At 45.6% G+C, this 55543-nt stretch carries 74 protein-coding genes and 1 other annotated feature (1 of these 75 cut by a window edge); of the genes, 69 read left to right on the top strand and 5 right to left on the bottom strand.

All coding sequences use genetic code 11. The features are described 5' to 3' along the window. The 3 genes in view from radA to pssA are tightly spaced (at most 45 nt apart) and all read left to right on the top strand, a layout consistent with a single transcriptional unit that may run on beyond the window. A protein-coding gene (radA, locus tag IFU39_RS31445; protein ID WP_036671578.1) for a DNA repair protein RadA crosses the window boundary here: on the top strand, window positions 1–409 show its end. The gene continues 959 nt to the left of window position 1, outside the view; the window shows 409 of its 1368 coding nt (coding positions 960–1368); the start codon falls outside the window, past its left edge; its stop codon occupies window positions 407–409. A 13-nt stretch (window positions 410–422) separates the two neighbouring features. Beyond that, the gene (gene disA, locus IFU39_RS31440) at window positions 423–1499 is read left to right on the top strand and encodes a DNA integrity scanning diadenylate cyclase DisA (protein ID WP_091020517.1); all 1077 of its coding nucleotides are present in this window, start codon (window positions 423–425) and stop codon (window positions 1497–1499) included. 45 nt (window positions 1500–1544) lie between these two features. Next, the gene (pssA, locus tag IFU39_RS31435) at window positions 1545–2276 is read left to right on the top strand and encodes a CDP-diacylglycerol--serine O-phosphatidyltransferase (RefSeq protein ID WP_091020519.1); all 732 of its coding nucleotides are present in this window, start codon (window positions 1545–1547) and stop codon (window positions 2274–2276) included. 126 nt (window positions 2277–2402) lie between these two features. Here the strand turns inward: pssA and IFU39_RS31430 are convergent, their stop codons facing one another. Continuing rightward, on the bottom strand, window positions 2403–2798 hold the full coding sequence (locus IFU39_RS31430) for a hypothetical protein (RefSeq protein ID WP_017692049.1): 396 nt from the start codon (window positions 2796–2798) through the stop codon (window positions 2403–2405). 173 nt (window positions 2799–2971) lie between these two features. Here IFU39_RS31430 and IFU39_RS31425 point away from each other — a divergent pair, with 173 nt between their 5' ends. The 59 genes from IFU39_RS31425 to rpsI all read left to right on the top strand — a co-directional run bounded on the left by IFU39_RS31425 (window position 2972) and on the right by rpsI (window position 46851). After that, complete coding sequence (locus tag IFU39_RS31425) at window positions 2972–4057, top strand: PIN/TRAM domain-containing protein (protein WP_192136410.1); 1086 nt, start codon at window positions 2972–2974, stop codon at window positions 4055–4057. 82 nt (window positions 4058–4139) lie between these two features. Further along, entirely contained in the window at window positions 4140–4835 is a 696-nt protein-coding gene (gene ispD, locus IFU39_RS31420; RefSeq protein WP_091020521.1) for a 2-C-methyl-D-erythritol 4-phosphate cytidylyltransferase, read from the top strand. Further along, entirely contained in the window at window positions 4832–5308 is a 477-nt protein-coding gene (gene ispF, locus IFU39_RS31415) for a 2-C-methyl-D-erythritol 2,4-cyclodiphosphate synthase (protein WP_017692052.1), read from the top strand. Before ispD ends, ispF begins: the two co-directional genes overlap by 4 nt. Window positions 5309–5341: 33 nt before the next feature. Then, window positions 5342–6799, top strand: coding sequence for a glutamate--tRNA ligase (gene gltX, locus IFU39_RS31410; protein ID WP_036607153.1), 1458 nt, complete (start codon window positions 5342–5344; stop codon window positions 6797–6799). Window positions 6800–7335: 536 nt separating this feature from the next. Then, complete coding sequence (gene cysE / locus IFU39_RS31405) at window positions 7336–7995, top strand: serine O-acetyltransferase (RefSeq protein WP_091020522.1); 660 nt, start codon at window positions 7336–7338, stop codon at window positions 7993–7995. Between the two features lie 42 nt (window positions 7996–8037). Further along, window positions 8038–9438: a cysteine--tRNA ligase gene (gene cysS / locus IFU39_RS31400; protein ID WP_091020524.1), complete on the top strand. Its 1401-nt coding sequence runs from the start codon at window positions 8038–8040 to the stop codon at window positions 9436–9438. After that, window positions 9435–9908 carry a Mini-ribonuclease 3 gene (locus IFU39_RS31395; RefSeq protein ID WP_192136411.1) on the top strand — a complete coding sequence of 158 codons (474 nt, stop codon included), beginning with the start codon at window positions 9435–9437 and terminating at the stop codon, window positions 9906–9908. The genes cysS and IFU39_RS31395 overlap by 4 nt, the downstream gene beginning before the upstream one ends. 43 nt (window positions 9909–9951) lie before the next feature. Next, window positions 9952–10698, top strand: a complete 747-nt coding sequence (gene rlmB / locus IFU39_RS31390; RefSeq protein WP_017692057.1) for a 23S rRNA (guanosine(2251)-2'-O)-methyltransferase RlmB — start codon at window positions 9952–9954, stop codon at window positions 10696–10698. A 5-nt stretch (window positions 10699–10703) separates the two neighbouring features. Then, window positions 10704–11225 carry an NYN domain-containing protein gene (locus tag IFU39_RS31385; RefSeq protein WP_192136409.1) on the top strand — a complete coding sequence of 174 codons (522 nt, stop codon included), beginning with the start codon at window positions 10704–10706 and terminating at the stop codon, window positions 11223–11225. 171 nt (window positions 11226–11396) lie between these two features. Beyond that, window positions 11397–12041: an RNA polymerase sporulation sigma factor SigH gene (gene sigH, locus IFU39_RS31380; RefSeq protein ID WP_017692059.1), complete on the top strand. Its 645-nt coding sequence runs from the start codon at window positions 11397–11399 to the stop codon at window positions 12039–12041. A gap of 304 nt (window positions 12042–12345) precedes the next feature. After that, a complete protein-coding gene (gene rpmG, locus IFU39_RS31375; protein ID WP_072735843.1) occupies window positions 12346–12495 on the top strand; it encodes a 50S ribosomal protein L33 in 150 nt (49 codons plus the stop codon). A 17-nt stretch (window positions 12496–12512) separates the two neighbouring features. Next, window positions 12513–12704, top strand: a complete 192-nt coding sequence (gene secE, locus IFU39_RS31370; RefSeq protein ID WP_017692060.1) for a preprotein translocase subunit SecE — start codon at window positions 12513–12515, stop codon at window positions 12702–12704. A 21-nt stretch (window positions 12705–12725) separates the two neighbouring features. Further along, window positions 12726–13259 (top strand): transcription termination/antitermination protein NusG, encoded by a 534-nt coding sequence (gene nusG / locus IFU39_RS31365; protein WP_024633599.1) that lies wholly within the window; start codon window positions 12726–12728, stop codon window positions 13257–13259. 68 nt (window positions 13260–13327) lie between these two features. Continuing rightward, on the top strand, window positions 13328–13753 hold the full coding sequence (gene rplK, locus IFU39_RS31360; RefSeq protein WP_017692062.1) for a 50S ribosomal protein L11: 426 nt from the start codon (window positions 13328–13330) through the stop codon (window positions 13751–13753). A 94-nt stretch (window positions 13754–13847) separates the two neighbouring features. Further along, window positions 13848–14540 carry a 50S ribosomal protein L1 gene (rplA, locus tag IFU39_RS31355; RefSeq protein WP_017692063.1) on the top strand — a complete coding sequence of 231 codons (693 nt, stop codon included), beginning with the start codon at window positions 13848–13850 and terminating at the stop codon, window positions 14538–14540. A 68-nt stretch (window positions 14541–14608) separates the two neighbouring features. Then, window positions 14609–14755: a sequence feature (ribosomal protein L10 leader region), on the top strand. Between the two features lie 24 nt (window positions 14756–14779). Continuing rightward, the gene (rplJ, locus tag IFU39_RS31350; RefSeq protein WP_091020530.1) at window positions 14780–15283 is read left to right on the top strand and encodes a 50S ribosomal protein L10; all 504 of its coding nucleotides are present in this window, start codon (window positions 14780–14782) and stop codon (window positions 15281–15283) included. Between the two features lie 73 nt (window positions 15284–15356). Then, a complete protein-coding gene (gene rplL / locus IFU39_RS31345) occupies window positions 15357–15716 on the top strand; it encodes a 50S ribosomal protein L7/L12 (RefSeq protein WP_017692065.1) in 360 nt (119 codons plus the stop codon). 96 nt (window positions 15717–15812) lie between these two features. Beyond that, a complete protein-coding gene (locus tag IFU39_RS31340; RefSeq protein ID WP_105602469.1) occupies window positions 15813–16433 on the top strand; it encodes a class I SAM-dependent methyltransferase in 621 nt (206 codons plus the stop codon). Window positions 16434–16827: 394 nt separating this feature from the next. Then, a complete protein-coding gene (rpoB, locus tag IFU39_RS31335) occupies window positions 16828–20373 on the top strand; it encodes a DNA-directed RNA polymerase subunit beta (protein WP_091020534.1) in 3546 nt (1181 codons plus the stop codon). 113 nt (window positions 20374–20486) lie between these two features. Then, complete coding sequence (gene rpoC, locus IFU39_RS31330) at window positions 20487–24101, top strand: DNA-directed RNA polymerase subunit beta' (RefSeq protein ID WP_091020536.1); 3615 nt, start codon at window positions 20487–20489, stop codon at window positions 24099–24101. A gap of 204 nt (window positions 24102–24305) precedes the next feature. Beyond that, window positions 24306–24557 carry a ribosomal L7Ae/L30e/S12e/Gadd45 family protein gene (locus tag IFU39_RS31325; RefSeq protein ID WP_036607175.1) on the top strand — a complete coding sequence of 84 codons (252 nt, stop codon included), beginning with the start codon at window positions 24306–24308 and terminating at the stop codon, window positions 24555–24557. A gap of 150 nt (window positions 24558–24707) precedes the next feature. Next, window positions 24708–25130, top strand: coding sequence for a 30S ribosomal protein S12 (gene rpsL, locus IFU39_RS31320; protein ID WP_017692070.1), 423 nt, complete (start codon window positions 24708–24710; stop codon window positions 25128–25130). A gap of 87 nt (window positions 25131–25217) precedes the next feature. Continuing rightward, entirely contained in the window at window positions 25218–25688 is a 471-nt protein-coding gene (rpsG, locus tag IFU39_RS31315; RefSeq protein ID WP_017692071.1) for a 30S ribosomal protein S7, read from the top strand. A 50-nt stretch (window positions 25689–25738) separates the two neighbouring features. Then, window positions 25739–27817, top strand: a complete 2079-nt coding sequence (gene fusA / locus IFU39_RS31310) for an elongation factor G (protein ID WP_047841122.1) — start codon at window positions 25739–25741, stop codon at window positions 27815–27817. Window positions 27818–27912: 95 nt separating this feature from the next. Then, window positions 27913–29103: an elongation factor Tu gene (gene tuf, locus IFU39_RS31305; RefSeq protein WP_017692073.1), complete on the top strand. Its 1191-nt coding sequence runs from the start codon at window positions 27913–27915 to the stop codon at window positions 29101–29103. Window positions 29104–29539: 436 nt separating this feature from the next. Beyond that, complete coding sequence (gene rpsJ, locus IFU39_RS31300; RefSeq protein ID WP_017692074.1) at window positions 29540–29848, top strand: 30S ribosomal protein S10; 309 nt, start codon at window positions 29540–29542, stop codon at window positions 29846–29848. 46 nt (window positions 29849–29894) lie between these two features. Then, entirely contained in the window at window positions 29895–30518 is a 624-nt protein-coding gene (gene rplC / locus IFU39_RS31295) for a 50S ribosomal protein L3 (RefSeq protein WP_017692075.1), read from the top strand. A gap of 25 nt (window positions 30519–30543) precedes the next feature. Continuing rightward, window positions 30544–31167 (top strand): 50S ribosomal protein L4, encoded by a 624-nt coding sequence (rplD, locus tag IFU39_RS31290; protein ID WP_017692076.1) that lies wholly within the window; start codon window positions 30544–30546, stop codon window positions 31165–31167. Further along, the gene (rplW, locus tag IFU39_RS31285; RefSeq protein ID WP_017692077.1) at window positions 31167–31457 is read left to right on the top strand and encodes a 50S ribosomal protein L23; all 291 of its coding nucleotides are present in this window, start codon (window positions 31167–31169) and stop codon (window positions 31455–31457) included. The genes rplD and rplW overlap by 1 nt, the downstream gene beginning before the upstream one ends. A 30-nt stretch (window positions 31458–31487) precedes the next feature. Beyond that, window positions 31488–32318: a 50S ribosomal protein L2 gene (rplB, locus tag IFU39_RS31280; RefSeq protein ID WP_017692078.1), complete on the top strand. Its 831-nt coding sequence runs from the start codon at window positions 31488–31490 to the stop codon at window positions 32316–32318. Window positions 32319–32389: 71 nt separating this feature from the next. After that, window positions 32390–32668: a 30S ribosomal protein S19 gene (gene rpsS / locus IFU39_RS31275; protein WP_192136408.1), complete on the top strand. Its 279-nt coding sequence runs from the start codon at window positions 32390–32392 to the stop codon at window positions 32666–32668. A 35-nt stretch (window positions 32669–32703) separates the two neighbouring features. Further along, on the top strand, window positions 32704–33036 hold the full coding sequence (gene rplV, locus IFU39_RS31270) for a 50S ribosomal protein L22 (RefSeq protein ID WP_017692080.1): 333 nt from the start codon (window positions 32704–32706) through the stop codon (window positions 33034–33036). A 15-nt stretch (window positions 33037–33051) separates the two neighbouring features. Continuing rightward, window positions 33052–33717 carry a 30S ribosomal protein S3 gene (rpsC, locus tag IFU39_RS31265; protein WP_036607182.1) on the top strand — a complete coding sequence of 222 codons (666 nt, stop codon included), beginning with the start codon at window positions 33052–33054 and terminating at the stop codon, window positions 33715–33717. A gap of 2 nt (window positions 33718–33719) precedes the next feature. Then, the gene (rplP, locus tag IFU39_RS31260) at window positions 33720–34154 is read left to right on the top strand and encodes a 50S ribosomal protein L16 (protein ID WP_017692082.1); all 435 of its coding nucleotides are present in this window, start codon (window positions 33720–33722) and stop codon (window positions 34152–34154) included. Next, window positions 34144–34341, top strand: coding sequence for a 50S ribosomal protein L29 (gene rpmC, locus IFU39_RS31255; protein ID WP_017692083.1), 198 nt, complete (start codon window positions 34144–34146; stop codon window positions 34339–34341). Before rplP ends, rpmC begins: the two co-directional genes overlap by 11 nt. 48 nt (window positions 34342–34389) lie before the next feature. Next, window positions 34390–34656, top strand: coding sequence for a 30S ribosomal protein S17 (gene rpsQ, locus IFU39_RS31250; RefSeq protein WP_017692084.1), 267 nt, complete (start codon window positions 34390–34392; stop codon window positions 34654–34656). A gap of 35 nt (window positions 34657–34691) precedes the next feature. Further along, entirely contained in the window at window positions 34692–35060 is a 369-nt protein-coding gene (rplN, locus tag IFU39_RS31245) for a 50S ribosomal protein L14 (protein WP_017692085.1), read from the top strand. A 39-nt stretch (window positions 35061–35099) separates the two neighbouring features. Next, a complete protein-coding gene (gene rplX / locus IFU39_RS31240) occupies window positions 35100–35453 on the top strand; it encodes a 50S ribosomal protein L24 (RefSeq protein ID WP_017692086.1) in 354 nt (117 codons plus the stop codon). Between the two features lie 32 nt (window positions 35454–35485). Continuing rightward, entirely contained in the window at window positions 35486–36028 is a 543-nt protein-coding gene (gene rplE / locus IFU39_RS31235) for a 50S ribosomal protein L5 (protein ID WP_076216859.1), read from the top strand. A 73-nt stretch (window positions 36029–36101) separates the two neighbouring features. Continuing rightward, window positions 36102–36287, top strand: a complete 186-nt coding sequence (locus tag IFU39_RS31230; RefSeq protein ID WP_013312154.1) for a type Z 30S ribosomal protein S14 — start codon at window positions 36102–36104, stop codon at window positions 36285–36287. Between the two features lie 32 nt (window positions 36288–36319). After that, on the top strand, window positions 36320–36718 hold the full coding sequence (gene rpsH, locus IFU39_RS31225; RefSeq protein ID WP_017692088.1) for a 30S ribosomal protein S8: 399 nt from the start codon (window positions 36320–36322) through the stop codon (window positions 36716–36718). A 30-nt stretch (window positions 36719–36748) separates the two neighbouring features. Then, entirely contained in the window at window positions 36749–37291 is a 543-nt protein-coding gene (rplF, locus tag IFU39_RS31220; protein ID WP_017692089.1) for a 50S ribosomal protein L6, read from the top strand. A gap of 117 nt (window positions 37292–37408) precedes the next feature. Further along, a complete protein-coding gene (gene rplR, locus IFU39_RS31215; RefSeq protein ID WP_017692090.1) occupies window positions 37409–37777 on the top strand; it encodes a 50S ribosomal protein L18 in 369 nt (122 codons plus the stop codon). Window positions 37778–37804: 27 nt separating this feature from the next. Then, on the top strand, window positions 37805–38302 hold the full coding sequence (rpsE, locus tag IFU39_RS31210) for a 30S ribosomal protein S5 (RefSeq protein ID WP_017692091.1): 498 nt from the start codon (window positions 37805–37807) through the stop codon (window positions 38300–38302). 13 nt (window positions 38303–38315) lie between these two features. Next, window positions 38316–38501: a 50S ribosomal protein L30 gene (gene rpmD, locus IFU39_RS31205; RefSeq protein WP_017692092.1), complete on the top strand. Its 186-nt coding sequence runs from the start codon at window positions 38316–38318 to the stop codon at window positions 38499–38501. Window positions 38502–38544: 43 nt separating this feature from the next. Next, entirely contained in the window at window positions 38545–38985 is a 441-nt protein-coding gene (gene rplO / locus IFU39_RS31200) for a 50S ribosomal protein L15 (protein WP_091020538.1), read from the top strand. Further along, window positions 38985–40283, top strand: coding sequence for a preprotein translocase subunit SecY (gene secY / locus IFU39_RS31195; RefSeq protein ID WP_047841120.1), 1299 nt, complete (start codon window positions 38985–38987; stop codon window positions 40281–40283). Before rplO ends, secY begins: the two co-directional genes overlap by 1 nt. A gap of 90 nt (window positions 40284–40373) precedes the next feature. Further along, entirely contained in the window at window positions 40374–41018 is a 645-nt protein-coding gene (locus IFU39_RS31190; protein ID WP_017692095.1) for an adenylate kinase, read from the top strand. 3 nt (window positions 41019–41021) lie between these two features. Continuing rightward, complete coding sequence (map, locus tag IFU39_RS31185) at window positions 41022–41774, top strand: type I methionyl aminopeptidase (protein ID WP_192136407.1); 753 nt, start codon at window positions 41022–41024, stop codon at window positions 41772–41774. A gap of 10 nt (window positions 41775–41784) precedes the next feature. Next, entirely contained in the window at window positions 41785–42093 is a 309-nt protein-coding gene (locus IFU39_RS31180) for a KOW domain-containing RNA-binding protein (protein WP_036607194.1), read from the top strand. 3 nt (window positions 42094–42096) lie between these two features. Next, window positions 42097–42312, top strand: a complete 216-nt coding sequence (gene infA / locus IFU39_RS31175; protein ID WP_017692098.1) for a translation initiation factor IF-1 — start codon at window positions 42097–42099, stop codon at window positions 42310–42312. A gap of 152 nt (window positions 42313–42464) precedes the next feature. Further along, complete coding sequence (rpmJ, locus tag IFU39_RS31170; RefSeq protein ID WP_003333770.1) at window positions 42465–42578, top strand: 50S ribosomal protein L36; 114 nt, start codon at window positions 42465–42467, stop codon at window positions 42576–42578. Between the two features lie 20 nt (window positions 42579–42598). After that, complete coding sequence (gene rpsM, locus IFU39_RS31165; protein ID WP_036607200.1) at window positions 42599–42967, top strand: 30S ribosomal protein S13; 369 nt, start codon at window positions 42599–42601, stop codon at window positions 42965–42967. A gap of 19 nt (window positions 42968–42986) precedes the next feature. Further along, the gene (gene rpsK, locus IFU39_RS31160) at window positions 42987–43382 is read left to right on the top strand and encodes a 30S ribosomal protein S11 (protein WP_017692100.1); all 396 of its coding nucleotides are present in this window, start codon (window positions 42987–42989) and stop codon (window positions 43380–43382) included. 136 nt (window positions 43383–43518) lie between these two features. Then, on the top strand, window positions 43519–44463 hold the full coding sequence (locus tag IFU39_RS31155) for a DNA-directed RNA polymerase subunit alpha (RefSeq protein ID WP_017692101.1): 945 nt from the start codon (window positions 43519–43521) through the stop codon (window positions 44461–44463). A gap of 34 nt (window positions 44464–44497) precedes the next feature. Then, complete coding sequence (rplQ, locus tag IFU39_RS31150) at window positions 44498–44863, top strand: 50S ribosomal protein L17 (RefSeq protein ID WP_017692102.1); 366 nt, start codon at window positions 44498–44500, stop codon at window positions 44861–44863. A gap of 159 nt (window positions 44864–45022) precedes the next feature. Next, window positions 45023–45796, top strand: a complete 774-nt coding sequence (gene truA / locus IFU39_RS31145) for a tRNA pseudouridine(38-40) synthase TruA (protein ID WP_192136406.1) — start codon at window positions 45023–45025, stop codon at window positions 45794–45796. A 205-nt stretch (window positions 45797–46001) separates the two neighbouring features. Further along, entirely contained in the window at window positions 46002–46439 is a 438-nt protein-coding gene (gene rplM / locus IFU39_RS31140; protein ID WP_024633564.1) for a 50S ribosomal protein L13, read from the top strand. A gap of 19 nt (window positions 46440–46458) precedes the next feature. After that, complete coding sequence (gene rpsI, locus IFU39_RS31135) at window positions 46459–46851, top strand: 30S ribosomal protein S9 (RefSeq protein ID WP_017692105.1); 393 nt, start codon at window positions 46459–46461, stop codon at window positions 46849–46851. 388 nt (window positions 46852–47239) lie between these two features. Here rpsI and IFU39_RS31130 read toward each other — a convergent pair whose 3' ends face one another. Beyond that, the gene (locus tag IFU39_RS31130) at window positions 47240–47431 is read right to left on the bottom strand and encodes a hypothetical protein (RefSeq protein WP_091020542.1); all 192 of its coding nucleotides are present in this window, start codon (window positions 47429–47431) and stop codon (window positions 47240–47242) included. 203 nt (window positions 47432–47634) lie between these two features. Between IFU39_RS31130 and IFU39_RS31125 the strand changes: the two genes are divergently transcribed. The 4 genes from IFU39_RS31125 to IFU39_RS31110 all read left to right on the top strand — a co-directional run bounded on the left by IFU39_RS31125 (window position 47635) and on the right by IFU39_RS31110 (window position 51524). Next, window positions 47635–48327: a phosphoadenylyl-sulfate reductase gene (locus tag IFU39_RS31125; protein ID WP_047841119.1), complete on the top strand. Its 693-nt coding sequence runs from the start codon at window positions 47635–47637 to the stop codon at window positions 48325–48327. Window positions 48328–48350: 23 nt separating this feature from the next. After that, entirely contained in the window at window positions 48351–49520 is a 1170-nt protein-coding gene (gene sat / locus IFU39_RS31120) for a sulfate adenylyltransferase (protein WP_192136405.1), read from the top strand. A gap of 68 nt (window positions 49521–49588) precedes the next feature. Beyond that, window positions 49589–50344, top strand: coding sequence for an N-acetylmuramoyl-L-alanine amidase CwlD (gene cwlD / locus IFU39_RS31115; RefSeq protein ID WP_105602464.1), 756 nt, complete (start codon window positions 49589–49591; stop codon window positions 50342–50344). 79 nt (window positions 50345–50423) lie between these two features. Beyond that, window positions 50424–51524 (top strand): Mrp/NBP35 family ATP-binding protein, encoded by a 1101-nt coding sequence (locus IFU39_RS31110; RefSeq protein WP_091020547.1) that lies wholly within the window; start codon window positions 50424–50426, stop codon window positions 51522–51524. An 88-nt stretch (window positions 51525–51612) separates the two neighbouring features. On the opposite strand, the gene gerD is transcribed toward IFU39_RS31110, so the two are convergent. Next, window positions 51613–52368, bottom strand: a complete 756-nt coding sequence (gene gerD / locus IFU39_RS31105; protein ID WP_091020549.1) for a spore germination lipoprotein GerD — start codon at window positions 52366–52368, stop codon at window positions 51613–51615. Between the two features lie 125 nt (window positions 52369–52493). Here gerD and IFU39_RS31100 point away from each other — a divergent pair, with 125 nt between their 5' ends. Then, window positions 52494–53126: a KinB-signaling pathway activation protein gene (locus IFU39_RS31100; protein WP_091020551.1), complete on the top strand. Its 633-nt coding sequence runs from the start codon at window positions 52494–52496 to the stop codon at window positions 53124–53126. A gap of 100 nt (window positions 53127–53226) precedes the next feature. On the opposite strand, the gene pdaB is transcribed toward IFU39_RS31100, so the two are convergent. After that, window positions 53227–54003: a polysaccharide deacetylase family sporulation protein PdaB gene (gene pdaB / locus IFU39_RS31095; protein WP_036607219.1), complete on the bottom strand. Its 777-nt coding sequence runs from the start codon at window positions 54001–54003 to the stop codon at window positions 53227–53229. Between the two features lie 122 nt (window positions 54004–54125). Here pdaB and IFU39_RS31090 point away from each other — a divergent pair, with 122 nt between their 5' ends. Both IFU39_RS31090 and IFU39_RS31085 read left to right on the top strand, forming a co-directional pair. Continuing rightward, window positions 54126–54743, top strand: a complete 618-nt coding sequence (locus tag IFU39_RS31090; protein WP_192136404.1) for a stage II sporulation protein M — start codon at window positions 54126–54128, stop codon at window positions 54741–54743. A gap of 153 nt (window positions 54744–54896) precedes the next feature. Next, window positions 54897–55127 (top strand): hypothetical protein, encoded by a 231-nt coding sequence (locus IFU39_RS31085; RefSeq protein WP_017692114.1) that lies wholly within the window; start codon window positions 54897–54899, stop codon window positions 55125–55127. A 175-nt stretch (window positions 55128–55302) separates the two neighbouring features. Here the strand turns inward: IFU39_RS31085 and IFU39_RS32695 are convergent. Beyond that, on the bottom strand, window positions 55303–55543 hold a 241-nt coding region (locus IFU39_RS32695), incomplete at its 5' end, for a hypothetical protein (protein WP_206759606.1).

Raw genomic sequence — 55543 nt, 5'->3', positions numbered from 1 at the left:
TCCCCGCCGTATGGCAACAGGGGTAGATCTGCATCGATTAAATCTGATCATTGCAGTGCTGGAGAAACGAATGGGGATGTTCTTACAGACCCAGGATGCGTATCTGAACGTGGCTGGTGGAGTACGATTGGATGAGCCCGCTGTAGATTTGGCGGTTGCCGTCAGCATTGCATCCAGTTTGAGAGATGTACCGACCAAGCCGGACGACGTCATCTTTGGCGAGATCGGTCTGACAGGTGAAGTTCGAGCCGTATCACGGGCCGAACAACGAGTGAAGGAAGCCGCAAAGTTGGGCTTCAAACGAGTCATTTTACCGGAAAAAAGCTTAAAGGGCTGGAAACATCCTCGCGGGATACAACTGATCGGTGTGAATACCGTGGCAGATGCACTAGCGGTTGCTTTAGATTAGGGGGCATAACAAGATGAAAGATATGAGCCAACTGGATAATATGAATGAGTTGTTAAGGCTGATCGCACCAGGTACACCTTTCCGCGAAGGTCTGGAAAATGTGCTGCGCGCCAAGACGGGCGCACTGCTTGTTGTAGGATACAGCCCTGAAGTCATGGAAGTGGTGGACGGGGGATTCTCGATTAACTGTGATTTCTCCCCAAACTACCTGTACGAACTCGCCAAGATGGATGGTGCCATTATTCTTAGCGAAGATTTGAAGCGTATTCTTTACGCCAATACCCAGTTAATCCCGGATTCATCTATCTCTTCATCAGAGACGGGGATTCGTCACCGGACGGCAGAGCGTGTAGCAAAGCAAACGGGTAAATTGGTCGTATCCATATCACAGCGTCGGAATATCATTACCTTGTATCAGGGAACACTTCGTTATTCCCTCAAGGAAATCGGGGTTATTTTGACCAAAGCGAATCAAGCGATTCAAACCCTGGAGAAATACAAAGCGGTATTAACACAGTCTCTTACGAATCTGAGTGCCTCTGAATTTGAGGAACTGGTGACGATTCCTGAAGTGGTTAATGTGATTCAGCGTACCGAAATGGTGATGCGGATCAAAACGGAGATCAAACGATACATTCATGAACTCGGGAATGAGGGACGACTCATCTCCATGCAAATGGAAGAGCTCGTGGGTACAACGGAAGAAGAAGCTTGGTTATTGTATAAAGACTATGCCCGTGACGACAGTGATGACAAAATCCGTGAAATTATCGTGGGACTGAAAAGATTGTCGGACGATGAGTTGTTGGATGCACATCATATTGTCCGTCTGCTCGGCTATCCTTCATCGGCGGCCACTTCAGAGGATTCGGTTGCACCTCGCGGATACCGGGTATTAAATAAGATCCCCCGCCTGCCCAATGTCATTATCCATAACCTGGTGGATCAATTCGAACAATTGCCTCATGTTATTATGGCTACAATTGAAGAACTGGACGAAGTGGATGGTATTGGTGAAGTTCGTGCCCGGACCATTAAGGAAGGCCTCAAACGTTTGCAGGAGCAAATGTTTATCGACAGACAGATGTAAGGGTTTGCCTATATAAAGGCTTGAAATGGATGAGGTGAAACAACGATGCTAACCAGATTCATTCCGAATCTCTTTACCCTGGGTAATCTGTTTCTTGGAATGATGGCAATTTTGCTTGCGATTGATGGAAATTACAGTTTGGCTGCCATTATGGTCATTGTAGCGATGCTGCTTGATGGTCTGGATGGCCGAGTGGCACGTGCACTTAATGCCCAAAGTGAATTCGGTAAGGAACTTGATTCCTTGTCTGACATGGTTTCCTTTGGTGCAGCACCAGCTCTGATCATATTTATGGTGTCGTTTCAAGAGTCGATGCCGATCCTCGCCTGGATTGCAACAGCGGCTTTTCCGATCTGTGGAGCCATTCGTCTTGCACGGTTTAACGTTCGTCCGGGTATTCCTGGATACTTCACAGGTCTGCCGATACCGGCAGCCGGCGGGGTACTGGCCACACTGTCCTTGTTCAATAAGGATATTGGCCCGGTTAGCATGATGATTGCTACATTGCTGTTATCGTATCTGATGGTGAGTTCGCTTAAATATCCCAATTTCAAAAAGGTCGGTTTGCCACGAAAGGCAATCTGGATTGCACCATGGGTTGTGTTATTTGCCATAGCCGTAGCCGTTATTTTCCCGGAGCAGTTATCCAAATTGATCTTTATTCCGTTGGTGTTATACGCCCTGTATGGAATGAAGCATAATGTGCGAACAGCGGCCTCACGTAGTCGGGCGAAAAAGCGCAAGGATGAGAAATCTTCCCGTCCTTCCGATCGTTAAGTCGCCTCGGGGACAGACACTATATAAAGAAAGCACGTACTCTCCTGAACTGGAGAATGCGTGCTTTTTGTTTATTCAGATCTATTTACGGTAAAAGAAACCCTTGCGAACGACATACATATCTTCTTACGACAGATTAAACATCCCTAACGTTGAACACTTCTGTGATTCGTGATTTACGACCTCTTCCATGTTAATGTCCAGCAGATTGCAGAGAGCCGACATGTAGAACAGGTTCCGCCCTAGCTCAGAGCTGATGACCTCTCTGCAGTTCTCACACAACTCACCTTCCACATGCGTTTCCAGCAGGCCCTTGGTTTGAGCGATATCGCTCTCCGGGGCATATTTCTGCTTGGTGGCGTGCAGCTCGATGCAGCCGCATTCGGTAATGGCTTTGGACACGGCACGGTTAACAGACGCTCCGGCTTGTCCCGTTTTGGACAGTACATCAATCAGGCTGCGATGACGCAACAACAGTTCAGAAACTTGATCCTGGAAAGCCTGTAAACTTAGCGTACTCATTTTGCCACTCACCTCGGGATATGAATTGAATTCATTATATGCCAATAATTTACCTACTTTCAACTGACGATTGCAACATTTCCAAAAAGTTCTTCCAGATGGGATTAGCAATTCAGGAATTGGATCATACTGGATATAAAGATCAAGATACATTGAAGGAGGTGCAGGGACTAATGTGGAAAAAAGGCATTTTAACTTTTACAGGATTGTGCGGTGCATGGTTCGGCTACACGGCATATCATCTGGCAGGAAAATCGGTCCCATGGATGGCGGAGTGGATTCAGTCAGCAGGATTACTGGGAGCTGGTATATCAACGCTGCTGGGAGCTGTAATGTTTATGGCTGTATGTAATATTGGTGGAACATTGATGGCAGACAGGTTGCATAGTGGAATTGACTCATTGGCAAAAGTACCTATGAACGAATTGGCTGCAGGTGCCGCAGGTACAGTTGCAGGATTGCTCGTGGCCTTGTTACTTTACCCTGTTGTGGGATGGATGGGGACGGCAGGAGAAGTGCTGCAAGTGGCGCTGACAGTGATTAGTGCTTATTCCGGTTATACCCTTGCCATGGCGAAGAAAGACGACCTGGGGGCCTTCTGGATGTCTGGACGATGGGGTCATCCCGAGGTGGACGAGGACAGACGGATGGAAGAACATAAAATTCTGGATACCAGTGTTATTATCGATGGGCGTATCGCTGATATATGCAAAACCGGATTTATTGAAGGCACGATCGTAATTCCGGAATTTGTTCTGGAGGAGTTACAGCATATTGCTGATTCATCGGATCTGCTCAAGCGGAACAGAGGACGGCGTGGACTGGACATTTTGAACAAAATCCAGAAGGAACTTGATGTAAAAGTCCTGATCTACGAGGTGGATTTCGAGGAAATCTCCGAGGTGGACAGCAAACTGGTTAAACTGGCAAAAGTGCTTCAGGGAAAAGTGGTCACCAATGACTTTAACCTGAACAAAGTGTGCGAACTCCAGGGTGTATCTGTGTTGAACATTAATGATCTCGCCAATGCGGTTAAGCCGGTTGTTCTGCCAGGTGAGGAGATCATGGTGCAGATCATCAAGGATGGCAAGGAGCATGGTCAAGGTGTAGCTTATCTGGATGATGGCACAATGATCGTTGTGGAAGGCGGACGCGAGTATATCGGCATGATGATGGAAGTGCTGGTGACCAGTGTGTTGCAGACTTCAGCAGGACGAATGATTTTTGCCAAGCCGAAACTGTTGGAAAAAGCCCAATAAAGCGGTATGATGGGTAGTGTATCGTTGAATGATATTGTATATCTTTGGACGATAAACTGACAGACAAGGCAGGGATTGCAGCATGGATAAAGGGTGGGGCGTTGTCATTGTGGCAGCAGGTCGCGGAACCCGGATGGGGACGACCGAGAGCAAACAGTTTCTGTTGCTGCAGGACAAGCCCGTTTTCATACATACGCTTGAGGTATTTGCTGCGCTGGACGAGATCCGCGAGATGGTGCTGGTCACAGGAACCGCAGATGTTGAACGTTGCCAGGATTGGGTAAAAGAATACCAACTGGATTCACGTGTCCGTGTTATCCCGGGAGGGAAAGAGAGACAACATTCTGTCCATAAAGGCCTTGAGGCACTTGGGACGGATTGGGTTCTCGTTCACGACGGGGTACGTCCTTTTGTAAACCATGAGCAGATCAAGGGATGCATGGCGGCCGCCATAGCCGGTAATGGAGCAGCTGTACTTGCGGTTCCCGTGAAGGATACGATCAAACAAGTGAATGCGGAAGGAGTCGTTACGGCGACGCCAGACCGCAGCAGTCTGTGGAGCATTCAAACCCCGCAGGCTTTTCGTCTTTCTTCCCTGCTCTCCGCCTACGAATCAGCCGAGCAGGACGGATTTCTGGGGACAGATGATGCCATGCTGGCTGAACGTCAGGGAATGTCGGTCAAGGTTGTGGAAGGCAATTATACCAATATCAAATTAACAACGCCGGAAGATTTGCAATATGCTGCGTTTTTGCTGGGGGGAGAGAAGAAGCGATGATACGTGTAGGACAGGGATTTGATGTACATCAGCTGGTAGAGGGACGCCCGTGTATTATTGGCGGAGTAACGATTCCTTATGAAAAAGGACTGCTGGGTCACTCGGACGCAGACGTGCTGTTGCACGCGATTAGTGATGCCATTTTGGGTGCGCTGGCACTCGGGGATATTGGCAAGCATTTCCCGGATACCGATCCGGAATTCAAAGATGCCGACAGCCTGAAATTGCTGGAGCATGTATGGCAGCTTGTGAAGGATCGCGGTTATAAGTTGGGGAATATTGACTCAACGATTATTGCCCAAAAGCCGAAGATGGCTCCTTACATCCCACAGATGGCTGAGGTTATTGCCAAGGCACTGGAAGCGGATGTAACACAGGTGAACGTGAAAGCAACCACAACAGAGCAACTGGGATTCCCTGGACGGGGAGAGGGCATTGCCGCTCAGTCCGTTGTTTGCCTTGTACGTGTGTGATATCATCAATAAATTAGTGACGGAGGGGATCATATGAGCACGGATATTCGTGTGCGTTACGCGCCGAGCCCAACGGGACACCTGCATATCGGGAATGCCCGTACGGCGCTGTTTAACTATTTATATGCCAAACATAATAACGGTAAATTCATTATTCGTATTGAAGATACGGACGTGAAACGGAATATTGCCGGTGGTGAAGAAAGTCAACTGAAATACCTGAAATGGCTCGGAATTGAGTGGGACGAAAGTATTGACGTGGGCGGAGAATACGGACCATACCGTCAAACGGAACGTCTGGACCTCTATCGTAAATATACGCAGGAATTGCTGGATAAAGGTCTGGCTTACCGTTGCTTCTGCACGGAAGAAGAATTGGAGCAAGAGCGCGAGGAACAGTCAGCACGTGGAGAAACACCGCGTTATTCTGGCAAACACCGTGACCTGACTCCAGAGCAAATTAGTGCGTTTGAAGCGGAAGGCCGTGTAGCGAGTATTCGTTTCCGTGTGCCGGAAGAGCGCACATATACGTTTGATGATATGGTTAAAGGCACAATCTCGTTCAACAGCAAGGAATCCGGTGACTTCGTCATTGTGAAAAAAGACGGCATTCCCACATACAACTATGCCGTTGCTGTGGATGATCACTTGATGAAGATCTCCCACGTCCTGCGTGGGGAAGATCACATCTCGAACACGCCGCGTCAACTGATGATCTATGAAGCGCTTGGCTGGGAGCCGCCGCAATTCGGCCATATGACGCTGATCGTGAATGAAAATCACAAGAAGCTGAGTAAACGGGATGAATCCGTTATTCAGTTTATTGAGCAGTATGATCAGCTCGGCTATTTGCCTGAAGCGATGTTTAACTTCATTTCCCTGCTTGGCTGGTCGCCGGAAGGGGAAGAAGAGATCTTCTCGCAAGAGCAGCTGATCTCCATTTTTGATACGAAACGCCTGTCCAAGAGCCCGGCGGTATTTGATACCCACAAGCTGGCTCACTTGAACAACCACTATATCAAACATGCTGACCCGGAACGGATTGCCGAAATGGCCATTCCGCATCTGCAAAAGGCTGGACGTATTTCTTCCGAGCTGTCTGCTGAACAAAAAGAATGGGCTTATACTCTGGTACACCTGTACCAGGAGCAAATGAATTCTGCCTCTGATATTGTCGAATTGTCGGAAGTATTCTTCCGTTCCAATCTGGAGCTTGAAAGTGAAGGAGAAGCAGTGCTTGCGGAGGAGCAGGTGCCAACCGTACTGAAGGCATTTGCGGATAAAGTACAGGCAAGCGAAGAGTTTACTCCGAGCAAAATGGCTGCATTGATCAAGGAAGTACAGAAAGAAACCGGCTTTAAGGGCAAACAGCTCTTTATGCCAATTCGTGTAGCCTTGACTGGACAGACACATGGACGGGATCTGAACCAAACGATCGTACTTCTGGGTCGGGATACGGTGATCGAACGTTTGCTTGCACAAGTAAAATAATCTTAGTTGAGGACATTCCATTTATTTGGAATCTGAACGCAGTCTATGAAGTATGGATTACGTAGGAGGCTGTTGTCAGTCTGAGGCCTTTTCGCTATAATAACAACACAACGAATAATTGATATGATTTATCTAATAGAACAGCAAAGATCGGGAGAAGTAGACTGACCCGGACAGATTCAGAGAGGATGGTCCCGTGGCAAAGAAAGATTTCTTTGGTTGCGGTGGCTGTGAGCCATCCACTGTCCATCAGTCGAAATGCACCCGTGAGCTGCATAGCCGAATCCAGCCCCGCCTTTGTCGATCATGACATGGGAAAACGTTAGGATAGGTTGTGACGATTGGTTTCCGTTACCAAACCGCTTGAGGGCTCATTCTATTTAAGAATGGACCGAGCAGAGTGGGACCGCGATAAACGCCTCTGCAGCTAAATGCTGCAGGGGCGTTTTTTGTTTAGGCGAGTGTGCAGTACACTACCAAGGAACGCGCCGTCCGGTAAGCCGGAGGACGGGAACCTGAACAAGAGGGGAACGAGCATGTTCAAGAAGATCAGATCAGATATCCAGGCGGTGTTTGAGAACGATCCGGCAGCCCGGGGATGGTTTGAAGTGGTATTTACCTACTCAGGGCTGCACGCGATATGGGCACACCGGATTGCACATTTTTTATACAAACGAAGATGGTTCTCGTTCGCCAGGTTCATTTCACAGGTAAGTCGATTCATGACAGGAATTGAGATACATCCTGGAGCTACGATCGGAAATCGGTTGTTTATTGACCATGGAATGGGCGTCGTTATTGGGGAAACATGTGAGATTGGCGATGATGTTGTTATCTATCAGGGGGTTACCCTGGGCGGAACAGGGAAAGAAAAAGGAAAGAGACATCCGACCATTGGCAATAATGTGGTTATCTCATCTGGAGCCAAAGTGCTGGGTTCATTTAGCGTGGGGGATCAAAGCAACATTGGGGCAAACTCCGTTGTGCTTAAGGAGGTCCCTTCCAATAGCACCGTGGTAGGTATACCGGGCAGAATTGTTAAACAGGATGGCCGACGGGTAGATCGCCTCAGTCAGCAATTGCCCGATCCGGTCGTTGACTCCTTGCGCAGTATGCAAAAAGAACTTGAACGATTGCAGAAAGAAGTACGTACACTACAGAATGCCCGTGAAAATGAGACTGTGCGTGATACGTGATACAATAAAATAAGGCAGTATAGGATGAAAGGATAAGTGACCATGACGCTTCAGATTTATAATACGATGAGTCGTACCAAAGAGGAATTTGTTCCCCAAGAGCCAGGGAAAGTGAAAATGTATGTTTGCGGACCAACGGTATATGACTACATTCATATCGGGAATGCACGCCCGGTTATCTTTTTCGACACAGTTCGCGGATACCTGGAACAGACCGGACATGATGTGAACTATGTGGTGAACTTCACGGATGTGGACGATAAGCTGATTCGCAAAGCAGAACAACTTGGAACAGATGTTCCTCACGTGGCTGAGAAATTTATTGCTGCCTATTATGAAGACCTTGAGGGACTGGGTATTCCCAAGGCAAGCAGCAATCCGAGAGTAACGGAAAACATGCCGCTGATCATTGATTTTATCCGTGAGCTCGTTGAAAAAGGGTTTGCGTATGAAAATGGCGGTGACGTCTATTATCGCACAGGCAAATTCAGCGAATATGGCAAACTTTCGAAACAAAACCTGCAGGAGCTGCAATTTGGAATCCGTGTGGGTGTGGATGAGCGCAAAGAGCATCCCGAAGATTTTGTGCTCTGGAAGGCTGCCAAACCAGGTGAGATCTATTGGTCCAGTCCTTGGGGCGATGGTCGACCAGGCTGGCATATTGAGTGCTCCGCCATGGCTAGGGAGTACCTTGGGGATACACTGGACATTCACGGGGGTGGACAGGATTTGCAGTTCCCGCACCATGAGTGCGAATGCGCCCAATCTGAAGTATTAACAGGTAAACCACTTGCGAACTACTGGATGCATAATGGATTCATCCGGATTGATAACGAGAAGATGTCAAAATCACTCGGTAATGGTGTTCTGGTTAAAGACTTGCGGAATCAATATAAACGCGAAGCGATTCGTTATTTCATGTTGTCTACCCACTATCGTAACCCATTGAACTTCACGGATGATACGATGGAGCAGGCACAGAACAGTGTGGACCGGATTGCGAATGCGGTAGGTAACTTGAACCATCGTCTGAATGCAGTAACTGTTGATCAGGATATCACAGCAGAGTTTGCGGCAAGACTCGACCAAATTCGTCAGCAGTATCACGAGAAGATGCAGGATGATTTCAATACTCCTGATGCAATTACTGCGATGTTTGAGTGGGCAGGGGAAGCCAACCAACTGTTGCAGCAAGAAGTAGTTAATGCGGCAGACATTCGTGCGCTCCTCGAGTTGTTCAGTGAATTGAATGCTGTGCTGCGCATCTATACTGACGCAGAGCCGGAACTTCTTGATGAGGAAGTGGAACGTCTGATTGAAGAGCGTGTAGAAGCGCGTAAGTCGAAAAACTGGGCAAGAGCGGATGAAATTCGTGATGAATTGTCTGCACGTGGCATTCTGCTTGAAGATACGGCGCAGGGCATGAGATGGCGGCGCAAATGAGCGAAGGACATCCAAATACACCAAAACAACAGGAGCAGGTCACAGAAGGAGGATGGTTCCCATATCCTCCTTCCAGACCTGCGAGGTTGATTCCACCTATTGCACTGGCCTATATTGGTGATGCGGTATATGAGGTAGCTGTTCGTCAATATCTGTTGTCGAAGGCCAACATGCGTCCCAATCATTTGCACCGTAGTGCAACCGGGTTGGTATCAGCGAAGGCACAGAGCCGCATACTTACAACGATTGAGGCTGAACTGACAGAGGAAGAACGTGATATTGTCCGGCAAGGGCGGAATGCCAAGTCGGGTAGTGTACCCAAAAATGCAGATGTGTTGGAATACAGACATGCCACGGCTTTTGAATGTCTCATTGGTTACCTCTACAGCAGTGGTCATCACGATCGCATGATTGAACTGATCGGGCTTGGCATTGAGCACGCGGAGCAACAATCACCGACACAAAAATAGAAATTTCAACAAAACAACGCATTACAGAGAGGATCGAACAACGATGGAAGAAGAATGGATCGCCGGTAAACACTCCGTGACGGAGGCGCTGCGTTCAGGCCGGACCATTAACAAAATATGGATTGCCGATACAGCACAGAAACATCTGACTCAACCTATTATCTCGGAAGCTAAAAAGCTAGGTATTGTCATTCAACACGTGGACAAGCGTAAGCTGGATCAAACGGTACCAGGCATTCAGCATCAGGGTGTAGTTGCTCAAGCGGCACCTTACGCTTATGTGGAGGTAGAAGACATTCTTGCCGCAGCAAAAGCGAAGAATGAGCATCCTTTCCTGATTCTGCTGGATGAGATTGAAGATCCTCATAACCTGGGGTCAATTTTGCGGACAGCAGATTGCACGGGTGCGCATGGCGTCATTGTACCCAAACGTCGCTCGGCAGCGGTAACCGTGACAGTATCCAAAACATCAGCAGGCGCTGTGGAGTACGTGCCAGTGGCTCGGGTAAGTAATCTTGGACAGACCATTGATCGCCTCAAAGAGGAAGGTGTATGGGTTGTAGGGACAGATGTCACGGCTCATGAAGGTGTCTTTGGTAATGGAGTCTTTACTGGCCCTGTGGCATTGGTAATCGGAAATGAGAACAAGGGAATGGGACGACTTATTCGTGAGAAATGCGATGTGCTGATCAAATTACCAATGCAAGGTCAGATTAATTCCCTGAATGCTTCCGTGGCAGCCGGGGTTGTCATGTATGAAGTGCTCCGTTCGCGTCAAGCGCAGGAATAGAAGGTATGGCTGATTCCCGTGATGTGCTTCTTGTAGACGGGTACAACATGATTGGCGACTGGCCGGAATTAACCAAACTGGCGGAAAGTGGGCTCGAAGAGGCACGTAACAGGCTTCTCTTTCGTCTAGCAGACTACCAGGCTTTCTCCGGCCGGCGAGTCATTGTTGTGTTTGACGCCTACCTCGTGCCTGGACTCGGTAAATCCTTTACTCAGAGCAAAGTGCAGATCTATTTTACAAAGGAAAAAGAGACGGCAGACGAATGCATTGAGAGACTCGTTCGGGAACTAAGCATGCGAAGACGCCAAATCTATGTGGCTACGAGCGATATGGTAGAGCAACATGTTATATTTGGACAGGGAGCGCTACGTGTATCTGCGAGGGAGTTGCTAATTGAAGTTGAGCAGAACGAAAAAGATTTAAAAAAACGACTGGAAGAAGATCAGGCGAAGACCACGCGTAACACACTCGGTGGCAAGTTGAGTCCCGATGTATTAAAAGAGTTTGAGCGATGGCGCCGGGAATAACAGCACGTTTTTACAGAATTTAGAATATTGAAACTCTTGACATTTATGTTATTGATGTTCTTTTTTAGGCAGAGCGTGGTTGACGGTGTGAGGTACCATCATATATACTGATCCTATATTTCATAGAGTAGAGTAACGGGGTACCTTGCGTTGCAGCCGGAGGGATTGTCTGTGAGTGTCGACCTCAAAGATATCATGTTATCCAAGTATGATTACCAAAGTGACGAAGACATTGTCGAAGCTTTCCGTGAAGGCGAAAGCGAAGCGTTAGAGTTTCTAATTAACAAATATCGCAACTTTGTACGCGCCAAGGCAAGATCTTATTTTCTGATTGGGGCAGACCGGGAAGATATTATTCAAGAAGGAATGATTGGCCTCTACAAATCCATTCGAGATTTTAAAGGGGACAAGCTGGCTTCGTTCAAGGCTTTTGCCGAACTGTGTATTACAAGACAGATCATCACGGCGATTAAGACAGCAACACGTCAGAAGCATATTCCGCTTAATTCTTATGTATCTCTGGACAAGCCTATTTATGACGAAGAGTCTGATCGTACGTTACTCGATGTGATTTGTGGAACCCAGGTCAGTGATCCGGAAGAACTTATCATCAATCAGGAAGAGTTTGTGGGCCTGGAAGATAAAATGTCCGAGATTCTGAGTGATCTGGAACGTAAAGTATTGATGTTGTATCTGGACGGGAGATCTTATCAAGAGATTGCAGTCGATTTGGACAGACATGTGAAGTCCATTGATAATGCACTTCAGCGCGTCAAGCGCAAACTTGAAAAGTACCTGGAAGTTCGAGATAATTAAACACATGTTGTCGTTGACGGAAAAGGCTCGGTGTTTGAGTCTTTTTTTAGTGTCTCAAGTTTATAAAATCTAAGAATGTTCATACTAGTAATCGCTCGGTCCATGCAGGAGAAGAGAAAAACAGAGATGAGAAACGAATGTACGTTGTACGGAAGTAATACCCAATGAATGAAAGGCTATTCTTTCATTGACATGGTTATACCCTTGTGATAAAGTGTTTTAGGTAGGCCTAAATTTATGGCTTTTTTTCAGGATCAATTTAGAGACTCTGCTTGAATGTGGAAGTCTTCGGGAGGTGTACATCATGCGGGTAATTATTACTTTGGCTTGTACTAACTGCAAACAAAGAAATTACACTACGACAAAAAACAAGCGTAATCACCCCGACCGCATGGAGATGAAGAAATTTTGCAAGTTTTGTAACGAGCAGACTTCTCATCGCGAAACCAGATAGTTTTTGGAGGTGTCGGCGTGAAACGAAGTTTCAAATCTCTGATTTCCTTTTTCTCAGAAAGCTGGGCTGAACTTAAAAAAGTTCGCTGGCCTAATCGTAAAGAGCTGACCAACTACACATTGATCGTACTTGGTACTGTTGTGGTTATGACGCTGTTTTTTTGGGTCATTGACATTGGCATCTCCTTTGTGATCGAAGCGATTATTTAAGAAGGGTTCCGGTGGCTTGATATGGAAAAAAGATGGTACGTCGTTCATACCTATTCAGGGTATGAGAACAAGGTCAAAGCCAATTTGGAAAAACGCGTAGAGTCTATGGGCATGGAAGACAAGATATTCCGCGTTCTTGTTCCTATGGAAGAAGAAGTGGTAAACAAGGACGGTAAGAAAAAAACCGTTATGCGTAAAGTTTACCCCGGTTATGTCTTGGTGGAAATGGTACAGACGGATGATTCTTGGTATGTTGTTCGCAACACACCAGGTGTTACAGGATTTGTCGGTTCGACAGGTTCTGGGTCCAAACCAACTGCATTGTTGCCTGAAGAAGTGGAACAAATTCTGAAGCACATGGGTATGGTTGAACCTAAGCCGAAAATTGAGTTCGATATTAAGGAATCCGTACGTATTAAAGTCGGCCCTTTTGCGAATTTCGTAGGCTCCGTGGAAGAAATTTTGGTAGACAAAAGCAAGTTGAAAGTGCACGTGAACATGTTTGGACGGGAAACACCGCTTGAGTTGGAATACACACAAGTGGAGAAGATATAGTCTCTTCAAGTTTCTTGTGGGAGGGTTGAAAAACCCGTTAACCACTATTTTGCAAGGAGGTGTCAATCATGGCGAAAAAAGTTATTAAAATGGTAAAACTGCAGATTCCAGCAGGTAAAGCAAACCCAGCACCACCAGTAGGTCCGGCTTTGGGTCAAGCAGGTGTCAACATCATGGCATTCTGTAAAGAATTCAACGCTCGTACAGCTGATCAAGCGGGATTGATTATTCCAGTTGAAATTTCTGTATTCGAGGACCGTTCCTTTACTTTCATCACTAAAACTCCACCAGCAGCAGTTCTGTTGAAAGTGGCAGCTAAAGTTGAAAAAGGATCCGGCGAACCGAACAAGAAAAAAGTTGCTACAGTTAAACGTGATGCGGTACGTCAAATCGCAGAAACAAAAATGCCTGACCTGAATGCAGCAGACGTTGAGTCCGCAATGCGTATGGTCGAAGGTACTGCCCGCAGCATGGGTATCACCATCGAAGACTAATTTTCATAAGAAACATGGCTTCGTAAAACCGGTCGATTCGCGACCGGTTGATGTGGGAGGTATATCCGCTAACACCACAAAGGAGGAATAAAACATGGCTAAACACGGTAAAAAATACCTGGAAGCTGCTAAGCTGATTGACAGCGAAGCAACTTACGAGCCTTCAGAAGCTGTAGAGCTTGTGAAAAAGGCAGCTACTGCAAAATTCGATGAAACAATCGAAGCAGCAGTTCGTTTGGGTGTAGACCCTCGTAAGCAAGACCAGGCTGTACGTGGTGTTGTTGTCTTGCCACACGGCACAGGTAAAACACAACGCGTATTGGTATTTGCAAAAGGTGACAAAGCGAAAGAAGCGGAAGCGGCTGGCGCGGACTATGTTGGTGATGCAGACATGATCAACAAAATCCAACAAGGCTGGTTCGAATTCGACGTCTGCGTAGCGACACCGGATATGATGAGTGAAGTAGGTAAATTGGGCCGACTGCTCGGCGGTAAAGGTCTGATGCCTAACCCTAAAGCCGGAACGGTAACTTTCGATGTAACTAAGGCTGTTCAAGAAATTAAAGCCGGTAAAATCGAATATCGTCTGGATCGTGCAGGTCAAATTCATGCACCGATTGGTAAAGCTTCTTTCTCTTCTGAGCAACTTAATGAGAACTTCAAAGCTCTCATGGAAGCTCTGAATCGTGCTAAACCAGCGGCAGCAAAAGGTGTTTATCTGAAGAATGTTAGTCTTTCTTCCACGATGGGACCTGGCGCACGCGTGAACGCAGCAGCTTTTAGATAATATCTCTTGACAGGCTTGTCCTGTTTTTGATAAGATATAAAAGTTGTGAGTCCGAGTGACTGACCGTTGACATTTGAATATGCTTGCCGTAGACAGTAGGTGCCATTTGGCTTAATTTCCTGCCGAGGTGTGATTATAGAACTTAGAACGATGCAAATCGATGATGAGTATATATCAAGCCTTCGTGATTCTACGGAGGCTTTTCTTAATGGGATAAATTTGATCAGGAGGTGTACAGATTGGCAAACGCAAAAGTGATTCAAGCAAAACAAGAATCCGTTGATGCAGTAACAGCTAAATTGCGCGAGAGCGTTACAACTGTTGTTGTTGACTATCGCGGATTGAACGTTGCCCAAGTAACTGAGTTGCGTAAGCAACTTCGTGAAGCAGGCATCGAATTCCAAGTGCTGAAAAACTCGTTGCTTCGCCGTGCAGCTGCAGCAGCAGAACTGACAGAACTCGATAGTGTTCTTACAGGTCCTACTGCAATTGCATTCAGCGTAAATGACGTTGTGGCTCCAGCTAAAATTCTGAACGACTTCGCGAAAAAGAACGATGCACTGGAATTGAAAGGTGCAGTCGTAGAAGGTCGCGTAATCGGAGTAGAAGAAGTTAAGGCATTGGCAGAACTGCCATCCCGCGATGGACTCCTCTCCATGCTCCTCAGCGTGCTTCAAGCGCCAGTGCGCAACTTCGCGCTTGCGGTTAAAGCAGTTGCAGAAAAAGAAGAACAAGGCGCGTAAGCAACTTGATCTGAATGCTGCTTAGGCGGCAAATGAATTTAAAAAAAATAATATTATATATGGAGGTTCACTCATGAGTAAAGAGCAAATCTTGGAAGCAATCAAAGGCATGACTGTACTGGAATTGAACGATCTTGTTAAAGCAATCGAAGAAGAATTCGGCGTAACTGCTGCAGCTCCAGTAGCTGCTGCAGGTGCAGTAGCTTCTGCTGAAGCTGAGCAATCCGAGTTCGACGTAATCTTGACTAGCGCTGGTGCTTCCAAAATCAACGTTATCAAAGCAGTTCGCGAAATCACAGGTCTTGGCCTGAAAGAAGCAAAAGAATTGGTTGACAACGCTCCAAAAGCATTGAAAGAAAAAGTTGCTAAAGAAGAAGCAGAAGCGGTTAAAGCTAAGCTTGAAGAAGCAGGCGCTTCAGTTGAAGTTAAATAATTTAGCTATTACAAGCTAAATGAACAAAACAACAAACCCCTTGACTTATATCAAGGGGTTTGTTGCTGTAATTGTAAATGGAAAGTGAGTGAGGGCATGTCCAATCATTATTTTTCGGACAAACCGCAAGTGGCGCATGATCGCAGAGCAACTGAAGCGGTTCTTCGCGGATTCAGTCTGCGATTCGTGACGGATGCCGGTGTGTTTTCCAAAAACGGAATCGATTATGGCAGCAGAGTGTTGATTGATGCGATAGAGTTGCCATCAGGGGCTCATGTTCTCGATGTGGGCTGTGGATACGGGCCAATGGGTCTTACAGCAGCCAAACTTGTACCGGATGGGCATGTCACCATGATCGATATCAACGAGAGAGCCGTTGAACTTTCCAGGGAAAATGCAAAAGCGAACGGAATTAACAATGTTACGGTATTGCAAAGTAATCTACTGGCTGAAGTGAAAAAGCAAGATTTTGACGTTATCCTAACCAACCCGCCTATACGGGCTGGGAAAGAGACGGTTCATACTATTTTCGAACAGGCACATCGCCATCTGAAGGTAGGCGGTTCGTTGTGGATTGTCATTCAGAAAAAACAAGGAGCCCCGTCAGCGAAAGCGAAATTGGAATCTTTGTTTGGAAGAGTGGAAGAAGTGACGAAGGATAAAGGCTATCGGATTTTCAAAGCGGTGAAAACGGAAGAGGTATCTACCAAAAGCTGAATCCGAGTTTGTAAAGTAAGCAGGGGATCATTTTTTTTGCAATAGGACTATTGACTTGAAATTCAGGTCGTGGTATAGTTTTAAAATGTCAGTATTAAGATGCCCTACTTGGCTTTAGCTAACTAAAAATGTCAACCTTTTTTTACGCCGAACGGGCTTATTATGCCTACGTTTGGCGTATAATATGTACATTTTGGGCAAACTGGGGATAAGAATGATTTGGAAAGACATCCGCCGATCAAAGTTGCTCTTTTTTCGAACGACATTTCGAGTAAGGGCTTTTCTTTATTTGTGGATGCATTGCTTTGCTCTGTATGTGTACCATTATAAGGTTACAAACAGAGGTTCGCAACGAAATTTTTAAAGTGAGTAGACATTGAGGGGTGAGTTTAAGTTGGCAGGACATCTTGTTCAATATGGTCGACGCACTCGGCGCAGTTATGCACGAATTAACGAGATACTCGAAGTTCCAAACCTGATTGAAATCCAACAAAAATCCTATGATTGGTTTTTGGAGGAAGGGTTGCGCGAAATGTTCCAGGATATCTCGCCGATCCAGGATTTTACAGGTAACTTGATTTTGGAATTTATCGATTACAGTCTCGGTGAACCGAAGTATACAGTAGACGATGCGAAAGAGCGTGACGTTACGTATGCAGCACCGCTTCGGGTCAAAGTCCGGCTCATTAATAAGGAAACCGGCGAAGTCAAAGAGCAGGAAGTATTCATGGGAGATTTCCCGCTGATGACCAACACGGGCACATTTATTATTAATGGTGCGGAACGGGTTATTGTCAGCCAGTTGGTTCGCTCTCCTAGCGTTTACTTCAGTACCAAAGTAGATAAAAACGCCAAAAAAACGTATACCGCTACAGTTATTCCTAACCGCGGCGCTTGGTTGGAACTGGAGATGGACGCGAAGGATGTTGTTTACGTCCGGATCGACCGTACACGTAAAATACCGGTTACGGTTCTCCTGCGTTCACTTGGTTTTGGCACAGATGCTGAGATTCTGGATCTGCTCGGTAATGACGAATATATCCGAAACACTCTGGACAAAGACAACACGGATTCCACGGAGAAAGCACTCATTGAGATCTATGAGCGTCTTCGTCCGGGCGAGCCGCCGACGCTGGATAATGCGAAAAGCTTGCTCGTAGCACGTTTCTTTGATCCAAAACGTTATGACCTGGCTAATGTAGGTCGTTACAAAATGAATAAAAAACTGCACATCAAAAACCGTTTGTTTAACCAGCGCTTGGCTGAGTCACTTGTTGACGCTGAGACTGGTGAAATCATTGCTGAAGCAGGTCAAATGGTTGATCGTCGTTTGTTGGATGAAATCATGCCGTATCTGGAGAAGAGCGTTGGATTCCGCACGTATCACGTGGGTAACGGCGTTTTGGATGCCAATGATATCCCTATGCAAACGATTGATGTGTTCTCACCAACTGAAGATGGTAAAGTGGTTAAACTGATTGCCAATGCAAACATTGACAAGTCCGTTAAAAACGTGACACCGGCGGATATCATTTCGTCCATCAGTTATTTCCTTAACCTTCTGCAGGGAATTGGTAGCACGGATGATATCGATCATCTGGGTAACCGTCGTTTGCGTTCGGTGGGTGAACTCCTGCAGAACCAGTTCCGTATCGGTTTGTCCCGTATGGAGCGTGTGGTTCGTGAGAGAATGTCCATTCAGGATGCTAACGTAATTACACCACAGGCTTTGATTAACATACGTCCTGTTATTGCGTCGATTAAAGAGTTCTTTGGTAGCTCTCAGTTGTCACAGTTTATGGATCAAACAAACCCGCTGGGTGAGCTGACACATAAACGTCGTTTGTCCGCACTCGGACCCGGTGGTTTGACGCGTGAGCGCGCAGGTATGGAAGTGCGTGACGTCCATCCATCCCACTATGGCCGTATGTGTCCAATCGAGACTCCAGAGGGACCAAACATTGGTTTGATCAACTCCTTGTCTACATTCGCTCGTGTGAATGAATATGGCTTCATTGAAGCTCCATATCGTTGGGTTGATCCGAAGACAGGTATTGTAACCGAGCAAATTGATTACCTGACAGCGGACGAAGAGGACAACTATGTTATCGCGCAAGCGAATGCGAAGTTGAACGAAGACGGTACATTTGAAGAAGAAGCGATCATTGTACGTTACAACAAACAGTCGGATAACATCCTTACGATGCCGAGTGAACGAGTTGACTACATGGACGTATCTCCTAAACAGGTTGTATCCGTCGCGACAGCGCTGATCCCGTTCCTTGAGAACGATGACTCCAACCGTGCACTCATGGGATCTAACATGCAGCGGCAGGCGGTTCCACTCTTGATTCCTAAAGCACCACTTGTAGGTACAGGTATGGAACACAAAGCTGCAAAAGATTCTGGTGTATGTATTGTCTCCGATTATGACGGAATTATCGAACGTTCTTCTGCGAACGAGATTTGGGTCCGTCGTGTTGAAGAAGTGGACGGTCAGGAAGTTAAAGGCGATATCGTTAAATATAAATTACACAAATTTATGCGTTCGAACCAAGGAACATGCATTAACCAGCGTCCGATTGTCAAAAGAGGTGCCGCTGTCAAAGCTGGTGATATCCTCGCTGATGGTCCTTCAACGGAAATGGGTGAATTGGCTCTGGGACGTAACGTTGTTGTTGCCTTCATGACTTGGGAAGGTTACAACTACGAGGATGCGATCTTGCTCAGTGAAAAACTCGTTAAGGAAGATGTATACACATCCATCCATATCGAGGAGTATGAGTCAGAAGCACGTGATACCAAGCTTGGACCTGAAGAGATCACACGTGACATCCCTAACGTTGGGGAAGAAGCGTTGCGTAACTTGGATGAGCGCGGTATTATCCGCATCGGTGCTGAGATCAGTGCTGGCGACATTCTGGTTGGTAAAGTAACACCTAAGGGTGTAACAGAGCTGACAGCAGAAGAACGTCTCTTGCATGCGATCTTTGGTGAGAAAGCACGTGAAGTACGTGATACTTCCTTGCGTGTACCACATGGTACTGACGGTATCGTAGTAGACGTGAAAGTATTTACCCGTGAAAACGGTGATGAGCTACCTCCAGGTGTTAACCAACTCGTTCGTGTATATATTGCTCAAAAACGGAAAATTTCCGAGGGTGATAAAATGGCCGGACGTCACGGTAACAAAGGGGTCGTGGCCCGCATCTTGCCGGAAGAAGATATGCCTTTCCTGCCAGACGGTACACCGGTTCAGATCGTTCTTAACCCACTGGGCGTACCTTCCCGGATGAATATCGGTCAAGTACTCGAGGTTCACTTGGGTATGGCGGCGATGCAACTGGGTATTCACGTTGCAACTCCTGTATTCGACGGAGCGAAGGAGTATGACGTCTTCGATACGATGGAAGAAGCAGGTATGCAACGTAATGGTAAAACTGTCCTGTATGATGGTCGTACAGGTGAAGAGTTTGAACGTGAAGTTACCGTAGGTGTCATGCACATGATCAAATTGGCACACATGGTTGATGATAAAATCCATGCCCGTTCCACGGGTCCTTACTCACTTGTTACGCAACAGCCATTGGGTGGTAAAGCCCAATTTGGTGGACAGCGTTTCGGGGAGATGGAAGTATGGGCGCTTGAGGCATACGGTGCAGCTTATACACTGCAAGAAATCTTGACTGTTAAATCCGATGACGTTGTTGGTCGGGTTAAAACGTATGAATCCATTGTCAAAGGTGAGAATGTTCCGGAACCAGGCGTTCCTGAATCATTCAAAGTATTGATCAAAGAGCTGCAAAGCTTGGGTATGGACGTTAAGATTTTGAGTGAAGATGAGCAAGAGATTGAAATGAGAGAAATGGACGATGAAGATGACGCTGCGAGCGATAAGCTCAGCCTCAACCTTGAGGGTACAGAGGTCGGAGCGGAATAAACCGCTTCGAGCGCATGATGACCGGCGTTTTTCATCAGGCTCACGTCTTGCTCCGGCTTCGGCCGGAGTGGGCGTAACCTAGATTACAGGAATTGGTTAAGGAGGGTTGCTCCTTGTTGGACGTCAACAATTTCGAATACATGAAGATCGGGCTTGCTTCCCCAGAGAAAATTCGTTCTTGGTCCCGCGGAGAAGTGAAAAAACCGGAAACGATCAACTATCGTACGTTGAAACCGGAAAAAGAAGGGCTATTCTGCGAAAAGATTTTTGGCCCTACAAAAGACTGGGAATGTCATTGCGGTAAATACAAACGCGTCCGTTATAAAGGCGTTGTCTGTGATCGTTGTGGCGTTGAAGTAACACGTGCGAAAGTACGCCGCGAACGGATGGGCCATATTGAGCTCGCTGCTCCGGTATCGCATATCTGGTACTTCAAAGGTATTCCGAGCCGTATGGGTCTTGCTCTGGATATGTCTCCAAGATCTCTTGAAGAGATTATTTATTTTGCATCATATGTTGTAACTGATCCAGGAGAAACTCCACTGGAGAAAAAACAGCTGTTGTCCGAGAAAGAGTACCGCAGCTACCGTGAAAAATATGGTTATGGTTTCCATGCTGGCATGGGCGCAGAAGCGGTTAAAAAATTGCTTCAAGATCTTGACATAGACAAAGAGCTCGAGTTCCTGAAAGAAGAGCTCCGGACTGCGCAAGGACAACGTCGTAATCGTGCAATCAAACGTTTGGAAGTTATCGAAGCATTCCGCAACTCCGGCAACAAGCCAGAGTGGATGATCATGGATGTACTTCCTGTTATCCCGCCGGAACTTCGTCCAATGGTACAGTTGGATGGTGGACGTTTTGCAACGTCTGACTTGAATGACTTGTATCGCCGTGTAATCAACCGGAACAACCGTCTGAAACGTCTGCTTGATCTGGGCGCGCCAGATATTATCGTGCAAAATGAAAAACGGATGTTGCAGGAAGCTGTTGACGCATTGATCGATAATGGTCGTCGTGGACGCCCGGTAACGGGTCCTGGTAACCGTCCATTGAAATCTCTCAGCCACATGCTGAAAGGTAAACAAGGACGTTTCCGTCAAAACTTGCTCGGTAAACGGGTTGACTATTCTGGTCGTTCCGTTATCGTTGTTGGACCTTACCTGAAAATGTATCAGTGTGGTCTGCCGAAAGATATGGCACTTGAATTGTTCAAGCCTTTTGTTATGAAAGAGCTTGTAAATAAAGGGCTTGCCCACAACATCAAGAGCGCAAAACGTAAAGTTGAGCGTGTAAGTCCTGAAGTATGGGATGTTCTTGAAGAAGTAATCAAGGAGCATCCGGTTCTGTTGAACCGTGCCCCTACGCTTCACAGACTCGGTATTCAAGCATTTGAACCGATTCTCGTTGAAGGTAAAGCAATTCGTCTTCACCCGCTCGTATGTACGGCATACAATGCCGACTTTGACGGTGACCAAATGGCCGTGCACGTTCCGTTGTCCGCTGAAGCTCAAGCGGAAGCGCGTATCCTGATGCTTGCATCGGGTAATATTTTGAACCCGAAAGACGGTAAACCGGTTGTTACTCCTTCCCAAGATATGGTGCTTGGTTCTTACTACCTTACTATGGACAACAAGGAAGAAAAGGGCACAGGTATGATCTTGCGTACAGTTAACGAAGCTGTATCGGCATACCAACGTGGTACTGCTGGTCTGCATGCTCGTGTAGCTATTCCGGTTAAGGCGCTTGGTAAAACAAGCTTCACGGAAGAGCAGCAAGAAGGAATGTTGCTGACAACTATCGGTAAAATTATCTTCAATGAAATTTTCCCGGCAAGCTTCCCGTATATCAATGATGCGACTCGTGCTAACCTGTACCAAGGTACTGCAGATCACTCATTTGTATATGAAAAAGGTGCTGATCTCAGAGAAGCTATTATGAATGCTCCTCTGGCTGGCGGTGTCGGTAAAGAATACCTCGGCTCCATCATTGCACGTTGTTTTGAAATTTATCATACAACGGAAACAGCCGTTATTTTGGATAAAATCAAACAACTTGGATTCACATACTCTACACGTGCCGGTATTACGGTTGCGGTATCTGATGTTATCGTTCCGCCTGAGAAGTTTGAAATTCTTAGACAATCTGAGGAAAAAGCACAAATCGTTACGAATCAGTACCGTCGTGGTCTGATTACGAATGAAGAGCGCTATGACCGTATCATTGATATCTGGTCAAAATCCAAAGATGACATCACTGAGATTCTGATGAAGTCCATGGATCGTTACAACTCGATCATGATGATGGTAGACTCCAAAGCACGGGGTAACAAATCGCAAATCACCCAATTGGGCGGTATGCGTGGTCTGATGGCCAACCCATCCGGTCGAATTATCGAACTCCCAATTAAATCTAACTTCCGTGAAGGTCTGACAGTACTCGAGTACTTTATCTCCACTCACGGAGCGCGTAAAGGTTTGGCGGATACAGCCCTGCGTACAGCCGATTCAGGTTACCTGACTCGTCGTCTCGTAGACGTAGCCCAAGACGTAATCGTGCGTGATGATGATTGTGGTACAGATAAAGGCTTTACGGTAAGTCGTATCCAGGATGGTAAAGAGGTTATCGAAGACCTCTACGACCGTATTGAAGGCAGATACTGCTTCGAGACTCTTCGTCATCCGGAAACGAAAGAAATCATTGTAGGTCGCAATGAATTGATTGACTCCGATAAAGCAGAAGCGATTATCAAAGCAGGTATTACTAAATTGCAAATCCGCTCCGTCCTCAGCTGCCGTGCAAGTCATGGTGTCTGCAAGAAGTGTTATGGTCGCAACCTCGCGACTGGTAAACACGTGGAGATTGGTGAAGCAGTTGGTATTATCGCAGCACAGTCCATTGGTGAGCCAGGAACACAGCTTACAATGCGTACGTTCCATACCGGTGGTGTAGCCGGAGACGATATTACGCAAGGTTTGCCGCGTATCCAGGAGTTGTTTGAAGCTCGTAATCCTAAGGGTCAAGCAACGATCAGTGAGATTGATGGTGTAGTTAAAGAGATTCGCGAAGCGAAAGATCGTCGTGAAATCGAAATTCAAGGTGAGGCGGAATCCAAAGTTTACTCCGTTACCTACGGTTCCCGTGTACGCGTAAGCGAAGGCATGGAAGTTGAAGCGGGTGACGAGTTGACAGACGGTTCCATTGATCCAAAAGAGATGTTACGGATTAAAGGCATACGTGGTGTACAGAACTACATTCTGCAGGAAGTACAACGCGTATATCGTAACCAAGGCGTAGAAATTAACGATAAGCACGTTGAAGTTATGATCCGTCAAATGCTGCGTAAAATCCGTATCGTAGATGCAGGAGATACAACGCTGTTGCCAGGATCATTCGTGGATATGCATGAGTACGAAAGAGCTAACAAAATTGCGATTCTTAGTGATAAAGAGCCGGCGGTTGCTAAACCAATCCTGCTCGGTATTACGAAAGCATCCCTGGAAACAGACTCCTTCCTCTCAGCGGCTTCGTTCCAAGAAACTACACGTGTATTGACAGATGCAGCAATCAAAGGTAAAGTCGATCAGTTGCTCGGTCTGAAGGAAAATGTAATTATCGGTAAATTGATTCCTGCAGGTACAGGTATGCACCGTTACCGCAGCATCAAATTTGCTGAGCCAGAAGATGGCCAATCTTCAGTAGAAGAACTTGAGCCAGTTTCGGTTGATTAAATATATTTCTCCTTATTAGAGGAGAGTGAAAGTTTTGTGCGTCAGGAGACGGACGTTTGTATAATACAGGCGGACGAATCCTGATGTACGTAAACTTTTAAAAAATGTTTTAGGATTAGCATTGACAATGCTTGCGCTAGATGCTAATATATCAAAGGTGCGTGGGCAGCTGATTGTACATGGTTCTATTCGGAGGAATACACAATGTCTAATGAAAAAGCCTTGCAAGATGCTCATGTCAAAATAGGTACCAAACAGACCATGCGGATGGTGCAGACAGGTATGGCTTCTGAAGTCTATGTCGCAGAAGATAGTGATCCGCAGCTTACTTCCAAAATCATTGCTTTGTGTGAACAACACAATGTGAAATGCACGAAAGTGGATACAATGAAAAATCTCGGCAAGGCTTGCGGGATTGGAGTAGGAGCAGCTATGGCTGCTGTCGTAAAATCATAGGGTAAGGAACGTTTTTGTCCGAGAACTTTTAAGGATTCTCCAAGGCAAAAACTTTTCATTTGTCTTTTTATGAACCGCCTGGGTCTGTGGGCTTAGTGCAAAGAGGTTTATAAAGAAACATGAATATTTGAGGAAGGGGGTGGCAATCACATGCCAACTATTAACCAACTGGTTCGTAAAGGACGTCAAGCAAAAGTTGAGAAGTCAAAATCTCCAGCTTTGCAAAAAGGATTCAACGCTTTGAAACGTGAATCTACTAACATCAGTGCCCCACAAAAACGTGGTGTCTGCACTCGTGTAGGTACAATGACTCCACGTAAACCAAACTCTGCACTTCGTAAGTATGCCCGTGTTCGTTTGACGAACCGTCTCGAGGTTACTGCTTATATCCCGGGAATCGGACATAACCTTCAAGAGCACAGTGTGGTATTGATCCGCGGAGGTAAAGTTAAAGACCTTGCAGGAGTTCGTTATCACATCGTTCGTGGAGCTCTCGATACTGCTGGTGTAAACAACCGTATGCAAGCTCGTTCGAAATACGGCGCTAAACGTCCAAAAGCTAAAAAAGCCTAAACTATTATAGGCAGATAGCCTGAAAACCTTCTGGTCTAAGTCTGGAGGGTACAGGATCTGCTGAACAAGAAAGAAAGGGGGATATCCATGCCACGCAAAGGTCCAGTTACGAAAAGAGACGTTCTGCCTGATCCGTTATATAACAGCAAGTTGGTTACTCGTTTAATCAACCGCATTATGATCGGCGGAAAACGCGGTGTTGCTCAAAGCATTCTGTATAATGCGTTCAAGTTGATTCAAGAACGTACGGGTAATGACCCTATGGAAGTATTTGAAGCAGCAATCAAGAACATCATGCCAGTCCTGGAAGTTAAAGCTCGCCGTGTCGGCGGTGCCAACTACCAAGTACCAATCGAGGTGAAACCAGAGAGACGTACTGCTCTGGGATTACGTTGGCTCGTGAACTACTCCCGCAACCGCGGTGAGAAAACAATGGAAGAGCGTTTGGCGGCTGAGATCATCGACGCTTCCAACAACACAGGCGCTTCCGTTAAAAAACGTGAAGATACGCACAAAATGGCTGAAGCGAACAAAGCGTTTGCTCACTACCGTTGGTAGGATTCAGTTCACAATAAAAAAAACTTCAATTTTGAAGGGAGACCCATTACATGGCTAGAGAGTTCTCCTTGAAAAATACACGTAATATCGGGATCATGGCTCATATTGATGCGGGTAAAACCACGACAACTGAGCGGATCCTGTTTTACACAGGACGTACGCACAAAATCGGTGAAGTACACGAAGGCGCTGCGACAATGGACTGGATGGAACAGGAACAGGAGCGCGGAATTACGATTACTTCCGCTGCAACTACCGCTGCTTGGAAAGGCCACCGCGTTAATATTATTGATACCCCGGGACACGTTGACTTCACTGTTGAAGTTGAACGTTCCCTTCGTGTATTGGACGGAGCAGTTGGTGTATTCAGTGCGAAAGAAGGCGTTGAGCCTCAGTCCGAAACCGTATGGAGACAGGCTGACAAGTACGGCGTACCTCGTATCGCATATGTAAACAAAATGGATATCATCGGTGCTGACTTCCTGAACGTTGTATCTGACATGCGTGATCGCCTTCAAGCGAACGCTGTTGCGATTCAACTTCCAATCGGCGCTGAAAATGATTTCAAAGGTATCATTGATATCGTTGCACAAAGAGCTCATATGTACAAAGATGACCTCGGGCAAGATATCGAAGAAACCGATATTCCTGCAGAATTTGCAGATCAAGTTGAAGAACTTCGCAACGAGTTGATTGAGCGCGTTGCTGAACTGGATGAAGAATTGACAATGAAATACCTGGAAGGCGAAGAGATCACAATTGATGAGATCAAAACCGTACTCCGTAAAGGTGTTGTAGATGTTAAGATATTCCCAGTTATCTGTGGATCCTCATATCGTAACAAAGGTGTTCAACTGATGTTGGATGCTGTTGTCGACTACTTGCCAGCTCCAACAGATGTTGCATCGATCACGGGACATCTTGAAGATGGAACTGAAGCAATTCGTAAGTCATCCGATGAAGAGCCATTCTCCGCATTGGCATTCAAAATTATGACTGACCCTTACGTTGGTAAATTGACATTCTTCCGCGTATACTCTGGTGTTCTTCAATCCGGATCATATGTATTGAATGCCACTAAAAACAAACGTGAGCGTATCGGTCGTATCCTTCAAATGCATGCGAACAGCCGTCAAGAGATCACTGTAGTATACTCCGGTGATATTGCAGCTGCCGTAGGTTTGAAAGATACAGGTACAGGTGATACACTATGTGATGAGAAAAATCCGGTTATCCTGGAGTCAATGAACTTCCCTGATCCGGTTATCGAAATCGCTGTTGAACCTAAAACCAAAGCTGACCAAGATAAACTGGGTGTTGCTCTCGGTAAGTTGACTGAAGAGGATCCAACTCTTCGTGCTCATACTGACGAAGAAACAGGCCAAACGATCTTGGCAGGTATGGGTGAGCTTCACCTTGATATCATCATCGACCGTATGCGTCGTGAGTTCAAGGTTGAAACTACTGTGGGTAAACCACAAGTAGCTTACCGTGAAACATTCCGTGCTCCAGCGCGCGTTGAAGGTAAATTCGTACGTCAATCCGGTGGTCGTGGTCAATACGGTCACGTATGGGTTGAATTCGAACCTCTCGAGCCGGGTACAGGCAGCCAGTTCGAAAGTAAGGTTGTCGGTGGTTCCGTACCAAGAGAATACATTCAACCTGCACTGTCAGGGATTGAAGAGCAAATGAAAAACGGCGTTATTGCAGGCTTCCCGCTTGTTGACGTTAAGGCTACAATCGTAGACGGATCTTACCATGATGTCGATTCCAATGAGATGGCATTTAAAATTGCCGGATCTATGGCGCTTAAAGCGGCTAAAGACAAGTGTAAACCAGTTCTGCTTGAGCCTATCATGAAAGTAGAAGTAACTGTTCCAGAAGAGTACATGGGTGACGTAATGGGTATGTTGAACTCCCGTCGTGGCCGCATCGAAGGTATGGATTCCCGTAGTGGAGCTCAAATCATCCGTGCTAAGGTACCTCTGTCTGAAATGTTTGGTTACTCTACAACTCTTCGTTCCGGTACTCAAGGACGCGGCGTATTCTCCATGGAACTCTCTCACTATGAAGAAGTTCCTAAGAGCATCGCTGAAGAAATCGTTGCCAAAACAAAAGGCACCGAGTAGTTTTCTCACACTGGATGCAAGTGCATAAGAATTCAATTCGGAGCACTTCATTCAGTGAAAACATAAAATTATAATTTTAAGGAGGCCACGTTCAAATGGCAAAGGCTAAATACGAACGTAATAAACCCCACGTTAACATCGGTACTATTGGTCACGTCGATCACGGTAAAACAACTCTGACTGCTGCAATCACAACTGTATTGTCCAAAACTTACGGTGGTGCTGCAATTGCATTCGATCAAATCGACAAAGCTCCAGAAGAGCGCGAACGCGGTATCACAATCTCTACATCACACGTTGAGTACGAAACTGACACTCGTCACTACGCTCACGTTGACTGCCCAGGTCACGCCGACTATGTTAAAAACATGATCACTGGCGCGGCTCAAATGGATGGAGCTATCTTGGTAGTATCCGCAGCAGACGGCCCAATGCCACAAACTCGTGAGCACATCTTGCTCTCTCGTCAAGTAGGCGTACCTTACATTGTTGTATTCTTGAACAAATGTGACATGGTTGAAGACGAAGAGTTGTTGGAATTGGTTGAGATGGAAGTTCGCGACCTTCTTAACGAATATGAGTTCCCAGGTGACGATACTCCAATCACTCGTGGATCCGCTCGTGAAGCTCTGGCAAACCCAGATGGCGAATGGGCTCAAAAAATCGTTGAGATGTTCAAAGAGATCGACACTTACATCCCACTGCCTGAGCGTCAAACTGACAAGCCTTTCTTGATGCCTGTCGAGGACGTATTCTCCATCACTGGTCGTGGTACTGTTGCTACTGGCCGTGTAGAGCGTGGTACGGTTAAAGTCGGCGAAGAGATTGAAATCGTTGGTATCACTGAAGAAACTAAAAAATCCGTTGTAACAGGCGTTGAGATGTTCCGTAAATTGTTGGATTCCGCTCAAGCGGGTGACAACATCGGTGCATTGTTGCGTGGTGTTGACCGTACTCAAATCGAGCGTGGTCAAGTACTTGCAAAACCAGGTTCTGTTAAGCCACACACAGAATTCACAGCTCAAATCTACGTTCTGACTAAAGAAGAGGGCGGACGTCACAAACCATTCTTCACTGGTTACCGTCCACAGTTCTACTTCCGTACAACTGACGTAACAGGCATCATCAACTTGCCTGAAGGTACTGAAATGGTAATGCCTGGTGATAACATCACTGTTACTGTTTCCCTGATCTCCCCAATCGCGATTGAAGAAGGAACTAAATTCTCCATTCGTGAAGGCGGACGTACAGTAGGTGCCGGTTCCGTAGCATCTATCCAAAAATAATTCGGCTTAACGCTGAATAAAGCATATGTAACAGTGTACTGGAACGAGTAACATTGTATTGTAACGAAGCTTCGGAAGAGTTCTTTATCCGACATCGGATAGAGAACTCTTTTATTATGTTTAAAGTTCGGAACCTGCGTCATACGAAATGAACATCATTTACGAGTTTAGAAGGATTGGCAAGGCAGCCTGGATATTGAAGATTAACAATGCAATAAACGAAGTCATTTCATCAGAAAAGATAAGTTTAAATGTTTTTCTTAAATATGCTTGCAATACGCCTATCTTTTCTATATAATAATGAATGTTGTTCTGTGACGTTGCGATGATGTGAGAGGTTACTGGCACACCCGGCCCCTTTGCCATGGGAGAGTGGCTAGAAAATTTTCACGGAGTATGTCCGATAAAAAATTGGGCGATAGAAGGAGGGACTAAAATGGCAAAGCAAAAAATTCGTATTCGTTTGAAAGCTTACGACCACAGAATTCTTGATCAATCCGCGGAGAAAATTGTTGAAACAGCAAAACGTTCGGGTGCTGGTGTATCCGGTCCGATTCCGCTTCCTACTGAAAAACAAATCATTACTATTCTTCGTGCGGTGCACAAGTACAAGGATTCTCGGGAACAATTCGAACAACGTACACATAAACGTTTGATCGACATCGTTAACCCGACTCCACAAACTGTGGATGCCTTGATGCGCTTGGATCTGCCGTCCGGTGTAGATATCGAAATTAAATTGTAATACAAGCTACAACAAAGACCATGTATAAAGGAAAAGAGGTGTCAACATGAAAGCAATCTTAGGAAAAAAACTCGGAATGACTCAAGTATTTACTCCTGAAGGTAACGTCGTTCCGGTAACGGTTATCGAAGCAGGCCCTTGTGTTGTTTTGCAAAAGAAAGACATTGAGAACGATGGCTACGAAGCAATTCAAATCGGTTACTCCGATAAGAAAGAGAAAAATGCTAACAAGCCAGAAGCAGGTCACGCTAAAAAAGCGAACACTGCCCCTAAGCGCTACGTTCGTGAAGTTCGCGGTATCAACATCGCAGAATATGAAGTTGGCCAAGAACTGAAAGCTGACATTTTCGCTGAAGGCGAATTCGTTGACGTAACGGGTATTTCTAAAGGTAAAGGTTTTGCCGGCGTTATCAAACGTTGGGGACAAAGCACTGGACCTATGTCACACGGTTCGCGTTACCACCGTGGCCCTGGTTCAATGGGTTCGATCCAAGCTAACCGCGTTCCTAAAGGCAAACGCCTGCCAGGACACATGGGACATGATACTATTACAATCCAACGTCTTGAAGTAGTTAAAGTAGACGCTGAGCGGAACGTATTGCTCGTGAAAGGTTCCATTCCTGGACCGAAAAACAGTCTCATTAGAGTTAAAGAAACGGTGAAAAAATAACCACTGAAGAAAGGAGGAACACAAAATGCCAAAAGTATCAGTTTACAATGTAGATGGTAGCCAAGTAGGCGAAGTTGAATTGAACGATGCGGTTTTCGGAATTGAGCCGAACCAACACGTTCTGTACGATGCAGTTCTTATGCAACGCGCTTCCCTTCGTCAAGGTACCCACAAAGTAAAAGGACGTTCTGAAGTTCGTGGCGGTGGACGTAAGCCTTGGAAACAAAAAGGTACAGGTCGCGCTCGTCAAGGTTCAATTCGTTCACCACAATGGAAAGGCGGCGGTATCGTATTTGGTCCAACACCACGGAGCTATGCGTATAAACTGCCTAAGAAAGTTCGCCGCTTGGCGATCAAATCAGCCCTTTCATCCAAAGTGCTTGACAATGACATTATCGTTTTGGACGCTCTCACGTTGAGTACGCCTAAAACTAAAGAGTTTGCAGCCATCTTGAGTAACCTCAAAGTGGGACGTAAAGCTTTGATCGTAGCTCCTAGCTATGATGATAATGTAGCTCTTTCCGCACGGAATATTCCAGGCGTGAAATTCGTAGCTGCTGACGGTATTAATGTTCTTGACGTGCTCTCGCACGACAAATTGATCATTACGAAAGAAGCAGTTCAGAAGGTAGAGGAGGTGCTCGCGTAATGAAGGATCCTCGTGATATTGTAAAACGTCCGATTATTACGGAACGTACTGCTGACATGATGAACGACTTGAAATATGTATTTGAAGTCGATATCCGTGCAAACAAAACCGAGATCAAAAAGGCAGTAGAAGCTATTTTCAATGTAAAAGTGAAAAACGTGAACACGCTTCGTGTTCCAGCTAAGCCGAAACGGTACGGACGTTATTCCGGATATACTAGCGAATGGAAAAAAGCGTTTGTAACGTTGACAAAAGACAGCAAAACGCTTGAGTTCTTTGAAACTGTATAATTGAATTTTTGAAGTAAGGAGGGAAACCCAGTGCCAATCAAAAAGTATAAACCAACATCCCCGGCAAGACGGAACATGTCCGTTTCTACATTTGAGGAAATCACCACAAATCAGCCGGAGAAATCGTTGTTGGCCCCGTTGAGCAAACAAGCAGGCCGCAACAACCAAGGTAAAATTACAGTTCGTCACCATGGTGGTGGACACAAACGTAAATACCGTATCATTGACTTCAAACGTACTAAAGATGGAATACCGGGCCGCGTTGCTACGATTGAGTATGACCCGAACCGTACATCCAACATCGCTCTGATTCACTATGCTGATGGTGAAAAGCGTTATATCATCGCTCCTAAAGGTTTGAAAGTTGGAGATCAAGTATTCTCCGGACCTGAATCAGACATCAAAATCGGTAACGCACTGCCACTCGAAAACATTCCAGTAGGTACCGTTATCCACAACATTGAGTTGAAACCAGGTAAAGGCGGACAATTGGTTCGTGCTGCTGGTACAGAAGCTCAATTGCTTGGTAAAGAAGAAAAATACGTTTCCGTTCGTCTCTCTTCCGGAGAAGTTCGTCGTATTTTGAAAGTTTGCCGCGCGACAATCGGATCTGTAGGTAACCAAGACCACGAGCTTATCAAAATCGGTAAAGCCGGTCGTAGCCGTTGGTTGGGTAAACGTCCTGAGGTTCGTGGTGTAGTAATGAACCCTAACGATCACCCACACGGTGGTGGTGAAGGTCGTGCTCCAATCGGACGTAAATCGCCAATGTCACCATGGGGTAAACCTACACTTGGTTACAAAACGCGTAAGAAAAATAAAGCTTCTGATAAATACATCATTCGCCGCCGCACGAAGTAATACACACTGTGCATAACTTCGTGAGGCATCTGCGGATGCATAATAGCTATGTTTGAAGGGAGGATCTCCACATGGGTCGCAGTTTGAAAAAAGGGCCATTCATTGATGGCTACATGCTTAAAAAGGTAGAAGAGATGGATGCTTCAGGTAAGAAGAATGTGATCAAAACCTGGTCCCGTCGTTCTACAATTTTCCCGCAATTCATCGGACACACATTTGGCGTTTACGATGGTCGTAAACACGTGCCAGTGTATGTAACTGAGGACATGGTCGGACACAAACTGGGTGAGTTCGCTCCAACCCGTACGTACAAAGGCCATACTGCTGATGATAAGAAAACAAGAAGATAAATGAATATCTTTAATGTTTGAAAGGAGGTTACACAATGGAAGCAAAAGCACATGCTAAGTTTATCCGGATTGCTCCTCGTAAAGCTCAACTCGTTGTTGACTTGATTCGCGGCAAGCAAGTAGGTGAGGCGGTTGCCATTCTCCGTCACACTCCGAAATCTGCTTCTCCAATCGTTGAGAAGTTGCTTAACTCCGCTATTGCGAATGCGGAACATAACTATTCTTTGGATGTTAACAACTTGGTTATCTCGCAAGCTTACGTGAACCAAGGACCGACTATGAAGCGTTTCCGCCCTCGTGCAATGGGACGTGCAAGTCGTATTAACAAACGTACTAGCCACATTACTTTGGTGGTATCTGAGAAGTAGAAGGAGGGGAAATGTGTGGGCCAAAAGGTAAATCCAGTCGGACTCCGTGTCGGAATTATCCGTGACTGGGAATCTAAGTGGTATGCAGGCAAAGACTTCGGTGATCTTTTGATGGAAGACGTGAGAATTCGTGAATTCCTGAAAAATAAATTGAAAGACTCCGCTTTATCTCGTGTAGAAATTGAGAGAGCGGCTAACCGCGTAAACGTAACGATTCACACTGCTAAACCAGGTATGGTTATTGGTAAGGGTGGTTCGGAAGTTGAAAATCTTCGTAACCAAATTACGAAAATTGCTGGCGGTAAAAAAGTACACATCAACATTTCTGAAATTAAGAACCAAGACTTGGACGCTGTTCTTGTAGCTGAAAGCATTGCACAACAATTGGAACGTCGTGTTTCTTTCCGTCGTGCTCTGAAACAAGCAATTCAAAGAACTATGCGCTCCGGTGCTAAAGGTATCAAAACTCAAGTAGGCGGACGTCTTGGCGGTGCTGAGATCGCACGTTCTGAAGGCTACAGCGAAGGAACTGTTCCACTGCACACACTGCGTGCTGACATTGACTATGGTACAGCAGAGGCTCATACTACTTACGGACTTATCGGCGTAAAAGTATGGATCTATCGTGGAGAGGTTCTTCCTACGGCTAAGAAACAAGCTGCTAAGGAAGGAGGCAACTAATCATGTTGGTACCAAAACGCGTAAAACACCGTAAGCAACAACGTGGACATATGAAAGGCCAAGCTAAAGGCGGAACGACTCTGAACTTTGGCGAATACGGTCTGCAAGCTACGGAACCGGCTTGGATTACGAACCGTCAGATCGAAGCGGCTCGTATTGCGATGACTCGTTACATCAAACGTGGTGGTAAAGTTTGGATCAAAATTTTCCCAGACAAACCAATCACTCAAAAGCCTCTCGAGGTTCGGATGGGTAGCGGTAAAGGTAACGTAGAAAAATGGGTTGCAGTAGTGAAACCAGGTAAGATCATGTTTGAACTTGCTGGTGTACCGGAGGAAATTGCACGCGAAGCAATGCGTCTTGCCGCTCACAAACTGCCAATCAAAACGAAGTTCGTGAAACGTGAAGAATTGGGTGGTGAAGCAAATGAAAGCTAGTGAATTTCGCAACCTAACCTCTGCTGAAATCGAGCAAAAGATTGCCGGATTTAAAGAAGAACTCTTTAACCTCCGCTTTCAATTAGCTACCGGTCAGCTGGATAACCCGACTCGCATCCGTGATGTGCGGAAAGAAATAGCTCGTGCTAAAACCATTATCCGTGAGAGAGAATTGGGAATCGGTTAATTAGGGATAGGATGGACAATCCGTCCGTAATCAGGAAGGAGGCCAACAATGAGCGAAGAACGTAACGCACGTAAAGTGCAAACTGGTAAAGTGGTCAGCGATAAAATGGACAAAACGATTGTTGTTGCTGTAGAAACTTACAAAAAACACAACTTGTACCATAAACGCATTAAGGTTACTAAAAAATTCAAAGCGCATGACGAAGAAAACACTGCGAAAATCGGTGACACGGTGAAAATCATGGAGACTCGTCCGCTTTCGAAAGATAAACGCTGGAGACTTACTGAAATCGTAGAAAAAGCGGTTATCATCTAATGCATCAGCAGCATTGCTGAAAGGAGGAATACTAAATGATTCAACCATTTACACGTTTGACTGTGGCCGACAACTCCGGTGCGAAGGAACTGATGTGTATCCGCGTACTCGGCGGTACGGGACGTCGTACAGCTCAAATCGGTGATCTGATCGTTTGTTCTGTTAAACAAGCAACACCAGGCGGCGTTGTCAAAAAAGGTGATGTAGTTAGAGCGGTTGTCGTTCGTACGAAACGTTCTGTACGTCGTAAAGACGGTTCCTACATCGGTTTTGATGAAAATGCAGCGGTTGTTGTAAAAGACGACAGAAGCCCACGTGGAACACGTATTTTCGGACCAGTTGCTCGCGAACTTCGCGATAAAGACTTCATGAAAATCGTTTCCTTGGCTCCAGAAGTTATCTAAAGCTTAATCTCGTGATGTTAGAAACAGGAGGTGTACGAAATGCCAAGAGTGAAAAAAGTTCTGGAATCCCATAACAACAAACTTCACGTTAAAAAGGAAGATACGGTTATGGTGATCAGCGGTAAAGACAAAGGTAAAAAAGGCCGTGTCATCGCTGCTTATCCTCGTGAGAACCGCGTCCTTGTGGAAGGTGTTAACATGGTGAAAAAACACCAGAAACCTAACCAGCAAAACCCGCAAGGCGGCATTATCGAGAAGGAAGCTCCGATTCACGTTTCCAACGTAATGCACATCGATCCGAAGAGCGGAAAAGTAACCCGTGTAGGTTACAAAGTTTTGGATAACGGTAAGAAAGTGCGCGTTGCTAAACGTTCCGGAGAAATTATCGACTAATTGAACCGAATGAGAAAGGAGGGCTATGATTCATGGCATCAAGAATGAAAGAACGTTACCTGCAAGAAATCGCTCCTGCTTTGATGCAGAAGTTTAACTATACAACGGTAATGCAAGTGCCGAAAATCGAGAAAATCGTTATCAACATGGGTGTGGGCGACGCTGTCCAAAACTCTAAAGTGTTGGATTCCGCAGTAAGCGATTTGCAACTGATCGCAGGTCAAAAACCTGTAATCACTCGTGCTAAAAAATCTATCGCAGGTTTCAAACTGCGTGAGAATATGCCTATCGGTGTGAAAGTAACATTACGCGGTGAGCGTATGTACTACTTCCTAGATAAATTGCTCAACGTAACACTTCCTCGTGTCCGCGACTTCCGCGGTGTATCGAGTAAAGCTTTCGATGGACGTGGTAACTACACACTGGGTCTGAAAGAGCAACTGATCTTCCCAGAGATCGAGTATGATAAAGTTGATAAAGTCCGCGGTATGGATATTGTCATCGTAACAACGGCGAAAACAGACGAAGAGTCCCGCGAATTGCTCACGCAAATGGGAATGCCTTTCGTTAAGTAATGTTGGCATAACGTTTCCGGGTGTCTGGAAAGACTCCCTTTTCTCCGAAATTATTTAGGAGGTGTCAGGCTAAGTGGCAAAAACTTCGATGAAAGTTAAACAACAACGTACACCTAAGTTTAAAGTACGTGCATATACACGCTGTGAGCGTTGCGGACGTCCACATTCGGTCCTGCAAAAGTTCAAAATTTGCAGAATTTGTTTCCGTGAATTAGCTTATAAAGGCCAGATCCCTGGCGTGAAAAAAGCAAGCTGGTAAAAAGTCCTGAACGGGAAGGAGGTTAACTCACAATGACTATGTCTGATCCAATTGCAGATATGCTTACTCGTATTCGTAACGCGAACACTGTTCGTCACGAAACGGTAGAAATGCCTGCTTCGACAATGAAAAAACAAATCGCCGATATCCTGAAGCGTGAAGGTTTCATCCGTGACGCTGAAGTTATCGATGATAACAAACAAGGGATTATCCGTGTTTTCCTGAAATACGGTCAAAATAACGAGCGCGTTATCACTGGTCTGAAAAGAATCAGTAAACCTGGTCTTCGTGTTTACACGAAAAGCAACGAAGTACCTCGTGTACTTGGTGGCCTGGGAATCGCGATCATCTCGACATCTAAAGGTATCATGACGGACAAAGAAGCTCGTCAATCGAAATCCGGCGGAGAAGTCGTTTGCTACGTTTGGTAATATAACGTCACAAGATAGGAGGTGCAACATATGTCTCGTATTGGTCGCAAACCAATCACAGTACCAAGTGGTGTAGACATCACCCTGGACAACACCGTTATTACGGTAAAAGGACCTAAAGGAACTTTGACTCGTGAGCTTCATAAAGACATGAAGGTTACAGTTGAAAATAACGAAATCACAGTTGTGCGTCCTTCCGATAACAAAACTCACCGTTCTTTGCACGGCACAACGCGTAGCGTTGTAAACAATATGGTGAGCGGCGTTACTGAAGGATTCGCGAAATCTCTGGAATTGGTTGGGGTCGGATATCGTGCAAGCAAATCCGGAGATAAAATCGTTCTGAACGTTGGTTACTCTCACCCGGTTGAAATTACACCGGAAGCGGGAATCGAATTCGAAGTACCTTCGAATACAAAAATCATCGTTCGCGGAATTGACAAAGAGCGTGTAGGTGCTTACGCTGCTAAAATCCGTTCCGTACGTGAACCTGAGCCGTACAAAGGTAAAGGTATTAAATATGAAGGCGAGCGTATCATCCGTAAGGAAGGTAAAGCCGGTAAGAAGAAATAAGATTTCTCTTACCGCCTTTGCGCGGCTTTCGGCTTGCTTGCTTCGTGTGTTTCTAATATACCCCGTGGCTTCTGCTTTGAAGCCAGCGAGGTAACCTGAAAGGAGTGAATCTTTGAGATGATTACGAAACCAGATAAAAATAAGGCTCGTCTGAAAAGACACCTTCGTGTTCGTAAGAAAATCCAAGGAACGGCAGCACGTCCTCGTTTGAACGTATTCCGTTCTGGTAAACATATGTATGCTCAAATCATCGATGATGTTGCTGGTGTAACAATCGCTTCCGCGTCTACCGTAGACAAAGAATTGAGCACTGACATCAAAAATGGTGCATCTGTTGAATCAGCTCGTAAAGTTGGCGAACTCGTTGCTAAACGTGCTAAAGACAAAGGTGTTTCCAACATCGTATTTGACCGTAGCGGTTATCTGTACCATGGTCGTATCGCAGCATTGGCTGAAGCGGCTCGTGAAGCAGGACTTGAGTTTTAAGATATTTTTCAAAAGGAGGTTAACGACTTGCGTGTAGATCCGAATACTTTGGAACTGACTGAAAGAGTTGTAAATATTAATCGCGTAGCTAAAGTAGTAAAAGGCGGACGCCGTTTCAGCTTTAGCGCACTGGTTGTAGTCGGCGACGGCAACGGCTGGGTTGGAGCTGGTATCGGTAAAGCGGGCGAAGTACCTGATGCAATTCGCAAAGGTATTGAAGACGCTAAGAAAAACCTTGTACACGTTCCACTCGTAGGAACATCGATTCCTCACTTGGTAACAGGTAAGTTCGGCGCAGGACGCGTGCTGTTGAAACCAGCATCTGAAGGTACTGGTGTTATCGCTGGTGGTCCTGTACGTGCGGTTCTCGAACTTGCTGGTGTAGGTGACATTTTGACAAAATCTCTGGGTTCTTCGAATTCCATGAACATGGTCAATGCGACTTTGGAAGGTTTGTCCCGTTTGAAGCGTGCTGAAGACGTGGCTAAACTGCGCGGAAAATCCGTCGAAGAGCTTCTGGGTTAAGGAGGGAATTCTCATGGCTAAATTAGAAATTACCCTCGTCCGCAGCTTGATCGGACGTCCGGAGACGCAAAGAACAACTGTGAAAACATTGGGTTTGCGCAAAATCAATAGCAAAGTGGTACAAAACGATAATCCTGCCATCCGTGGTATGATTAACAAAGTAAGCCACTTGGTTGCTGTTAAAGAAGTAGAAGCTTAATAACGGGTTAATCCCACAAATCTTTAAGGAGGTGCAACGAACGATGAAGTTACATGAGCTTTCACCATCTCCTGGATCCCGCAAAGAACGCAAACGTGTTGGTCGCGGTCCAAGTAGTGGTACAGGTAAAACATCAGGTCGCGGTCACAAAGGACAAAATTCTCGTTCTGGCGGTGGAGTACGTCCAGGCTTCGAAGGTGGACAAAATCCATTGTATCGTCGCTTGCCAAAACGTGGTTTTGTAAACCCAACTCGCAAAGAATATGCAGTTGTGAATACTGAAGACCTGAACAGTTTTGCTGCGGGTACTGAAGTAACTCCAGAATTCTTGATGACGAACGGCGTAGTTAAAAACGCTAAATCCGGAATCAAAATCCTGGGTAACGGTGATGTCACTGTGAAGCTGACTGTTAAAGCTAACAAGTTTTCTCAATCTGCTATTGAGAAAATTGAAGCTGCCGGCGGTACAACTGAGGTGATTTAATGTTCAAGACCCTAAAGAATATCTGGCGGGTTGAAGATCTGCGCAAAAGGGTATTATTTACCCTTTTTGTACTGATCATTTACCGCATCGGCTCCTTTGTCCCCGTACCGGGAGTTAACAAAGATGTGTTCGAAGCGACAAATTCTGCGGGTAAAGAAGTTTTTGGACTTCTCAATACGTTCTCGGGTGGAGCGCTCTTCCAGTTCTCGATATTTGCGCTCGGGATCGTGCCTTACATCACTGCGTCTATCATAGTACAGTTGCTTTCCATGGACGTTATTCCTAAATTAGCGGAGTGGGCAAAGCAAGGTGAACAAGGTAAGAAGAAATCTGCACAGTTGACACGTTATTTAACCATCGGGCTGGCATTGATTCAAGCGTTTGGTACGTCGATCGGATTCAACCGCTTGTACAATACAGAGATGGTGCCTAACGCTACATTTGCAGATTATATCTTGATTGCGATTGTACTTACGGCCGGTACTTCATTCCTGATGTGGCTTGGTGAGCAGATCACCGAGAAGGGCATAGGAAACGGGATTTCGATCTTGATCTTTGCGGGTATCCTATCTACGGTGCCTAACATTATCAAACAAACGATCGAATCTGACTTCATTCAACCTGACCAACTGTTTATGAATATTCTTAAAGGTGTTATCATCGCAATTGTTATTGTGTTGATCATCATAGGGGTCATTTACATTCAGCAGGCAATTCGGAAGATTCCGGTACAGTACGCTAAACGTGTCGTAGGTAACAAAATGTACGGTGGACAGAATACACATATCCCGCTGAAAATTAATGCAGCAGGTGTTATCCCTGTCATCTTTGCTTCATCGCTGTTGATGTTCCCAACGATCATCGCCAACTTCTGGGCAGATCGCCTCTGGGCACAGTGGATCGGACAGAATCTGACTACACACAAACCTCTTGGTATGTTGCTGTATGTCGTGATGATTTTCGGTTTCACATTCTTCTATACTTTTGTACAGATGAATCCACAGCAGATGGCTGACAATATGAAAAAGAACGGCGGTTACATCCCAGGCATTCGCCCGGGTAAAGCAACCGAGAAATATCTGACCCGTGTCATGACTCGTTTGACAATGGCCGGAGCCATCTTCTTGGCAGTCATTTCCGTTCTGCCTGTATTCTTAGGGGCACTTTCTGGTTTGCCTCAATCTGCGCAAATTGGAGGAACATCCCTCCTGATCGTTATCGGTGTTGCGCTAGATACGATGAAGCAAATCGAAAGCCAATTGATCAAACGCCACTACAAAGGTTTTATCAATAAATAGGCAATAGGTACCGGTCGAGTGAAGATTTACTTGCCGGCACCTATTGTGCTGTTTGTTGATGTAGGGTAGTCTTGGAGGGAGTGACATAACGTGAACATCCTATTCATGGGCCCTCCGGGGGCAGGAAAAGGAACGCAAGCAGACGTCATCGTGAAAGAGTTCGGTATTCCCCATATTTCAACAGGCGATGCATTTCGTCTCGCGATCAAACAGGGAACTCCCATTGGCATGAAAGCCAAGGAATATATGGATCAAGGATTGCTTGTACCAGATGATGTAACCATTGGCATCGTTGAAGAACGTTTGCAGCAGCCTGACTGCAGAGAAGGTTTCCTCTTGGACGGATTTCCAAGAACCCTTTCCCAAGCAGAAGCGCTCGATGGCATTCTGGATCGATTGAACTCAGGTCTCGATCATGTAATCAACCTGAAAGTGGATCGCAACAAATTGCTCGCTCGTTTGACGGGTCGTCGAATTTGTAAAAACTGTGGTTCCACTTATCATGTGGTATTCAATCCGCCTAAGCAGGAAGGTATTTGTGATAGATGCGCTGGTGAGTTGTATCAACGCTCTGATGATAATGAAGAGAGTGTAGGTACACGACTGGACGAGTATATCAACAAAACAGCACCACTCCTCACGTTCTATGAGACTAAAGGTCTTCTTCGTCAAATGAACGGAGAACAGGATATCGATCAAGTTTCTCAAGAAATCGTGTCCTTACTGAGAGGTTAATTGATGATCATTGGTAAGTCCGAAACGGAACTGGGCTTGATGAGGGAAGCAGGGAGAATTGTTGCGGAAACGCATCGTCTCTTGGCAGAGCATATCGCTCCCGGTATTACGACTGGAGAACTTGACCATATGGCTGATCAATATATCCGCAGTCAAGGGGCTGTGCCGTCTTTCAAAGGTTATAACGGTTTCCCTGCCAGTGTGTGCGCTTCAGTCAATGAAGAGTTGGTACATGGATTTCCCGGCAAACGCAAGTTGAACGAGGGCGATATCGTTACGTTTGACATTGGCGCGCAGTACCAGGAGTATCATGGAGATTCCGCCTGGACTTATCCAGTCGGCCGTATTTCCGAAGAAGCCCGTCGTCTTCTGGACGTTACCGAGGCTTCGTTATACGCAGGTCTGTCGCTGGTAAAACCGGACGTTCGCTTGTTTACAATATCTCATGCGATTCAGAAATATATTGAAGATGAAGGGTTCTCCGTAGTTCGTGAATATGTCGGTCACGGCATAGGCGCAGATCTGCATGAAGAACCACAGATTCCGAACTATGGTCTTCCCGATCGGGGACCACGGCTTAAAGCGGGCATGGTGCTGGCCATAGAGCCGATGGTTAACGTAGGTAGACGGTATGTGAAAACGTTGGAAGATAACTGGACTGTCGTCACGGTTGATGGTAAGTTATGTGCACACTTTGAACACACCGTAGCAGTTACACCAGATGGTATGGAAATTTTCACGAAACTGAATGCGTAGGTGATGAGGCATGAACAGTCAGTCTAATCCGCAGCTCGGTCAACTTGTGAAGATCCGTAAAGGCCGCAATGCGGACCAAGCCGCAGTAATTGTTGCTATAGCGGACGGTAAGTTCGTATATATTGCGGATGGAGACAAACGTAAGTTTGATCAACCAAAGAAGAAGAATCTTCTTCATCTTGAGCTCCAGCCCATGATTAGCAGCGAGGTTGTGAACAGTTTAAACGAGAGTGGTCGGGTGACAAATGGAAAGCTCCGTTACGCGGTTCATTCATTTCTGGAATCCACCAACATTCAAGCTGAAGAGAAAGGAGACTGACTAATGGCTAAGGAAGATGTCATTGAAGTGGAAGGTACGGTTCTCGAACCGCTACCGAATGCAACATTCAAGGTTGAGCTTGAGAACGGTCATCAAATTCTCGCTCACGTTTCCGGAAAACTGCGGATGCACTTTATCCGTATCCTGACTGGAGACAAAGTAGTTGTTCAGTTGTCGCCTTATGATTTAACAAAAGGTCGCATAACTTACCGTAAATAGTAGTAGACAGTTGCAATGAACTGTGAAGCTTATGTAGCGGGTTTTGCCCGGCAAAACTTGCGAAAGCTTCGAAGCCGGTTTTACAATAGTAGAACAAGGTCAATGCTTACGAAGAGGGTTTTGCTTAGCAAAACTTTGAGGAGGTAATTCACATGAAGGTAAGACCTTCGGTCAAGCCGATTTGCGAAAAGTGCAAAGTCATTCGCCGCAAAGGGAATGTTATGGTTATCTGTGAAAATCCGAAACACAAACAAAAACAAGGTTAAAGAAGGGGGTGTAGCGTAAAATGGCACGTATATCTGGTGTGGATTTGCCACGTGATAAGCGCGTTGAGATCGCCTTGACTTATATTTTCGGAATCGGTAAAACGACTTCCCAGAAAATTCTGAGCACAACAGGCATCAATCCGGACACTCGTGTTCGTGATTTGACGGAAGATGAAGTCAGCAAATTGCGTGAAAGTATCGATAAAGAGGTCAAAGTAGAAGGTGACCTGCGTCGAGAAATCTCTTTGAATATTAAACGTTTGACGGAGATCGGTTGTTACCGTGGAGTTCGTCATCGTCGTGGTCTGCCTGTTCGTGGACAACGTACGAAAACGAATGCTCGTACTCGTAAAGGTCCTCGTCGTACAGTAGCGAACAAGAAGAAATAATAAGGGGGGATAAGAGAAAATGGCTAAACCGAAAAAAGTCGTACGTACTAAACGTCGTGACCGTAAGAATATTGAATCTGGCGTGGCGCATATCCGTTCCACTTTCAATAACACTATCGTTACTATTACGGATCCTCACGGAAACGCAATTTCGTGGGCAAGCTCCGGCGGCCTCGGATTCAGAGGTTCCCGTAAATCGACTCCGTTTGCTGCACAAATGGCTGCTGAGACTGCTGCCAAAGCTGCAATGGAACATGGGATGAAAGCCGTTGAGGTTATGGTTAAAGGACCAGGCGCAGGCCGTGAAGCAGCGATCCGCTCTTTGCAAGCTGCTGGTCTGGAAGTTAACCTGATCAAAGACGTAACTCCAGTCCCGCATAACGGATGCCGTCCTCCAAAACGTCGTCGTGTCTAATGAGATTTGCCCCTGCGTGTGGTATATTTCCGGCACAATCTGCTAATAATGGTTGTTTAGGCATACTACTACATGTTTTCGCAAGAGAAGGTAAATGTTTCATAGAGGACCGACGTTTTGAAGGAGGGGTATTGCAGTGATTGAAATCGAAAAGCCGAAAATTGAGACGGTAGACGTCAACGATGATGGCACCTATGGGAAATTCGTAGTAGAACCGCTTGAGCGCGGATACGGTACGACGCTTGGAAACTCGCTTCGCCGAATCTTGCTCTCGTCACTGCCGGGTGCGGCAGTGTCTTCGGTTCAAATCGATGGCGTTCTGCATGAATTTGCTACAGTTCCTGGCGTAATGGAAGATGTAACGGAGGTTATTCTTAACCTGAAAGCTTTGTCGCTTAAGATTCATTCAGACGAGGAGAAAGTGCTCGAGATTGATGCTGAAGGCGAAGGAGCAATTACGGCTGGAGATATCCGTGCTGACTCCGATGTGGAAATCCTTAACCCGGATTTACACATCGCTACGCTCGGACCAGGTTCGAGACTTCACATGCGTATTTTTGCCAATCGCGGTCGCGGCTACGTCCAGGCAGATCGGAATAAACGCGATGACCAGCCGATCGGCGTCATCCCAGTCGATTCCATCTTCACCCCGATCAGTCGCGTTAACTACGCTGTGGAAAATACGCGTGTCGGTCAAGTGACCAACTATGACAAGCTCACGTTGGAAGTTTGGACTGATGGAAGTATTCGTCCTGAAGAGGCTGTAAGCCTCGGCGCTAAAATTTTGACTGAGCATTTGATGCTCTTCGTGGGTCTTACAGACGAAGCGAAAGATGCAGAGATCATGGTCGAAAAAGAAGAAGACAAAAAAGAAAAAGTACTCGAAATGACGATCGAAGAGCTGGATCTCTCTGTTCGTTCCTACAACTGCCTCAAACGTGCCGGTATTAATACCGTGCAAGAGCTGACTACGAAAACGGAAGAAGACATGATGAAAGTCCGTAACCTCGGACGCAAGTCTTTGGAAGAAGTTCAAGAGAAGCTTGAGGAACTTGGTTTGGGACTACGTACAGAAGAATAGACAGCCGAGTGCTTGAAGTGAAGGAGGGAAAACAATGGCATACCAAAAGTTGGGCCGTAATTCCAGCGCACGTAAAGCTTTGTTCCGTGACCTGGTAACCGACCTGTTCTTATACGAACGCATTCAGACAACTGAAGCGAAAGCAAAAGAGGTTCGCTCTATTGCTGAAAAACTGATCACTAAAGCGAAAAAGGGAGATCTTCATGCCCGTCGCCAAGTGGCAGCTTATGTTCGCCGCGAAACTATCGATGGTGAGCAAGATGCAATCCAAAAACTGTTTAGCGAATTGTCCGGTCGTTACGCTGAGCGTCCAGGTGGATACACTCGTATCTTGAAACTGGGACCTCGTCGTGGTGACGCAGCGCCAATGGTTTACTTGGAACTGGTAGACCGCGCGTAAAACAGATGAGATGAGGAAAGGGGACAGAATCAACGATTCTGGATTAACCCTTTTTTTCTCTTCATTTCGGAATTCGTGCTGTAATAGAAGCTCCGTAAGGGGCTTCTTTTGCTGTTCGGGATAGGGATATGTATAGTATGGAACAAAGGTGTGGTAATAATGCGGAACTTATGTATGACGTTAACTTATGATGGCACTGCCTATTTCGGCTTCCAAGTACAGCCGGGTGGGAATACCATTCAGGATCATCTTGAAGATGCGATTCGTGCTTTAACCGGTGAGAAGGTTAAAATTACAGGTTCAGGCCGAACAGATGCAGGTGTTCACGCCCGCAGACAAATCTTCAATTTTCCTACGGAGTCCCAGATCCCGATTGAACGTTGGTGTATTGCACTCAACTCCAGATTACCCTCCGATATTGTCGTTATTGATGCGATTGAAGTTTCGGCTGAATTTCATTCTCGCTATGCAGCGAAAAAGAAAACGTATCGTTATACAGTCAATGCGAATCAATTTCCGGATGTATTCAACAGAAGACTGCAATATCATCATCATGCGAAGCTTGATATTATGGCAATGCAGGAGGGCTTACGACATTTCATAGGGACGTATGATTTTACCTCTTTTGCTTCACGGAAGTCTCAGAAAGAGAATCATGTCCGTTCGGTGTACGAAGCATGGATGGAAGTGGACCGATCAATGTGCAGAGACCATCCGCGCGATCAGGGTGTCATTCACATTTATGTGAGTGGTAACGGCTTTTTGCAGCATATGGTTCGTATCATTGTAGGGACACTGCTGGAGATCGGAGAGGGCAAACGGAAAGCCTCTGATGTACCAAATATGATTGCTGCATGTAATCGATCTGCTGCAGGACCTACTGCAGTTAGCTGCGGTTTAATGCTCTGGGATCTTGAATACAAAAAAGATTAAATTTGGTGAGTGAAAAGCTTAATTAACACTTGCGATTTAATCGCCTATCATGTAATATAAAAGTTGTGTTTTCTTAATGGCTTTCCCACAGCCCCAATTAAGAGGTCCACATCAAATTTACAATCCATCAACACCTAAAGTTATAACTTAACGAACGAAGATAAATGAAAATGATGATTTTGAACATTTTAAGGAGGAACTTTTCATGCGTACTACGTACATGGCGAAGCCTAACGAAGTTGAGCGCCAATGGCACATCATTGATGCTGAAGGCAAAACCCTCGGACGTTTGGCGAGCGAAGCAGCAGCTTTGATTCGCGGCAAACACAAGCCACAATTCACTCCACATGTGGACACTGGCGATTTCGTTGTTATCATCAATGCTGAGAAAATCGTATTGACTGGTAAGAAAATGCAAGGTAAAAAATACTACCGTCACTCAATGCACCCAGGTGGTTTGAAAGTAACTACAGCTGAAGAGATGGTTAAAAACAAACCTGAGCGTATGTTGGAATTGGCTGTTCGCGGTATGCTTCCTAAAACTCGCATGGGCGAGAAAATGAAGTTGAGACTTAAAGCGTACAGAGGCACTGAGCATCCACATGCAGCACAAAAACCAGAAGTTTACGAACTTCGCGGTTAATTAAAAGGAGGACAGTTTCATGGCACAAGTACAATACTATGGGACAGGTCGTCGTAAACATTCGGTAGCACGTGTTCGCCTTGTACCGGGTGAAGGACGCATTGTCATCAATAAACGTGATATTAATGAATACTTCGGTTTGGAAACACTCAAACTGATCGTAAAACAACCACTGAACTTGACAGAAACGCTCAACAACTATGACGTTCTTGTTATCGCTCATGGTGGCGGAATTTCCGGTCAAGCCGGCGCAATCCGTCATGGTATCTCCCGCGCTCTGCTCAAAGCAGATCCGGAATACCGTGCATCCCTGAAAAAAGCAGGATTCCTGACTCGTGACCCACGTATGAAAGAGCGTAAAAAATACGGTCTTAAAGCGGCTCGTCGCGCACCTCAGTTCTCCAAACGTTAATATTAAAAGCCTTTGGCCTCGGTCAAAGGCTTTTTTATATATTCATGACTATTACGCCATATATTATATTAGTTTGTGTGGTAGCTCTGATGTCTCTCCCCATGCTTGCTTATTTCCTTCAATGCCATTTCAATGCTCTCTTAATTTCCCTCAATACAGTCCTATAATATGTACGTTAATACATCTACATCATACTGAAACCCTCTGATCGTTTAGATCTTTGAATATGCTCATACCCATCGCTCACCACACATTCTATAACAGCTCCTATAAAATCATCGCTTCGAACTCACGCCGGATTTCTTGAATGTACTCGGCTTATTGTTTTTGCACTTTATTCTTTACTGTAAGTCTCATCAGTATTTCTTATGGAAACGATAAAAGTCCCTTACATATCAACCGCTAAAAGTCGCAATGCTGCTCCTCTTAAAACTTTAGCTTTTCTTCCTTCATCTTCAGTCGCCCAGTGATTTTTTGATGCTGTTCTTTGCGATAAGGACTGTCCAAACCCAGTAACAGCAAAGGTTTCCAAGGCTAAGAGATGTTTTTTTACCTGCCTAATGACCTGGGCTAACATCATTGTTTTTATCTCATTAACAGAGAAGTGGATAAATTGAACCAAAATATTGTGTAAAAGCGACGATCAAAAATGGGCAGAAAATGATTTATTTTACCATATGGCAGGCATTGACATCCGCAATGAAAGATTTATACTAAACATAATTCATATTAGTTTAGTCGGCTTTAAGGTATATTGAAATGCAGAATGGGGGAAATTCACAGATGAACTTGTTGGAGAAAGAAGACTTGGCACGGACGAAGGCAGAGGAACTGGAACACGCCAGTCCAGAGGATATTATTCGGTATGCTATTGAAACATTCCCAAATATCACTTTTGCATGCAGCTTTGGTGCAGAAGATGTTGTACTTGTAGATATGTTGCAGAAGATCAGCCCATCCACGGATATTTTTTATCTGGATACAGATTTTCACTTTAAAGAAACATACGAAACACGTGATAAGATGCAGGAGAACTACAATCTTGAATTTGTACGCGTGTCACCTAAGATTACTCCGGAAGAACAGGCAGCACAACACGGTGAAGAGTTGTGGAAGTCTGATCCCAATGGGTGCTGTAACATTCGCAAAGTCGAACCGTTAACACGTATTCTTTCTCAGTATGATGCATGGATTACAGGTATTCGTAGAGATCAAGCACCAACACGTGCCAACTCGAAAAAGGTTGAATATGATTCTAAATTCGGTCTTATGAAGTTTAATCCAATTGCGCACTGGACGACGGAGGATGTATGGCAATATATTCGTGACAATAACGTTGTATATAACCCTCTTCATGATCAGAACTACCCAAGTATTGGTTGTGAGCATTGCACACGTCAAGTTATGCCTGGAGAGGACCCACGTGCCGGACGCTGGTCTGGTAATGATAAAACGGAATGTGGCCTTCATAAATAATAGATATACAAGGAGCTGACAAGATGACATCGATTCTGCCTCATGGAGGTACGTTGGTTCAGCGTATCGTACAAGGAGAAGAACGGGAGCAATTGTTGCAAGACAGTAAAAACTTATCTACTTTGCTTATTAATACCTGGACGATATCAGATTTGGATCTAATCGGTGTAGGTGCGTTCTCACCACTTGAAGGTTTCTTGAATGAGGAAGATTACCTTTCGGTGGTGTCTCGCATGCGTCTCGCGGATGGAACAGTCTGGAGTATACCAATCACACTTGCTGTTGACGATAAACAAGCGGCATCCCTCCAAATTGGTGGACGTGTGAAACTTGTTGGTGATCAAGATGGAGTCACTTATGGACTGCTCGAAGTCCAAAGTATATACCAGGTGGATCAGGGTGAAGAAGCCCGGCGTGTATTCAAAACAGATGATCCCGAGCACCCGGGTGTTAAAAAACTGTTGGAGCGTCCTGCAACATACGTAGGAGGTCCAATCCAAGTGTTGAACCGTCCAAAACCTGCGAAATTCGAAGAATTCTATTATGATCCTGCAGATACCCGGAAGATTTTTCAGGAGAAGGGTTGGAAGACGGTAGTTGGTTTTCAGACACGTAATCCGGTCCATCGGGCACATGAGTACATCCAGAAGAGCGCTATGGAGATTGTAGACGCGCTCTTCCTGAATCCGCTTGTTGGAGAGACGAAGTCGGACGATGTTCCCGCAGATGTTCGGATGAAGAGTTATCTGGTATTACTGGAGAACTATTACCCGGCTGATCGTGCGTTTCTTGGTGTGTTCCCCGCAGCCATGCGGTATGCCGGTCCACGTGAAGCTATTTTTCATGCGATGGTTCGTAAAAATTATGGGTGTACCCACTTTATTGTTGGTCGTGACCATGCGGGTGTTGGTGATTATTATGGAACATATGAAGCACAGGAGATCTTTACTAACTTTACAGCAGAGGAACTGGGGATCACTCCGTTGTTCTTCGAACATAGTTTCTTCTGTACTAAATGTGGAAACATGGCATCCAGCAAAACTTGCCCACATGATAAAGAACATCATATGGCGCTTTCCGGCACCAAAGTACGCGGGTTGCTCCGTGACGGCCAGTGCCCTCCACCTGAATTTACACGTCCTGAAGTAGCTGAGGTGCTGATTGAAGGAATGGCGGAGCAAGTCCGGTCCTAGCGGTATATTTGTCCATCTTGTCCCATATAGATGATTAGAGTCATTTATAGGGACGAGGTGGTTTTTTTATGCGTAAAAATATGGGGAAACACTTTGTAGTCTGGGTTAGGCTAAAAACAATCAAAAGGGTCATGCTGAGTCTCTGTCTGCTGGCCATGTTAGTGGCGGTAATGTCCTATGAACTGCCGTCCGCTAAGACTTCAGGTTATTGGAGTTTGCCGATGGCGGGTAAAGTCATTGCCATTGATGCAGGACACGGAGGTCCAGATGGAGGAGCGGTAAGTAAACAGGGGGTTATTGAAAAAGATATCAACCTGTCTATCGCCCTGTATGTGAGAGATTATTTGCAACAGGCAGGGGCCTTAGTGGTGATGACACGAGAAATAGACACTGATTTGGCGGAATCGGACACCAAGGGGTACTCCAAACGCAAGACGGAAGATCTGAAACAAAGAGTACGGCGGATAGAGGATAAGCAAGCAGATCTCTTTATTAGCATTCACATGAACAGTGTCCCTTCCAACCGATGGAGTGGAGCTCAGGTTTTCTATACAACTAACCATCCGGATAACGAAGGTTTGGCTAATCTGCTTCAACAAGAGATGGTTCGTAATCTGGAGAATACAGATCGAATCGCCAAAACGGTGAATACGGTTTATCTGTTACAGGCTCTGAAGATCCCTTCAGCGCTGGTAGAAGTGGGTTTCCTTTCTCATCCGGAAGAGGCACGTATGCTTGCCGACGAAGCTTATCAGCGCAAGGTAGCTGCTTCAATCTATAATGGAATTCTCAGATATTCCTCAGGAGAACGGCCTAAAAGTTAGTCAGAACAAGAAAGGTAATGATATAATTGGATCAGCATACCTAATTACATGCCAATAGATAAAGCTGAGGTGCTGTCTGATGTTATCAAAAGAACAGATACTTGAACTATTACAGCCATTACAAGAACCGCAATTGGGAGTAAGTCTGACCGAACTGGAATGGGTTCGAGATATTATGGTGAAAGAAAATCATGTGGCTCTGACCATAGTGACACTGGAAAATCGACCTGAGGATACAACAGCCTTGAGTGATGCAGCGCGTAATCTGTTGTCCCAGCACGGAATGAAGGATGTACATATTCGTGTACGTGCAGCTTCTGAGCATGATCGTGAGAGCCTGAATATGGGACAACCCGATAATGAGCCAGATCGGGACGAAGTGCTCGTAAAAGGTCACGCAGCGGGTCTGGATGGACATGAGCTGTTAAGTCCTGAATCAGGTGTTCGTTTTATTGCTGTGGCCAGTGGTAAAGGTGGCGTTGGTAAATCAACGGTAACCGTTAATCTCGCTGTAGCCTTGGCACGTCAAGGTAAAAAAGTAGGCTTAATTGATGCGGATATCTATGGCTTCAGTGTACCCGACATGATGGGGATTGAAGAATATCCGGTCGTTGAAGATGGTGTTATTCAACCAGTTGAACGTTTTGGCGTCAAAGTCATGTCGATGGGCTTCTTTATTCGGGAGAACAACCCGGTAATCTGGCGTGGACCCATGCTAGGTCGGATGCTGCGTCAATTCTTTACGGATGTCCAGTGGGGCGAATTGGATTATGTATTACTGGATTTGCCACCAGGTACGGGAGATGTTGCTTTGGATGTGCATCAGATGTTGCCACAGAGCAAGGAAATCATCGTTACCACGCCGCATGCAACGGCAGCTTTTGTCGCAGCCCGAGCGGGTGCGATGGCCATTCAGACCGATCATGAGTTGCTCGGTGTTGTTGAGAATATGGCTTATTATGAGTGTGGCAGTTGCGGAGAGAAAGATTATGTCTTTGGTCGTGGTGGCGGGGGGAGACTTGCGGAAAGTCTGCATACAAGCCTGCTTGCCCAGATTCCATTAGGCACGCCGGATAATCATCCTTCCGAGCCTGATTTCTCACCTTCGGTTTACAAAGCAGATTCCCGTATAGGGGCTATCTACGATGAAGTTGCCCGGTCCATTGAATCCAAATTCTAATGGTATGAGTGTTATAAATACAATAAAAGCCTGCGTCCATTTGGATGCAGGCTTTTCAGTATCTTTGGTGCGTATTAACACCTACTGTTTATGATCCGCCGCCCGAATCTCCACTGCTTCCACCATCTCCGCCATCACCACCACCACCACCTTCGCCCTGACCGTCTTGCTGTCCACCTTGCTCTTGCCCTTTTTGTCCGCCACTTTCTACTTTGGGTTGCAATTCGTCCTGCACTACCTTCTTGAGCAAAGTGAGTACTTCCATTCGGAACAACGGATTTTGCATCACTTCCTGCATGACAGTCATCGTTTGTTTGCGATAATCCGGAGTCTTCGTCAAATCCATGAACATCTTGGATACCTCAGGTGACTTCATGATGTCTTCAACAGACTTTTGATATGTGGGATCTTTAATCAATTGCATATGAAGTTGTTTACTTTGTGCGTTGATCGCTTTGGCAAATTCACCCGCAAACTGCGGATCAGTCATGATCTTTTCGAATTCCTTCTTATATTCGGGAGCTGTGATGGTATCTTTTACTGCAATACGTATTTGTTCCGAAGATTGCACAGGCATTAACATTTTCATACCAATGGATCCCGAAGCACCACCCGAACCGCCACCTTCTTCAGAACCGCTGCTTCCGCTGGATGAGCTTTGACCTGTAAGAGCTTCCTCCACCGCTTTCTTGCCTTCGTCACTTTTCAAAATATCTACAACCATTGTTTTCATCTCTTTATAACTGCCCTGAGGAGGCGAAGAACTCTGATCTGAACCGCAGCCGGCAAGCATGACGGATAGCCCCAGTACGACACAGCATAGCTGCCACAAAGGCCGTTTCATGTGTACAATCCCTCCTTGATTAGATACTGGATGTAGTATGTGATGGGAAAGGGGGAAATATGTTGAGCAATGATGGTTTTTTGCTGAGAAGGTTGGTAAAATAAACACTCGGGGGTGGAAAACTTTTGAATTTACGTAGATGGTTTTTCCTGTTTTGGACAGCCTTGCTTATTGGGGCCGCGGGAGCATTGGGTACAGGATTGATTATGATGCTGGTGAACGGGGAGAAAACAAATGGATTAAATGATTTTCTTCTGTATCTTTTGATCCTATTTGGATCAGGGGTTATGATCAGCGTGTATTCACAAATGGGTTTCTTTGCATATCTGATATTGAATTATATGGGTAAAGGTGTATTTCCAAAGCGCGGTTGGCAGATCGTGCAGATTGTACTGACGGTGTTAGCCCTGCTTGACGTGATGTTTTTACGTTTGTTTGTTGGGGGAGACCGGGAGCGTATATCGGATATTGTGTTGGGAATCATTATTTTGGCAGCTGCAATTGTTACCGCTTACGTTAAAGTAAAGCTGACTCATATCTCCGCGCTTGTACCTACACTCTTTTTCATGATTGCCGTCACCATAGTGGAGACGATCGGCGTATTACGTATTGATGTGAATGCGGCAACCATATTTATTGTGGTTCCCTTGCTCCTATGTAATGCATACCAAATGCTGATATTGCACAGGCTGGTGGATGTATCTACGAACCGGAATGTAAGTGGAAAGGCAGAACAGTTGAAAGAAAGCCGAGCATAGAATTCATTTTGTATAAAAAACATACCAAAAAGAGCTAACCTGGTTAGCTCTTTTCAACTTTTACACTCGTATTTGAGCTGTAGCCCAAGCAATCTACCAATTATTGACCGCTGGCTTGATCACGAACTTCCTTACCTTCCACACTGGAATGGTTAAGCAACTCAGACACAGTTACGAATTCATAGCCCTGGTTTTTCAATTTGTCGATAATGACAGGGAGTGCTTCATGCGTTTGTTTGGAAGAATCGCTTGCATGCAGCAGTACGATGTCCCCTGGATGGGCCTTGCTTACCACACGATCAACAATGGTCTGTACACCAGGGTTTTTCCAATCCAAGGAGTCGGTATCCCACTGCACAACCTGATAATTCAGACTATTGGCTACCTGAAGCACTCGCTTGTCAAAGTCCCCGTTGGGCAGACGTAGTAATTTCGGTTCTTTTCCCGTTAAATCGGTTAAAATGCTATGAGCTGTCGAAATTTCTTTGCGAATTTCTTCCTCAGTCAGGCTGCTGTAGTTCTCATGTCTATGACCATGGCTGCCAATTTCATATCCTGCCTCTTTGATGGCAGTAACAATTTCGGGGTGTGTCTTGCTCCAGGGGGAGGAAAGGAAAAAGGTTGCCTTCTGCACTTTATTCTCCTGAAGAACTTTCAGAATCGGCTCTGTCCGTTTATCCCCCCAGCTAATGTCAAAGGTAAGTGCGATTACCTTCTTCTCGGTTGGAACGCTGTAGACGGCTGATGGTGCTTCCTCCGAGAATACGGAGACATTGCCTCTCTCCAGATAGATAATACCGATCGCAAAGATTGCAGCAACGAGGACAATCAGGTACCGTTTAATCTTTTTGCCGCTAAATACATAGAACGAGTTCATTTCAATAAGCGCCCCTCTCCCATAAGAAATGCTTGTTTACTCTCCAATGTATGCTCGTACTGCCCAGTTATTCGTCACTGATCCTTGTTTGTCCATCATTTTAGATTCTACAGGAGGTTATTATGTTAAAATTCAGTACATTTCTTAGAGATCTTGGTTCCATCCGCAGTGCATTAATGTGGTCCGTAGTTTTATTTGCTGTTGGTATAGGGGCGGGATGGGTGAGTACAGGGCCACTGGAAGAACTGTTATTGAACCAAATTGGAGGATTACGTGAAGTCAGTGAACGGCTGGAACAGGGGGGCAATGTGCAGTGGAACTTCCTCCTGTTTATCTTTTTCAATAATGCCATCAAAAGTGTACTTGTCATCTATGCCGGTATATTCTTCGGAATTCTGCCTGTCATCTTCCTGCTGATCAATGGGATGGTCCTTGGATTTGTTGTGCACACCACGATGAATTATGGAGCAAGCTTCTATGACATTGTGGTTAAAGGTTTACTTCCGCATGGCATTATTGAGATTCCGGTCATTATTATTGCTTGCGCCTTCGGACTGAAGTTTGGTGGTCTGGTTATCAAAAGCCTTGGGCAACTTGGAAGTGATAAGAGAAATACGATGGGTACCCGGTGGAGAGCATTCATGAATAGGACGTTAACGGCATCCTTCTGGGTTGTCATCTTGCTTCTTGTTGCAGCCATCATCGAAAGCACACTTACGTATACTCTGGTGAGAGGATAAAACTTTGTGCTGGTTGGCATTCATAAATTTTCAGAAAGTTGACCATAACAATAAAACGGGTTCCAGCAGCACTCACAAAAGCGAATGAACGGGGTGTTGCATGAAACTTGTGTAAGTGTGATAAAGAGGCTATGCACAAAAAGGAGAACTCTAATGCTGGGTATGTTGTTTAACGAGAAGGAATGCAAGGAACTAGACTATGTGCTGCGTAAAGAATTAGATGAAATGCTGTTCGATCTGAGTGATAATCGTCTTGACCAAGAGATCAAATATGCTATCGCGAGCCGATATAAGACTGTGTTCCGCATGTATGCACGCTTTGCCCCGCCCAAAGAGTTGTCCAAGTATGCAAGAGGTGGGAAGCTGAAAAAGTCGAAGCCATAATGCTGAAGCTGGTCATATATTCGTTTTACAGTAGTGGAAGTGAGGTGCGGCTCTTAATAGCGGGTGCTGTACCTCTGAACCATGCGAATGTGAAATTGTTAAGGAGATCATACTTTTTGTCGAAAAAGGGTTGACCTTTCTAATTTCATATGGTAAATTAATTTTCGTTCCTTTTTTAGGAGCGGTTCACCGAAACGAGCATGAAAATAATGCGATTGAAAATAATCGAAAAAATAATGCTTGCAAAGAGAACTTCAACATGATATATTATAAAAGTCGCCGCTGAAACGACGACAACATGAAAAACAGCACTAAATTGAATGTTTGATCTTTGAAAACTGAACAACGAGTGAGTAAACATTCTGCTTGCAGAATGAACGCGAAAGTTGAGACAAGCCTTGGCTTGAATCGACTGG

The sequence above is a fragment of the Paenibacillus sp. CFBP 13594 genome (genome assembly GCF_014842675.1).
Lineage (GTDB): Bacteria > Bacillota > Bacilli > Paenibacillales > Paenibacillaceae > Paenibacillus > Paenibacillus amylolyticus_B.
Note: the sequence above shows the minus strand (reverse complement) of the source record. Positions and strands in the feature narration are given on the sequence as shown.

Bases quoted from the DNA above. Each gene is read 5' to 3' on its own strand.
- IFU39_RS31110 (WP_091020547.1), top strand. From the start codon at position 50,424: ATGTTATCAAAAGAACAGATACTTGAACTATTACAGCCATTACAAGAA.
- pdaB (WP_036607219.1), bottom strand. From the start codon at position 54,003: ATGAACTCGTTCTATGTATTTAGCGGCAAAAAGATTAAACGGTACCTG.
- IFU39_RS31385 (WP_192136409.1), top strand. From the start codon at position 10,704: ATGGCTGATTCCCGTGATGTGCTTCTTGTAGACGGGTACAACATGATT.
- rpsH (WP_017692088.1), top strand. From the start codon at position 36,320: ATGACTATGTCTGATCCAATTGCAGATATGCTTACTCGTATTCGTAAC.
- rplR (WP_017692090.1), top strand. From the start codon at position 37,409: ATGATTACGAAACCAGATAAAAATAAGGCTCGTCTGAAAAGACACCTT.
- IFU39_RS31340 (WP_105602469.1), top strand. From the start codon at position 15,813: ATGTCCAATCATTATTTTTCGGACAAACCGCAAGTGGCGCATGATCGC.
- rplC (WP_017692075.1), top strand. From the start codon at position 29,895: ATGAAAGCAATCTTAGGAAAAAAACTCGGAATGACTCAAGTATTTACT.
- rplP (WP_017692082.1), top strand. From the start codon at position 33,720: ATGTTGGTACCAAAACGCGTAAAACACCGTAAGCAACAACGTGGACAT.
- rplE (WP_076216859.1), top strand. From the start codon at position 35,486: ATGGCATCAAGAATGAAAGAACGTTACCTGCAAGAAATCGCTCCTGCT.
- IFU39_RS31090 (WP_192136404.1), top strand. From the start codon at position 54,126: ATGTTAAAATTCAGTACATTTCTTAGAGATCTTGGTTCCATCCGCAGT.
- rpsM (WP_036607200.1), top strand. From the start codon at position 42,599: ATGGCACGTATATCTGGTGTGGATTTGCCACGTGATAAGCGCGTTGAG.
- IFU39_RS31425 (WP_192136410.1), top strand. From the start codon at position 2,972: ATGTGGAAAAAAGGCATTTTAACTTTTACAGGATTGTGCGGTGCATGG.
- IFU39_RS31395 (WP_192136411.1), top strand. From the start codon at position 9,435: ATGAGCGAAGGACATCCAAATACACCAAAACAACAGGAGCAGGTCACA.
- rpsK (WP_017692100.1), top strand. From the start codon at position 42,987: ATGGCTAAACCGAAAAAAGTCGTACGTACTAAACGTCGTGACCGTAAG.
- tuf (WP_017692073.1), top strand. From the start codon at position 27,913: ATGGCAAAGGCTAAATACGAACGTAATAAACCCCACGTTAACATCGGT.
- nusG (WP_024633599.1), top strand. From the start codon at position 12,726: ATGGAAAAAAGATGGTACGTCGTTCATACCTATTCAGGGTATGAGAAC.
- rplK (WP_017692062.1), top strand. From the start codon at position 13,328: ATGGCGAAAAAAGTTATTAAAATGGTAAAACTGCAGATTCCAGCAGGT.
- pssA (WP_091020519.1), top strand. From the start codon at position 1,545: ATGCTAACCAGATTCATTCCGAATCTCTTTACCCTGGGTAATCTGTTT.
- ispF (WP_017692052.1), top strand. From the start codon at position 4,832: ATGATACGTGTAGGACAGGGATTTGATGTACATCAGCTGGTAGAGGGA.
- rpsJ (WP_017692074.1), top strand. From the start codon at position 29,540: ATGGCAAAGCAAAAAATTCGTATTCGTTTGAAAGCTTACGACCACAGA.
- rplW (WP_017692077.1), top strand. From the start codon at position 31,167: ATGAAGGATCCTCGTGATATTGTAAAACGTCCGATTATTACGGAACGT.
- ispD (WP_091020521.1), top strand. From the start codon at position 4,140: ATGGATAAAGGGTGGGGCGTTGTCATTGTGGCAGCAGGTCGCGGAACC.
- cysS (WP_091020524.1), top strand. From the start codon at position 8,038: ATGACGCTTCAGATTTATAATACGATGAGTCGTACCAAAGAGGAATTT.
- rpsQ (WP_017692084.1), top strand. From the start codon at position 34,390: ATGAGCGAAGAACGTAACGCACGTAAAGTGCAAACTGGTAAAGTGGTC.
- IFU39_RS31130 (WP_091020542.1), bottom strand. From the start codon at position 47,431: ATGATGTTAGCCCAGGTCATTAGGCAGGTAAAAAAACATCTCTTAGCC.
- IFU39_RS31085 (WP_017692114.1), top strand. From the start codon at position 54,897: ATGCTGGGTATGTTGTTTAACGAGAAGGAATGCAAGGAACTAGACTAT.
- IFU39_RS31325 (WP_036607175.1), top strand. From the start codon at position 24,306: ATGTCTAATGAAAAAGCCTTGCAAGATGCTCATGTCAAAATAGGTACC.
- IFU39_RS31180 (WP_036607194.1), top strand. From the start codon at position 41,785: ATGAACAGTCAGTCTAATCCGCAGCTCGGTCAACTTGTGAAGATCCGT.
- disA (WP_091020517.1), top strand. From the start codon at position 423: ATGAAAGATATGAGCCAACTGGATAATATGAATGAGTTGTTAAGGCTG.
- rpsS (WP_192136408.1), top strand. From the start codon at position 32,390: ATGGGTCGCAGTTTGAAAAAAGGGCCATTCATTGATGGCTACATGCTT.
- infA (WP_017692098.1), top strand. From the start codon at position 42,097: ATGGCTAAGGAAGATGTCATTGAAGTGGAAGGTACGGTTCTCGAACCG.
- rplQ (WP_017692102.1), top strand. From the start codon at position 44,498: ATGGCATACCAAAAGTTGGGCCGTAATTCCAGCGCACGTAAAGCTTTG.
- rplF (WP_017692089.1), top strand. From the start codon at position 36,749: ATGTCTCGTATTGGTCGCAAACCAATCACAGTACCAAGTGGTGTAGAC.
- secY (WP_047841120.1), top strand. From the start codon at position 38,985: ATGTTCAAGACCCTAAAGAATATCTGGCGGGTTGAAGATCTGCGCAAA.
- rplL (WP_017692065.1), top strand. From the start codon at position 15,357: ATGAGTAAAGAGCAAATCTTGGAAGCAATCAAAGGCATGACTGTACTG.
- IFU39_RS31430 (WP_017692049.1), bottom strand. From the start codon at position 2,798: ATGAGTACGCTAAGTTTACAGGCTTTCCAGGATCAAGTTTCTGAACTG.
- rplD (WP_017692076.1), top strand. From the start codon at position 30,544: ATGCCAAAAGTATCAGTTTACAATGTAGATGGTAGCCAAGTAGGCGAA.
- truA (WP_192136406.1), top strand. From the start codon at position 45,023: ATGCGGAACTTATGTATGACGTTAACTTATGATGGCACTGCCTATTTC.
- rpsI (WP_017692105.1), top strand. From the start codon at position 46,459: ATGGCACAAGTACAATACTATGGGACAGGTCGTCGTAAACATTCGGTA.
- cysE (WP_091020522.1), top strand. From the start codon at position 7,336: ATGTTCAAGAAGATCAGATCAGATATCCAGGCGGTGTTTGAGAACGAT.
- rpsL (WP_017692070.1), top strand. From the start codon at position 24,708: ATGCCAACTATTAACCAACTGGTTCGTAAAGGACGTCAAGCAAAAGTT.
- rplO (WP_091020538.1), top strand. From the start codon at position 38,545: ATGAAGTTACATGAGCTTTCACCATCTCCTGGATCCCGCAAAGAACGC.
- sat (WP_192136405.1), top strand. From the start codon at position 48,351: ATGACATCGATTCTGCCTCATGGAGGTACGTTGGTTCAGCGTATCGTA.
- fusA (WP_047841122.1), top strand. From the start codon at position 25,739: ATGGCTAGAGAGTTCTCCTTGAAAAATACACGTAATATCGGGATCATG.
- rpmC (WP_017692083.1), top strand. From the start codon at position 34,144: ATGAAAGCTAGTGAATTTCGCAACCTAACCTCTGCTGAAATCGAGCAA.
- cwlD (WP_105602464.1), top strand. From the start codon at position 49,589: ATGCGTAAAAATATGGGGAAACACTTTGTAGTCTGGGTTAGGCTAAAA.
- map (WP_192136407.1), top strand. From the start codon at position 41,022: ATGATCATTGGTAAGTCCGAAACGGAACTGGGCTTGATGAGGGAAGCA.
- rlmB (WP_017692057.1), top strand. From the start codon at position 9,952: ATGGAAGAAGAATGGATCGCCGGTAAACACTCCGTGACGGAGGCGCTG.
- rplA (WP_017692063.1), top strand. From the start codon at position 13,848: ATGGCTAAACACGGTAAAAAATACCTGGAAGCTGCTAAGCTGATTGAC.
- rplM (WP_024633564.1), top strand. From the start codon at position 46,002: ATGCGTACTACGTACATGGCGAAGCCTAACGAAGTTGAGCGCCAATGG.
- IFU39_RS31125 (WP_047841119.1), top strand. From the start codon at position 47,635: ATGAACTTGTTGGAGAAAGAAGACTTGGCACGGACGAAGGCAGAGGAA.
- rpmD (WP_017692092.1), top strand. From the start codon at position 38,316: ATGGCTAAATTAGAAATTACCCTCGTCCGCAGCTTGATCGGACGTCCG.
- rpsG (WP_017692071.1), top strand. From the start codon at position 25,218: ATGCCACGCAAAGGTCCAGTTACGAAAAGAGACGTTCTGCCTGATCCG.
- rplX (WP_017692086.1), top strand. From the start codon at position 35,100: ATGCCAAGAGTGAAAAAAGTTCTGGAATCCCATAACAACAAACTTCAC.
- rplN (WP_017692085.1), top strand. From the start codon at position 34,692: ATGATTCAACCATTTACACGTTTGACTGTGGCCGACAACTCCGGTGCG.
- rplV (WP_017692080.1), top strand. From the start codon at position 32,704: ATGGAAGCAAAAGCACATGCTAAGTTTATCCGGATTGCTCCTCGTAAA.
- gerD (WP_091020549.1), bottom strand. From the start codon at position 52,368: ATGAAACGGCCTTTGTGGCAGCTATGCTGTGTCGTACTGGGGCTATCC.
- rpmJ (WP_003333770.1), top strand. From the start codon at position 42,465: ATGAAGGTAAGACCTTCGGTCAAGCCGATTTGCGAAAAGTGCAAAGTC.
- gltX (WP_036607153.1), top strand. From the start codon at position 5,342: ATGAGCACGGATATTCGTGTGCGTTACGCGCCGAGCCCAACGGGACAC.
- rpmG (WP_072735843.1), top strand. From the start codon at position 12,346: ATGCGGGTAATTATTACTTTGGCTTGTACTAACTGCAAACAAAGAAAT.